This is a genomic window from Kitasatospora sp. NPDC059327 (assembly GCF_042752535.1).
Lineage (GTDB): Bacteria > Actinomycetota > Actinomycetes > Streptomycetales > Streptomycetaceae > Kitasatospora.
This window is the reverse complement of sequence record NZ_JBHYYB010000003.1, coordinates 167,860-222,233: the sequence shown is the minus strand read 5'-3', so window position 1 is coordinate 222,233 and position 54,374 is coordinate 167,860. Positions and strand designations below refer to the sequence as shown.

General features: G+C 71.9%; 52 protein-coding genes and 1 pseudogene (1 of these 53 running past the window's edge). 18 read left to right on the top strand and 35 right to left on the bottom strand.

The genetic code is table 11. The annotated features are described in order from the left end of the window. Positions 1-84: 84 nt before the first annotated feature. Both mqnP and ACFXHB_RS03465 read right to left on the bottom strand, forming a co-directional pair. Positions 85-990, bottom strand: a pseudogene (gene mqnP / locus ACFXHB_RS03470) (menaquinone biosynthesis prenyltransferase MqnP); the annotation flags it as partial. Beyond that, positions 987-2,438: a menaquinone biosynthesis decarboxylase gene (locus ACFXHB_RS03465; protein WP_380571684.1), complete on the bottom strand. Its 1,452-nt coding sequence runs from the start codon at positions 2,436-2,438 to the stop codon at positions 987-989. The gene ACFXHB_RS03465 and the pseudogene mqnP, both read right to left, overlap by 4 nt. Positions 2,439-2,550: 112 nt before the next feature. On the opposite strand from ACFXHB_RS03465, the gene ACFXHB_RS03460 reads away from it, so the two are divergent. The 4 genes from ACFXHB_RS03460 (at position 2,551) to ACFXHB_RS03445 (ending at position 6,130) form a co-directional block, all read left to right on the top strand. Further along, positions 2,551-2,955 carry a PLD nuclease N-terminal domain-containing protein gene (locus ACFXHB_RS03460; RefSeq protein ID WP_380571681.1) on the top strand — a complete coding sequence of 135 codons (405 nt, stop codon included), beginning with the start codon at positions 2,551-2,553 and terminating at the stop codon, positions 2,953-2,955. 441 nt (positions 2,956-3,396) lie between these two features. Further along, positions 3,397-4,998 (top strand): acyl-CoA carboxylase subunit beta, encoded by a 1,602-nt coding sequence (locus ACFXHB_RS03455; protein WP_380571679.1) that lies wholly within the window; start codon positions 3,397-3,399, stop codon positions 4,996-4,998. 60 nt (positions 4,999-5,058) lie between these two features. Then, positions 5,059-5,271, top strand: coding sequence for an acyl-CoA carboxylase epsilon subunit (locus tag ACFXHB_RS03450; RefSeq protein WP_380571677.1), 213 nt, complete (start codon positions 5,059-5,061; stop codon positions 5,269-5,271). Positions 5,272-5,506: 235 nt separating this feature from the next. Beyond that, entirely contained in the window at positions 5,507-6,130 is a 624-nt protein-coding gene (locus tag ACFXHB_RS03445) for a ScbR family autoregulator-binding transcription factor (RefSeq protein ID WP_380571675.1), read from the top strand. A gap of 47 nt (positions 6,131-6,177) precedes the next feature. On the opposite strand, the gene ACFXHB_RS03440 is transcribed toward ACFXHB_RS03445, so the two are convergent. Continuing rightward, on the bottom strand, positions 6,178-6,783 hold the full coding sequence (locus tag ACFXHB_RS03440; protein ID WP_380571672.1) for a ScbR family autoregulator-binding transcription factor: 606 nt from the start codon (positions 6,781-6,783) through the stop codon (positions 6,178-6,180). Positions 6,784-7,133: 350 nt separating this feature from the next. Between ACFXHB_RS03440 and ACFXHB_RS03435 the strand changes: the two genes are divergently transcribed. Beyond that, positions 7,134-8,186 (top strand): ScbA/BarX family gamma-butyrolactone biosynthesis protein, encoded by a 1,053-nt coding sequence (locus ACFXHB_RS03435; protein WP_380571669.1) that lies wholly within the window; start codon positions 7,134-7,136, stop codon positions 8,184-8,186. 56 nt (positions 8,187-8,242) lie between these two features. On the opposite strand, the gene ACFXHB_RS03430 is transcribed toward ACFXHB_RS03435, so the two are convergent. From ACFXHB_RS03430 to hemL, 7 genes are all read right to left on the bottom strand, one after another. Continuing rightward, the gene (locus tag ACFXHB_RS03430) at positions 8,243-8,647 is read right to left on the bottom strand and encodes a hypothetical protein (RefSeq protein ID WP_380571667.1); all 405 of its coding nucleotides are present in this window, start codon (positions 8,645-8,647) and stop codon (positions 8,243-8,245) included. Between the two features lie 124 nt (positions 8,648-8,771). After that, the gene (gene ccsB / locus ACFXHB_RS03425) at positions 8,772-9,902 is read right to left on the bottom strand and encodes a c-type cytochrome biogenesis protein CcsB (RefSeq protein WP_380571665.1); all 1,131 of its coding nucleotides are present in this window, start codon (positions 9,900-9,902) and stop codon (positions 8,772-8,774) included. A 3-nt stretch (positions 9,903-9,905) separates the two neighbouring features. Next, complete coding sequence (locus tag ACFXHB_RS03420; RefSeq protein ID WP_380571662.1) at positions 9,906-11,777, bottom strand: cytochrome c biogenesis protein ResB; 1,872 nt, start codon at positions 11,775-11,777, stop codon at positions 9,906-9,908. Between the two features lie 2 nt (positions 11,778-11,779). Further along, complete coding sequence (locus ACFXHB_RS03415) at positions 11,780-12,553, bottom strand: cytochrome c biogenesis CcdA family protein (RefSeq protein WP_380571660.1); 774 nt, start codon at positions 12,551-12,553, stop codon at positions 11,780-11,782. Continuing rightward, entirely contained in the window at positions 12,550-13,155 is a 606-nt protein-coding gene (locus ACFXHB_RS03410; RefSeq protein ID WP_380571657.1) for a TlpA family protein disulfide reductase, read from the bottom strand. Before ACFXHB_RS03410 ends, ACFXHB_RS03415 begins: the two co-directional genes overlap by 4 nt. Positions 13,156-13,265: 110 nt before the next feature. Further along, a complete protein-coding gene (locus ACFXHB_RS03405) occupies positions 13,266-13,913 on the bottom strand; it encodes a histidine phosphatase family protein (protein WP_380571743.1) in 648 nt (215 codons plus the stop codon). A 62-nt stretch (positions 13,914-13,975) separates the two neighbouring features. Beyond that, entirely contained in the window at positions 13,976-15,307 is a 1,332-nt protein-coding gene (gene hemL / locus ACFXHB_RS03400) for a glutamate-1-semialdehyde 2,1-aminomutase (RefSeq protein ID WP_380571655.1), read from the bottom strand. 432 nt (positions 15,308-15,739) lie between these two features. Between hemL and ACFXHB_RS03395 the strand changes: the two genes are divergently transcribed. After that, positions 15,740-16,228: a hypothetical protein gene (locus ACFXHB_RS03395; protein ID WP_218198242.1), complete on the top strand. Its 489-nt coding sequence runs from the start codon at positions 15,740-15,742 to the stop codon at positions 16,226-16,228. A gap of 66 nt (positions 16,229-16,294) precedes the next feature. On the opposite strand, the gene ACFXHB_RS03390 is transcribed toward ACFXHB_RS03395, so the two are convergent. The 6 genes from ACFXHB_RS03390 to ACFXHB_RS03365 all read right to left on the bottom strand — a co-directional run bounded on the left by ACFXHB_RS03390 (position 16,295) and on the right by ACFXHB_RS03365 (position 23,003). Further along, positions 16,295-16,675 (bottom strand): tyrosine-type recombinase/integrase, encoded by a 381-nt coding sequence (locus tag ACFXHB_RS03390; RefSeq protein ID WP_380571653.1) that lies wholly within the window; start codon positions 16,673-16,675, stop codon positions 16,295-16,297. Positions 16,676-17,183: 508 nt separating this feature from the next. Next, a complete protein-coding gene (locus tag ACFXHB_RS03385; RefSeq protein WP_380571651.1) occupies positions 17,184-18,218 on the bottom strand; it encodes a UDP-N-acetylmuramate dehydrogenase in 1,035 nt (344 codons plus the stop codon). Between the two features lie 11 nt (positions 18,219-18,229). Then, positions 18,230-19,273 carry a serine hydrolase domain-containing protein gene (locus ACFXHB_RS03380; protein ID WP_380571648.1) on the bottom strand — a complete coding sequence of 348 codons (1,044 nt, stop codon included), beginning with the start codon at positions 19,271-19,273 and terminating at the stop codon, positions 18,230-18,232. A gap of 2 nt (positions 19,274-19,275) precedes the next feature. Continuing rightward, positions 19,276-20,580 carry a UDP-N-acetylglucosamine 1-carboxyvinyltransferase gene (locus ACFXHB_RS03375; protein ID WP_380571645.1) on the bottom strand — a complete coding sequence of 435 codons (1,305 nt, stop codon included), beginning with the start codon at positions 20,578-20,580 and terminating at the stop codon, positions 19,276-19,278. Between the two features lie 2 nt (positions 20,581-20,582). Continuing rightward, positions 20,583-21,323, bottom strand: a complete 741-nt coding sequence (locus tag ACFXHB_RS03370; RefSeq protein WP_380571643.1) for a hypothetical protein — start codon at positions 21,321-21,323, stop codon at positions 20,583-20,585. Positions 21,324-21,686: 363 nt separating this feature from the next. Then, positions 21,687-23,003, bottom strand: a complete 1,317-nt coding sequence (locus ACFXHB_RS03365; protein ID WP_380571641.1) for a helix-turn-helix domain-containing protein — start codon at positions 23,001-23,003, stop codon at positions 21,687-21,689. Positions 23,004-23,527: 524 nt separating this feature from the next. On the opposite strand from ACFXHB_RS03365, the gene ACFXHB_RS03360 reads away from it, so the two are divergent. Together ACFXHB_RS03360 and ACFXHB_RS03355 are read left to right on the top strand one after the other, a co-directional pair. Continuing rightward, positions 23,528-24,136, top strand: a complete 609-nt coding sequence (locus ACFXHB_RS03360) for a hypothetical protein (protein ID WP_380571639.1) — start codon at positions 23,528-23,530, stop codon at positions 24,134-24,136. Further along, complete coding sequence (locus tag ACFXHB_RS03355) at positions 24,133-25,557, top strand: hypothetical protein (RefSeq protein ID WP_380571637.1); 1,425 nt, start codon at positions 24,133-24,135, stop codon at positions 25,555-25,557. The genes ACFXHB_RS03360 and ACFXHB_RS03355 overlap by 4 nt, the downstream gene beginning before the upstream one ends. A gap of 515 nt (positions 25,558-26,072) precedes the next feature. Here the strand turns inward: ACFXHB_RS03355 and ACFXHB_RS03350 are convergent. The 9 genes from ACFXHB_RS03350 to ACFXHB_RS03310 all read right to left on the bottom strand — a co-directional run bounded on the left by ACFXHB_RS03350 (position 26,073) and on the right by ACFXHB_RS03310 (position 36,647). Beyond that, positions 26,073-26,999 carry a DMT family transporter gene (locus tag ACFXHB_RS03350; protein WP_380571635.1) on the bottom strand — a complete coding sequence of 309 codons (927 nt, stop codon included), beginning with the start codon at positions 26,997-26,999 and terminating at the stop codon, positions 26,073-26,075. A 182-nt stretch (positions 27,000-27,181) separates the two neighbouring features. After that, positions 27,182-28,402 carry an acetyl-CoA carboxylase biotin carboxylase subunit family protein gene (locus ACFXHB_RS03345; protein ID WP_380571632.1) on the bottom strand — a complete coding sequence of 407 codons (1,221 nt, stop codon included), beginning with the start codon at positions 28,400-28,402 and terminating at the stop codon, positions 27,182-27,184. 66 nt (positions 28,403-28,468) lie between these two features. Continuing rightward, the gene (locus ACFXHB_RS03340; protein ID WP_380571630.1) at positions 28,469-29,809 is read right to left on the bottom strand and encodes a hypothetical protein; all 1,341 of its coding nucleotides are present in this window, start codon (positions 29,807-29,809) and stop codon (positions 28,469-28,471) included. A 143-nt stretch (positions 29,810-29,952) separates the two neighbouring features. Further along, complete coding sequence (locus ACFXHB_RS03335) at positions 29,953-30,693, bottom strand: GNAT family N-acetyltransferase (RefSeq protein ID WP_380571627.1); 741 nt, start codon at positions 30,691-30,693, stop codon at positions 29,953-29,955. Beyond that, positions 30,690-31,931 (bottom strand): acetyl-CoA carboxylase biotin carboxylase subunit family protein, encoded by a 1,242-nt coding sequence (locus ACFXHB_RS03330; protein WP_380571625.1) that lies wholly within the window; start codon positions 31,929-31,931, stop codon positions 30,690-30,692. Before ACFXHB_RS03330 ends, ACFXHB_RS03335 begins: the two co-directional genes overlap by 4 nt. Continuing rightward, positions 31,924-33,180 (bottom strand): ATP-grasp domain-containing protein, encoded by a 1,257-nt coding sequence (locus tag ACFXHB_RS03325; protein ID WP_380571623.1) that lies wholly within the window; start codon positions 33,178-33,180, stop codon positions 31,924-31,926. Before ACFXHB_RS03325 ends, ACFXHB_RS03330 begins: the two co-directional genes overlap by 8 nt. 89 nt (positions 33,181-33,269) lie before the next feature. Further along, positions 33,270-33,971 (bottom strand): hypothetical protein, encoded by a 702-nt coding sequence (locus ACFXHB_RS03320; RefSeq protein ID WP_380571620.1) that lies wholly within the window; start codon positions 33,969-33,971, stop codon positions 33,270-33,272. A gap of 358 nt (positions 33,972-34,329) precedes the next feature. Next, positions 34,330-35,616 (bottom strand): MFS transporter, encoded by a 1,287-nt coding sequence (locus tag ACFXHB_RS03315; RefSeq protein ID WP_380571619.1) that lies wholly within the window; start codon positions 35,614-35,616, stop codon positions 34,330-34,332. 53 nt (positions 35,617-35,669) lie between these two features. After that, the gene (locus tag ACFXHB_RS03310) at positions 35,670-36,647 is read right to left on the bottom strand and encodes a DUF5937 family protein (protein ID WP_380571618.1); all 978 of its coding nucleotides are present in this window, start codon (positions 36,645-36,647) and stop codon (positions 35,670-35,672) included. Positions 36,648-36,733: 86 nt separating this feature from the next. Between ACFXHB_RS03310 and ACFXHB_RS03305 the strand changes: the two genes are divergently transcribed. After that, complete coding sequence (locus tag ACFXHB_RS03305) at positions 36,734-38,011, top strand: MFS transporter (RefSeq protein ID WP_380571617.1); 1,278 nt, start codon at positions 36,734-36,736, stop codon at positions 38,009-38,011. A gap of 17 nt (positions 38,012-38,028) precedes the next feature. Here the strand turns inward: ACFXHB_RS03305 and ACFXHB_RS03300 are convergent, their stop codons facing one another. The 4 genes from ACFXHB_RS03300 to ACFXHB_RS03285 form a co-directional block, all read right to left on the bottom strand. Next, entirely contained in the window at positions 38,029-39,465 is a 1,437-nt protein-coding gene (locus ACFXHB_RS03300; RefSeq protein ID WP_380571616.1) for a PLP-dependent aminotransferase family protein, read from the bottom strand. Further along, positions 39,462-39,782 carry a hypothetical protein gene (locus ACFXHB_RS03295; protein ID WP_380571615.1) on the bottom strand — a complete coding sequence of 107 codons (321 nt, stop codon included), beginning with the start codon at positions 39,780-39,782 and terminating at the stop codon, positions 39,462-39,464. The genes ACFXHB_RS03300 and ACFXHB_RS03295 overlap by 4 nt, the downstream gene beginning before the upstream one ends. A 61-nt stretch (positions 39,783-39,843) precedes the next feature. Further along, on the bottom strand, positions 39,844-40,839 hold the full coding sequence (locus tag ACFXHB_RS03290) for an NAD(P)/FAD-dependent oxidoreductase (RefSeq protein WP_380571614.1): 996 nt from the start codon (positions 40,837-40,839) through the stop codon (positions 39,844-39,846). Between the two features lie 210 nt (positions 40,840-41,049). After that, positions 41,050-42,036, bottom strand: coding sequence for a ParB/RepB/Spo0J family partition protein (locus tag ACFXHB_RS03285; RefSeq protein WP_380571613.1), 987 nt, complete (start codon positions 42,034-42,036; stop codon positions 41,050-41,052). A gap of 186 nt (positions 42,037-42,222) precedes the next feature. On the opposite strand from ACFXHB_RS03285, the gene ACFXHB_RS03280 reads away from it, so the two are divergent. Continuing rightward, positions 42,223-42,396 carry a hypothetical protein gene (locus ACFXHB_RS03280; protein ID WP_380571612.1) on the top strand — a complete coding sequence of 58 codons (174 nt, stop codon included), beginning with the start codon at positions 42,223-42,225 and terminating at the stop codon, positions 42,394-42,396. 112 nt (positions 42,397-42,508) lie between these two features. Next, positions 42,509-43,753 carry a helix-turn-helix domain-containing protein gene (locus tag ACFXHB_RS03275; RefSeq protein WP_380571611.1) on the top strand — a complete coding sequence of 415 codons (1,245 nt, stop codon included), beginning with the start codon at positions 42,509-42,511 and terminating at the stop codon, positions 43,751-43,753. A 601-nt stretch (positions 43,754-44,354) separates the two neighbouring features. On the opposite strand, the gene ACFXHB_RS03270 is transcribed toward ACFXHB_RS03275, so the two are convergent. From ACFXHB_RS03270 to ACFXHB_RS03250, 5 genes are all read right to left on the bottom strand, one after another. Continuing rightward, positions 44,355-45,881, bottom strand: a complete 1,527-nt coding sequence (locus tag ACFXHB_RS03270) for a DHA2 family efflux MFS transporter permease subunit (protein ID WP_380571610.1) — start codon at positions 45,879-45,881, stop codon at positions 44,355-44,357. Positions 45,882-45,974: 93 nt separating this feature from the next. Beyond that, positions 45,975-46,463: a MarR family winged helix-turn-helix transcriptional regulator gene (locus tag ACFXHB_RS03265; RefSeq protein ID WP_380571609.1), complete on the bottom strand. Its 489-nt coding sequence runs from the start codon at positions 46,461-46,463 to the stop codon at positions 45,975-45,977. 102 nt (positions 46,464-46,565) lie between these two features. Continuing rightward, positions 46,566-47,837: a hypothetical protein gene (locus tag ACFXHB_RS03260; RefSeq protein ID WP_380571607.1), complete on the bottom strand. Its 1,272-nt coding sequence runs from the start codon at positions 47,835-47,837 to the stop codon at positions 46,566-46,568. A gap of 210 nt (positions 47,838-48,047) precedes the next feature. After that, complete coding sequence (locus tag ACFXHB_RS03255; protein ID WP_380571606.1) at positions 48,048-49,754, bottom strand: RICIN domain-containing protein; 1,707 nt, start codon at positions 49,752-49,754, stop codon at positions 48,048-48,050. Between the two features lie 231 nt (positions 49,755-49,985). Then, positions 49,986-50,225, bottom strand: coding sequence for a chaplin (locus tag ACFXHB_RS03250; protein ID WP_380571604.1), 240 nt, complete (start codon positions 50,223-50,225; stop codon positions 49,986-49,988). Positions 50,226-50,455: 230 nt separating this feature from the next. Here ACFXHB_RS03250 and ACFXHB_RS03245 point away from each other — a divergent pair, with 230 nt between their 5' ends. The 4 genes from ACFXHB_RS03245 (at position 50,456) to ACFXHB_RS03230 (ending at position 52,166) form a co-directional block, all read left to right on the top strand. After that, on the top strand, positions 50,456-50,707 hold the full coding sequence (locus ACFXHB_RS03245; protein WP_380571602.1) for a chaplin: 252 nt from the start codon (positions 50,456-50,458) through the stop codon (positions 50,705-50,707). 310 nt (positions 50,708-51,017) lie between these two features. After that, positions 51,018-51,260: a chaplin gene (locus ACFXHB_RS03240; RefSeq protein ID WP_329488293.1), complete on the top strand. Its 243-nt coding sequence runs from the start codon at positions 51,018-51,020 to the stop codon at positions 51,258-51,260. 110 nt (positions 51,261-51,370) lie between these two features. Continuing rightward, a complete protein-coding gene (locus tag ACFXHB_RS03235; protein ID WP_380571600.1) occupies positions 51,371-51,643 on the top strand; it encodes a chaplin in 273 nt (90 codons plus the stop codon). Positions 51,644-51,761: 118 nt separating this feature from the next. After that, positions 51,762-52,166, top strand: a complete 405-nt coding sequence (locus ACFXHB_RS03230) for a hypothetical protein (RefSeq protein ID WP_380571598.1) — start codon at positions 51,762-51,764, stop codon at positions 52,164-52,166. A 107-nt stretch (positions 52,167-52,273) separates the two neighbouring features. Here the strand turns inward: ACFXHB_RS03230 and ACFXHB_RS03225 are convergent, their stop codons facing one another. Beyond that, positions 52,274-52,930, bottom strand: a complete 657-nt coding sequence (locus ACFXHB_RS03225; protein WP_380571596.1) for a hypothetical protein — start codon at positions 52,928-52,930, stop codon at positions 52,274-52,276. Between the two features lie 299 nt (positions 52,931-53,229). Here ACFXHB_RS03225 and ACFXHB_RS03220 point away from each other — a divergent pair, with 299 nt between their 5' ends. The 3 genes from ACFXHB_RS03220 to ACFXHB_RS03210 all read left to right on the top strand — a co-directional run. Continuing rightward, on the top strand, positions 53,230-53,574 hold the full coding sequence (locus ACFXHB_RS03220; RefSeq protein WP_313764319.1) for a rodlet layer protein: 345 nt from the start codon (positions 53,230-53,232) through the stop codon (positions 53,572-53,574). A 75-nt stretch (positions 53,575-53,649) separates the two neighbouring features. After that, the gene (locus ACFXHB_RS03215) at positions 53,650-53,994 is read left to right on the top strand and encodes a rodlet layer protein (RefSeq protein ID WP_380571595.1); all 345 of its coding nucleotides are present in this window, start codon (positions 53,650-53,652) and stop codon (positions 53,992-53,994) included. Positions 53,995-54,214: 220 nt separating this feature from the next. Continuing rightward, positions 54,215-54,374: the 5' portion of a hypothetical protein gene (locus tag ACFXHB_RS03210; protein ID WP_380571594.1), read on the top strand. The gene runs 98 nt beyond the window's last position; 160 of the gene's 258 nt are visible here — the first part of the coding sequence; it begins with the start codon at positions 54,215-54,217; its stop codon lies beyond the right edge, outside the window.

Here is a 54,374-nt window from a genome sequence, read left to right as displayed (position 1 = left end):
GTCGGTGACCGGCACCCGCATCCGCCTTGTACAACATCCCCATCGCCGGTCTCGCCCGTGTTTCGCGTGGTGCTCGGCCTTTCCCACCCCCGGCCCGCCCACGACCAGGTCCACCAGGGCGAAGAAGAACAGCGAGATGCCGACGAAGCCGTTGGTCTGGAAGAAGGCCCGGTTCAGCCTCGACAGGTCGCCCGGCTTCACGATGGTGTGCTCGTAGACGAACGCCCCCGCGACCACCAGCAGCCCGACCCAGAACGCCGGACCGGCGTCGGTCAGCACGGCGTACCAGCCGAGCAGCAGCGTGGTCAGCAGGTGGCAGACCCGGGCGCCCCGGATCGCCGCCGGCACCCCGAACCGCGCCGGCACCGAACGGACGTTCCCCGCCCGGTCGGAGGCGACGTCCTGGCAGGCGTAGATCAGGTCGAAGCCGCCGATCCAGATGCCCACCGCCGCGCCGAGCACGACGGCGTCCCAGGACCACGTGCCGGTGACGGCGAGCCAGGCGCCGATCGGGCCCATCGCCTGGGCCAGGCCGAGGATCGCCTGCGGGAAGTCGGTGAACCGCTTCCCGTACGGGTAGACCACCATCGGCACCACGGCGACCGGCGCCAGCGCCAGGCAGAGCGGGTTCAACAGCGCGGCGGCGCCGAGGAACACCACCAGCGCGACCGCCGAGCCGATGTACGCCGTCCTCACCGACACCGCGCCGGTGACCAGTTCGCGCCCGGCGGTACGCGGGTTCCGGGCGTCGATCTCCCGGTCGATGATCCGGTTGGCGGCCATCGCGAAGGTCCGCAGGCCGACCATGCAGACCGTGACGATGAACAACTCGCCCCAGTGCACCCGCTCGTCGGCGAGGAACATGGCCGTCAGCGCGGCGATGTAGGCGAAGGGCAGGGCGAAGACCGAGTGCTCGATCATCACCAGCCGCAGGAACGCCCTGACCTTGCCGGGCGGGACCTCGGGGAGCGCGGCAGCCGTACTCATCACAGCCCGTACTCCTTCCAGCGCCGGTCCACCAGCGCGGCCACGGCCGGGTCGGAGGACACCATCTCCGGCCAGCCGCCGTCCCGGGTGTACCCCTCCTCGGGCAGCTTGCGGGTCGCGTCGATGCCCGCCTTGCCACCCCAGAACTGCTGGTAGGAGGCGTGGTCGAGGTGGTCGACCGGCCCCTCGACGACGGTGAGGTCCCGGCTGTAGTCGACGTTGCCGAAGGCCCGCCAGGCGACTTCCTGGTAGTCGTGCACATCGCAGTCGGAGTCCACCACGATGATCAGCTTGGTCAGCGACATCATGTGGGCGCCCCAGATGGCGTGCATCGTCTTCTGGGCGTGCTTGGGGTACTTCTTGTCGATCGAGACGATCACGCAGTTGTGGAAGCCGCCGGCCTCGGGCAGGTCGTAGTCGACGATGTCCGGGATGATGATCTTCAACAGCGGCAGGAAGAACCGCTCGGTGAACTTGCCCAGCGGGCCGTCCTCCGTCGGCGGACGGCCGACCACGATGGACTGCAGGATCGGCCGCCGGCGCATCGTCACGCAGTCGATCGTCAGGGCCGGGAACGGCTCCTGCGGCGTGTAGAAGCCGGTGTGGTCGCCGAACGGGCCCTCGGGCAGCATCTCCCCGGGCTCCAGCCAGCCCTCCAGCACCACCTCGGCGTCGGCCGGGACCTGCAGCGGGACGGTCTTGCAGTCGACCATCCGCACCCGCTCCCCCGCCACGAAGCCGGCGAACAGGTACTCGTCGATGTCACCGGGCAGCGGCGCGGTGGCGGCGTAGGTGACGGCCGGCGGGCAGCCGAAGGCGATCGCGACCGGCAGCCGCTCACCGCGCTTCGCGGCCACCGCGTAGTGGTTGCGGCTGTCCTTGTGGATCTGCCAGTGCATGCCGATGGTCCGCCGGTCGTGCCGCTGCAGCCGGTAGAGGCCCAGGTTGCGGACGCCGCTGTCCGGGTCCTTGGTGTGGGTCAGGCCCAGGTTGAAGAAGGAGCCGCCGTCCAGCGGCCAGGTGAAGAGGGCGGGCAGCTCGTCCAGGTTGACGTCGTCGCCGGTGAGCACGACCTCCTGGACCGGGGCGTCCTTGACGTTCCTCGGGGGCACGTGGGCCATCGAGGCGAGCTTGCCGAAGGCGTCCCGGAACCCGGTGAAGCCGTGCGGCAGCTCCGGCCTGAGCAGTCCGGCGATCTTCTCGGCGATGTCCTCGGGCCCCTTGAGGCCCAGCGACTTGGCCAGCCGGCGCTCGGTGCCGAAGACGTTCATCGCCAGCGGCATCGACGAGCCCTTGACGTTCTCGAACAGCAGGGCCGGGCCCTTGGCCTTCTGGACCCGGTCGACGATCTCGCCGATCTCCAGATGGGGGTCCACCTCGGCCTTGATGCGCTTGAGATCGCCCTCGCGGTCGAGGGCCCGCAGAAACGAGCGGAGATCGTCGTATGCCATGCCAGCCAGTATCCGCCACCCGATAGCCTGGCTCGGTCAAGGGCCCCCGCGAAGCCGTCCGCCGCTTCGGGGCGGCCCGCCGCAACCGCCGTCGCCGGGGGAGATCGCCGCCGTGCTGAGGATCCTGACCTTCGTACTCCCGCTCGCCCTCTGGGTGTGGGCGTTCATCGACTGCCTGACCACGCCCGAGGACGAGGTGAAGCACCTGCCCAAGGTGGTCTGGGTGATCATCGTGCTGCTCTTCCCGCTGGTCGGCTCGATCGCCTGGCTGGTGGCCGGCAAGCGGCGCGGCGCCCCGCAGGCCCGCCCGGCGGGCGGCCCCGCAGGCTTCCCGGAGTACGAGCGCCCGCGCGGCGGCCGGCCGCTCGCGCCGGACGACGACCCGGAGTTCCTGGCCTCGTTGAAGAAGGACAACAAGCAGCACGAGGACATGCTCAAGCAGTGGGAGGCCGATCTGCGCCGCCGCGAGGAGGAGCTGCGCGGCAAGGACGAGCCGGAGGACGGCCGCAAGGGCTGAGCCGACTACCCCGGACAGCCCACCCGGAGGCCTTCGGGGTGGGCTGTGGCGTTTTTGGCGCATCCCTACGAGCGGCTGACCACCGAACACGCTGCACCACCCCGGCCCCGACCGGTCGGCAGCCCTCGGCCGGGAGCCTCGGAGCACCCCGCCCGGCACCGTCGCGGGCGCCCCTGACCTGCGCGTTCCCTCATGTTCAGATCATTTGCCCGAAGCCGTGGCGACAGCTTCGGGTAATCGAACGGACACCTATCGTGCGTAGCCCCACCGGCCGGTTTCTGTGCAGCCCTGACATCTAAACGGACGCGACCTTGTACAGAATCGACGCCGAAACCAGCGTGCGGCCCCTCGTACAGTCATAAGTGAAGAAAGTGATTCGCAGCCGGGGGCACAGCAGACGTTGGCTGTCGGACAGTTCCCTCACCCTTGGAGTGGTTCGAGATGACGGTTGTGCATGAGGCGCCGGTCGGCGACGAGGTCCCCGAGATCCCGGCCGACACCCACGGGCGCGTCGCCGAGCTGCACGAACTGCGCGACCAGGTCCGCCGCGGCCCGAGCGAGAAGGCCACCGAGGCCCAGCACGCCAAGGGCAAGCTGACCGCCCGCGAGCGCATCGAGCTGCTGCTCGACGAGGGCTCGTTCCACGAGGTCGAGCAGCTGCGCCGGCACCGCGCCACGGGCTTCGGCCTGGAGGCCAAGAAGCCGCACACCGACGGCGTGATCGTCGGCTGGGGCACCGTGCACGGCCGGACCGTCTTCACCTACGCCCACGACTTCCGGATCTTCGGCGGCGCCCTGGGCGAGGCCCACGCGCAGAAGATCCACAAGATCATGGACATGGCCATCGCGGCCGGTGCCCCGCTGGTCTCGCTGAACGACGGCGCGGGCGCCCGGATCCAGGAGGGCGTCACCGCCCTGGCCGGCTACGGCGGCATCTTCCAGCGCAACACCCGGGCCTCCGGCGTCATCCCGCAGATCTCGGTGATGCTCGGCCCGTGCGCCGGCGGCGCCGCGTACTCCCCGGCCCTGACCGACTTCATCTTCATGGTCCGCGAGACCTCGCAGATGTTCATCACCGGCCCGGACGTGGTCCAGGCCGTCACCGGCGAGAAGATCAGCCAGAACGGCCTCGGCGGCGCCGACGTCCACTCCGGGGTCTCCGGCGTCTCGCACTTCGCGTACGACGACGAGCAGTCCTGCATCGAGGAGGTCCGCTACCTCCTCTCGCTGCTGCCGCAGAACAACCGCGAGATGCCGCCGCCGGTCGTCAACGACGACCCGGTGGAGCGCCGCAACGACGTGCTGCTCGACCTGGTGCCGGCGGACGGCAACCGCCCGTACGACATGCGCAAGGTGATCGAGGAGATCGTCGACCACGGCGAGTACCTGGAGGTCCACGAGCGCTGGGCCACCAACGTGCTGTGCGTGCTGGCCCGGATCGACGGCCACGTCACCGGCATCATCGCCAACCAGCCCCAGTCGCTGGCCGGCGTCCTGGACATCAACGCGAGTGAGAAGGCCGCGCGCTTCGTCCAGATGTGCGACGCCTTCAACATCCCGCTGGTCACCATGCTCGACGTGCCCGGCTTCCTGCCCGGCGTCGACCAGGAGCACGACGGCATCATCCGGCACGGCGCCAAGCTGCTCTACGCCTACTGCAACGCCACCGTGCCGCGCATCCAGCTGATCCTGCGCAAGGCCTACGGCGGCGCGTACATCGTGATGGACTCCCGCTCGATCGGCGCGGACCTCTCGTTCGCCTGGCCGACCAACGAGATCGCCGTCATGGGCGCCGAGGGCGCCGCCAACGTGATCTTCCGCCGGGACATCAACGGCGCCGAGGACCCCGAGGCGATGCGGGCGCAGAAGATCAAGGAGTACAAGAGCGAACTGATGCACCCGTACTACGCGGCCGAGCGCGGCCTCGTGGACGACGTCATCGACCCGGCCGAGACCCGTCAGGTCCTGGCCTCCTCGCTGGCCATGCTGCGGACGAAGCACGCGGACCTGCCGAGCCGCAAGCACGGCAACCCGCCGATGTAGCACCGCGGTACCGCGCCACCGACCACACACCACACACGCGCCGGGGGAGAAACCGAAATCATGACCGCTTCCGCCGAACCTCTCGTCCGTATCGTCCGCGGCTCGCTCGACGCCGAGGAGCTCGCCGCCCTGACCGCCGTGCTGCTGGCCCGTGCCGCGGCCGCCCAGCAGGCCGCGGCGGCCGCCGCGCCGATCGAGCCGATCGCCAACTGGCAGCGCCTGGAGCGCCGCCCGGCCTACTACTCGCCGGTCAGCTGGCAGCAGGCCGCCTGACGGCCCAGCACGCCCGGTCCGACGGCCGGCCACCCTCCCGGGTGGCCGGCCGTCGGCGTTGCGGGGTGCGCGGCGCCCCGCGGCTCCCGCTCACGGCCCGCCCACGGCCGGCCGTCGCCCCGGTCCGGCCGGGGGCGGCTCGGTAGAATACCTACTGGACGGTATGCGCTCTTCGCGCCGTCGGCGCCCTAGGATCAGCCGCTGCCGAGCACCAGAACTATCCAGGGAGGCCGCGATGGCCAGGCAGGCCCGGGCACTGGCGACCCGCCAGGCAGTACTCCTCGCCGCGGCCGAGGTCTTCGACGAGCGCGGGTACGCGGCGGCCACCATGGCGGAGATCCTGGAACGGGCCGGCGTCACCAAAGGGGCGCTGTACTTCCACTTCCACTCCAAGGAGGAGCTGGCGCTGGCCGTGATCGAGGGTCAGGCCGCCTGGCTCGCCACCTGGCAGCCGACCTCCGAGAGCCCGGTGCAGACCCTGATCGACCTGGGCTACGCCTTCGCCCACGCCCTGCTGGACGACCCGCTGGTCCGCGGCAGCATCCGGCTGACCATCGAGCACGGCAGCTTCACCCAACCGCAGATCGAGGCCTACCAGGGCTGGTCGGACGCGGCGCACGAGCTGCTGGAGCGGGCCCGGGAGGCGGGCGAGCTGCACCCGGGACTGGACGTCGCGGCGGCGGCCGGGGTGATCACCGGAGCGGTGACCGGGATCCAGCTGAGCTCCCAGGTGCTGGCCGGCCGCCAGGACCTGCCGCGACGGATGACCGACCTCTGGACGCTGCTGCTGCCGGGCCTGGTCCAGCCGCACGCGCTCGCCCGGCTCAGCGTGGCCGATCGGGCCCCGGGCGGGGCCTGAGCGACGCCTGCGGCGGGTCCGGCGGCGTCCCGGGGCGGGACGCGACGCTACGGCGCGCAGGTGCGGTAGGCGCCGCAGCGGTCCCCCGGCACCAGCGCGGGCAGCGCGGCGGCCCACAGGCCCCGCACCGACTCCGGGCGCAGCCGGCCGGCGTCCTCGGGGGCGAGCAGCACCAGTCCGGCCGCCAGGGTGGTGAGCAGTTCGGCGCCGCGCCGGAGGTCCAGCCCCGGGCGCAGTTCACCGGCGGCCGCGGCGCGTTCCAGCAGCCGGCGGACCACGGCGGTCAGGCTGCGCCAGGCGTCCGCGCCACCCCGGGCGCCCTGGCCGAGCAGGACGCCGGCCCGGACCACGACGTCCTCGCGGAGCAGCCGGGCCAGTTCGTGCGAGAAGTCGATCAGGCCCTGGAGGGCCGGTCCGCCGCCGCGCAGGGCGCGCAGCGCGGCCGAGCCGATCTCGCGGCCGGCCGCGGCGCGGACGCCGTCGGCGAGCGCCTGCTTGGAGACGAAGTGGAAGTAGAGCGCGCCCTTGCTGACGCCCGCCCGGCGGCTGATGTCGATCAGGCTGGCGGATTCGAACCCCGCGTCCGCGAAGGTGTCCGCCGCCGCGAGCAGGACGGCCTGCCTGGTCCGACCAGCGCGTTCCTGCTTGACCACTCGGCCCCTCCGGCCTCGGCCTCGGCGAGATCGCGGCTCGCCCGGCTGCTGTCAGGGCGTCGTCGTCGGTGGTGCGACGCCTCACCTGCGGGACGGGCCATCCCAAACCGCATGGTTGGTATCTAATCTAGCCCCTCGCTCGGCGACGCCGTCCAGGGGGGAGCGACCCCCGTCCGGGGCCCGGACTTCTGCCCTCGGGACGTTCCCGCGGCCCCTCACCCGGGTACCGTGATCACGCGGAGTGCTCGGCAACCGGGACCCCGCCAGTGGAACGCAAACCGGGTGGTCTGTATGTTTTACCGAGGCCGTCTGCGCGGCCGGTCGGCCGAGACCCGGGAGTGGGGCCAGTCATGCCATCGATCGTAGATCCGGACGCCGACTACCCCTACCCCCACCCCGGTCCCGGCTACGACTTCCACGAGCGGACCGTCTCCCGGCACCTGGTGCACCGCTCCGCCGTGTCCGACGTGCTCATCACGGGCTGGCAGGCCACCGGCCCGTTCGACTTCCTGCTCGGCGCGCAATGGCCCCGGCTGCACGGCTTCTACCGGCTCGCCGACGACCGGCACCACGACCCGGTGCTGATGGCCGAGACCGTCCGCCAGGCCGCCCTGCTGATCGGCCACGTCGGCTTCGGCGTGCCGCTCGGAGACCACTTCGCGATCGACGAACTCTGCTACTCGCTCGGCCCGGCCGGCCTGGAGGGCCTCGCCGTGACCACCGGGCCCGCCTCGCTGATGCTCAAGGTCGGCTGCCAGGACGTCCGGATGCGGCACGGCCGGCCGGCCTCCCTGCGGGTCCACGTCGAGATCGAACGGGACGGACGTCCGGTCGGCCACGGCTCCGGAGAGCTACGAGTGCTCTCCCCCGTCGCGTACACCCGGCTGCGCGGACCGGGCCCGCGGCCGGCCGGCCCCCGGCTGCCCGGCGCCCCGACCGGGATGACCCTGGCGCACCCCGTGCCCACCGCGCCCGAGCTGGTCGGCCGCGAGCGTGCCGCCGATGTGGTGCTCGGCTCGGCCCTGGGGCCGGACAGCTGGCTGCTGCGGGTCGATCCCGGCCATCCGGTGCTGTTCGACCCGGCGGCGGACCACGTCCCCGGGATGCTGGTGCTGGAGGCGGCCCGGCAGGCCGCCCAGCGGCTGCGGTACCCCGACCCGGTGGTCCCGGTCGAGCTGCAGTGCTCCTTCGACCGCTTCATCGAGCTGGACCGGCCCTGCCTGGTGCGGGCCGTGCGCGAGAGCTGCTCGGCCGGCCGGCGGGTGCCGGTCCGGGTCCAGCTGATCCAGGACGGCCGCACGGCGGCCGAGTGCCGGCTGCTGACCGAGCCGGCCCGGCAGGAGGCGCTCGACGGCTGCCCCGCCGGCTCCGGACGCGAGCGGGGCCTGCCGCTCGCCAGCTGACCCCGGACCGGTGGGTCCGGGACCGACGGGCGGCCGGCAGGCCCCGGGCGGGCCCGTCAGGCGGCGACCAGCGCGGCCGGGCGCCCGGCGTGCATCACGCTGAGGTTGGCGGCCAGCCGGAGCGGGTCCTGCGCCAGCCAGAGCCGCAGCGCGGCGCCCAGCATGGCGCTGGCCGAGCCGATCCGCACCTCGGTCACCTGCGCGATCCGGGCCGCGCCCGGCACCAGCAGGTCGGCCAGCGGGGTCGGCAGCCAGACCGTCAGGGCGCAGGGCGCGGGCGCCGTGAGGGCTCCCAGCAGCCGGTAGGCGTCGGCCCGCGAGCTGAGCGTGGGGATGATGTCCAGCAGGCCGTCGGCGACGACCTCGGACACGTCGCTGCGGTGCCCCTGGGCGAGTCTGCGGAGCAGCGTGCGCTCGGCAGCGGTGATTCGGACGGTCAGCATGACCTCGTCGCACTCCATCGCGCGATTTCCTCCTCGTTCCTCCCCGTACCGGCTCGGGTTGGCCGGCACGAACTACCCCTGTCACACCTCGGCCCGGCTTCCTCCCTGTGCGGAGCGCCGGGCCGTGGGTGGCTTCCTCCGGTCAGATCCCCGCGTAGGAGTGCTTTCCGGTGACGAAGATGTTGACGCCGTAGTAGTTGAACAACCAGCAGGCGAACGCCGCCAGGGCCAGATAGGCGGCCTTGCGGCCCTTCCAGCCGGCGGTGGCGCGGGCGTGCAGGTAGCAGGCGTAGGCGACCCAGGTGATGAACGACCAGGTCTCCTTCGGGTCCCACTCCCAGTACTTGCCCCAGGCGGCCTCGGCCCAGATCGCGCCCGCGATGATGGTGAAGGTCCACAGCGGGAAGACCAGCGCGTTGATCCGGTAGGACAGCTTGTCGAGCGTGGACGCGGCGGGCAGGCGCTGCCAGACGGACGCCGAGGTGCCGAGCGGGCCGGTGGTCAGGCCGGCCGCCGTCCGCTTGTCGAAGGAGTCCTTGCCCAGGTACAGCAGGGTCGCGATGAAGGCCGCGTAGAAGGCGCCGCCGCAGACGATCGCGGTGGAGACGTGGATCGCCAGCCAGTACGAGTGCAGCGCCGGGACGAGCTGCTCGGACTCGGTGTACAGCACCTGGGTGGCGATGCCGAGGGTGAGCACGACGGCCAGGGTGACCGGCAGACCGAGCCAGCGGACGGGCTTCTTCGAGGCCAGCAGACCGAGGTAGGCGACCGTCATGGCCAGCGCGAAGGCGCAGGAGAACTCGTACATGTTGCCCCACGGCCAGCGGGACACCGAGAGGCCGCGGGTGATCACGCCACCCACGTGCAGCAGTGCGCCGAGGACGGTGAGCGAGACCGCGATCCGGCCGGCCAGGTCGGCCCTCTCGCTGGTGCCGGCGGCGCCGGGGCCGTCCTCCTCGTCCTGGCCGCGACCGCTGGTGACCACGGTGGCCCCCTCGCCCGCCAGGGCGGTGCGGGTGAGCGTGGTGGTCCCGCCGCCGGCCGAGGCGACCGTGACGGTGACCTTCTTGCCGCCCTTCGCCTCGGCGGCGGCGACCGTCTCGGCCAGGCTGCCCGCCTGCGCGGACGAGCGGACGGCGACGGCGCCCTTGCTGCCGAAGGTCCACTCGAACATGTGGGCGAGCATGGCGATCGTATAGACGGCCATCGCCGAATAGATCAGCTTGTTGGAGAGGTCGGCCAGTTGGGGGTCGACCGCCGAGGCGAGATGCACCGTCTACTCCTTGGAGTTCTGGTCGGCAGGGACTGCGGGGTCTGCGGGCGCCGAGGCCTCGTCGGCCGGGTCGGCCCCGTCGGTCTCGTCGTGGGGGCGGCCGGCGGGCGCACCCGGCCCGGGTACCGACTCGGGGGCGGACTCGGCGTCGGAATCGGCGTCGGAATCGGCGTCGGAATCGGGCTCGGGCCCGGGCCCGGACTCCCGCCCGGACTCGGGCCCGGACTCCGGCTCGTCGGTCGCCGGAGCGTCGTCCTGGAGGTCCACCGCCAGCTCGGCCAGCTCCTCGGCGATCTTCGCCGACTCACTGCGGCCCAGCCCGGCCAGCTCGACCAGGGTGCCGCCGTCGGGCAGTGCCACCGCCCGCACCCAGATCCGGCGCCGCTGCACGAAGAGCGAGCCGATCAGGCCGAGGATCGCCAGCACGCCGCCGGCCAGGGCGATCGCGTTGCCCGGACGGTGCGAGATGTTGAAGCTCGCCCACTGCTTGTAGCCCTCGAAGGTGACGCTGCCGTAGCCGTCCGGCAGCGCCCACGCCTGGCCCGGCTTCAGCCGGACCTTGGCGATCTTGCCGTCCTGCTGCAGCTGGGTCAGGTTCTTGGTGTTGAGCTGGTAGACGTTCTGCGGCAGGCCGGAGTCGGTGCCGAGGTCGCCCGCGAAGGCGTTCAGCACCAGCGCCGGGTCCGCGTCGCCGGGGAACAGCGAGCGCGGGCCGGTGTTCGCGTCGAAGGCCACCGGAGCGGTCGGCAGGAAGAAGCCGGAGAAGCCCATCTGGGTCTTCTTGCCGTCCTTGTCGCCGTAGTCGGAGACCTTGATGACGCCGGTGGAGGTCAGGTTGGGGTCCTGCGGCAGGAAGGGCGTCGCACCGGTGTAGACGACGGTCCCGGCGGCGTTGCGCACGGTGATCACCGGGGCGTAGCCGTGGCCGATCAGGTAGACCTTGCTGCCGCCGATCTCCAGCGGGTGGTTGACCTCGATCTCGCCCCGCTTGAGCTTCGACGCGTCGCTGCCCGCGTAGTACTGGACGTTCGCGGTGAACTGCCGGGCGGCGCCGATCTGGTCGCCGTTGGTCTGGAAGCGGGAGGTGAAGTCGTCGAGCTTCAGGTAGAACGGGTCGAGGTCCTGGGAGCCGTAGAACCGCGAGCCGGTGAAGTCGTCGAGCTGGGTGATCGTGTTGGAGTAGCCCTCGCCGGCCACCATCAGCTTGCCGCCGGTGCCGCTGGCCAGGCTCGCCCAGGCGAAGCCGCCGAGCAGCGCGAACAGCGACAGGTGGAAGACCAGGTTGCCGACCTCGCGCAGGTAGCCCTTCTCGGCGGCCACCGAACCGCCGGCGAGGTCCGCCCGGAACCGGCGGCGGCGCAGCAGCCGGTGCGCGGCGGCGTTCACCGCGGCGGCGTCCGCCTCGGTGCGCCAGGCCGCGTAGACCGGCATCCGGGTCAGGTTGCGCGGCGCGGCCGGCGGCTGGGCACGCAGCACGCCGACGAACTGCCAGGTGCGCGGGACGATGCAGCCGGCCAGCGAGACGAACAGCAGGATGTAGATCGCCGAGAACCAGACCGAGCTGTAGACGTCGAACAGCTGGAGCTTCTGGTAGATCGGCGCGACCGTGGTGTGCTGCGCCTTCCAGGTCTCGACCTTGAAGGCGTTCTGGCCGTTCTGCGGGATCAGCGAGCCCGGGATGGCGGCCAGCGAGAGCAGGAAGAGCAGGATCAGCGCGACCCGCATCGAGGTCAGCTGGCGCCACATCCAGCGCAACCAGCCGAACGCCCCTATGCCGCCGGGGCCGTCCGACTCGACCGGGGCGGTGGTCAGCCGTTCGGCCGCCTCCTCGACCGCCTGCGGCGGCGGCTCGGTCTCGGTCGTGGTCTTGCTCACGGTCAGATTCCGATCTGGAAGTCGGCGGTCCAGGACTGCATGTCGTTCACCATCGAGTCCCAGACCCCGGTGACGAGCAGCAGACCGACCGCGACGAGCATGCCGCCGCCGATCCGCATGACGAGCGGGTAGTGCCGCTTGACCCAGCCGAAGGCGCCCAGCGCCCGGCGGAAGGCCACCGCGGCCACGACGAACGGTACGCCGAGGCCCAGGCAGTAGGCCGTCATCAGCAGCGCGGCGCGACCGGCGTCGGCCTCGTTGAGCGCCAGGTTCTGGACGGCGGACAGGGTCGGGCCGAGGCAGGGGGTCCAGCCGACGCCGAAGACCACGCCCAGCATCGGCGCGCCGAGCAGGCCGACCGCCGGGCGGCGGTGCGAGCGCAGCTCACGCATGCTCAGCCCCGGCACCAGCCCCATGAAGGCCAGGCCCATGACGATGGTCAGCGCGCCGAGCACGATCGAGATGACCCGCTTGTGCTCCTGCAGGGTCGAGCCGAAGTAGCCGAACAGCGCGCCGCCGGAGACGAAGACGGCGGTGAAGCCGAGGATGAACAGCAGCGCCCCGGCCAGCATCCGGCCGCGCCGGGCCCCGCGCGCGTCCGCGAGGTCGGCGGCCGAGAAGCCGGTGACGTACGACAGGTAGCCGGGCACCAGCGGCAGCACGCACGGCGAGAAGAACGAGGCCAGGCCGGCCACCAGCGCGATCGGCGCGGCCACCAGCAGCGCCCCGCTCTGGATGGTCCCGGTGGTGTCGGCGAGCTGGACGACCGCGCTCACGGCTGCTCCGCGAGCACCGGCTGGATGATCGACTCCAGGGCGTCGTCGAGCTGGCCGCCGATCGCCCGGGCGGCGAGCTTGCCCTCGCGGTCGACCACGATGGTGGTCGGCACGGACTGCGGGTTGAGGCTGCCCTTGGGGAACTTCAGCAGCTGGGCGCCGGCCGGGTCGTACAGGCTCGGGTAGGTGACGCCCCGCTCCTGCTCGAAGCGGACGGCGTTGGTGATCTCCGGGTCCCGGGTGTTGATGCCGAGGAACTGGACACCCTGGTCCTTGTACTTGTCCCAGACCCGCTGGAGGTCGTCCGCCTCGGCCCGGCACGGCCCGCACCAGGAGCCCCAGACGTTGAGGACGACGACCTTGCCGCGGTAGTCGGCGAGCTTGACCGGGGTGCCCTCCAGGGTGCTGCCGGAGAGGTCCGGCGCGTCCTGGCGGTGCCCCACCGCGGCCTTGGAGATGTTGCTGCCCTTGGCCGAGACGAAGCCGATCTGGCCGTCACCGCCGGCCGACGAACCGGAGGAGGAGCAGCCGCTGAGGACGATCGCGGCAGCGGCGGCGGTGGCGGCGGCCGCTGCGGCGCGACGGGGACGGGGGCGCGTCATGCCAGACATGTGAAAAGTTTCGCATGGAGTTCCGGGCAGGTTCGGGGGGGTCCGACATTCCGTGTCGAACCCCCTCTGACCTGCGGTCGGACCGGACCCCTCGAAGCCGGTCAGGCGCCGAAGCTCTTACCCACCGGCTTGCTCCGGCCGCCCTTGCCGACCAGGTGCGCGGGCAGCAGGTCGCGGGCCGGCTCGCGGTAGCCGACCGAGACGATCCGGTCGCCCTCGTAGGTGAAGCTGGTCAGCGAGGCCAGCGAGCACTGCCGGTTGCGCGGGTCGTGCCAGAGCCGGCGGCGCTCCACGAAGGAGCGCACGATCCAGATCGGCAGCTGGTGGCTGACGCAGACCGCCTCGTGGCCGCGGGCGGCGTCCCGGGCCGCGGCCAGCGCGCCCATCATCCGCACCGCCTGCTCCAGGTAGGGCTCGCCCCAGGACGGCTTGAACGGGTTGGTCAGGTACTTCCAGTAGCCCGGGTTCTTCAGCGAACCGTCGCCGACCCCGAAGGTCTTGCCCTGGAAGACGTTGTCGGCCTCGATCAGCCGCTCGTCGACCGCGAGGTCCAGGCCGTGCGACTTCGCGATCGGCTCGGCGGTCTCCTGCGCCCGCTCCAGCGGGGACGCCACCACATGGGTGATGTCCCGGCCGGCCAGGTCCTCGGCGACCCGGTCTGCCATCCGCCGGCCCAGCTCGGACAGCCGGTAGCCGGGCAGGCGGCCGTACAGGACGCCCTCCGGGTTGTGCACCTCACCGTGGCGCATCAGGTGCACGACGGTGGTCTCGTTGGCGCTCACTTCTCAGTACTCCTGGGGTTCGGCCGCGACTACGCGGGCTGGGCCTCGGCGGCCGCGCGGGCGGCGGCCGGCAGTGCGGCGGCGATCCGCCCGATCGCCCGCTCGTCGTGGGACGCCGAGACGAACCAGGACTCGAAGGCGGACGGCGGGAGGTAGACGCCCTCGGCGAGCATCGCGTGGAAGAAGGCGTTGAAGCGGAACGCCTCCTGGGTCCTCGCCTCGTCGTAGTTGGTCACGGCGGCCTCGGTGAAGAACACCGAGAACATGTTCCCGGCGGTCTGCAGCCGGTGCGCCACGCCCTCCTTGGTCAGAGCGTCGGAGACCATCGTCGACACCTCGGCGGCCACCCGGTCCACCGTCGCGTACACCTCGTCTGTGCAGCCGCGCAGCTGGGCCAGGCCGGCCGCGGTGGCGATCGGGTTCCCGGAGAGGGTGCCGGCCTGGTAGACCGGGCCGGCCGGCGCCAGGTGGCCCATCACGTCGGCGCGGCCGCCGAAGGCCGCCGCCGGGAAGCCGCCGCCCATCACCTTGCCGAAGGTGAGCAGGTCCGGCGCCCAGCCCTCGTTCGCCGCCTCCAGGCCGTACCAGCCCGCCTTGGAGACGCGGAAGCCGGTCATCACCTCGTCCGAGATGAACAGCGCGCCGTTCTCCCGGCAGAGCCGGGCCAGGCCGCCGTTGAAACCGGGCAGCGGCGGGACGACGCCCATGTTGCCGGGCGAGGCCTCGGTGATCACGCAGGCGATCTCGCCCGGGTGCGCCCGGAAGGCCTGCTCGACCGCGGCCAGGTCGTTGTACGGCAGCACGATGGTGTCGCCGGCCTGGGCGCCGGTGACGCCCGGGGTGTCCGGCAGGCCGAAGGTCGCGACGCCGGAGCCGGCGGCGGCCAGCAGCGCGTCCACGTGCCCGTGGTAGCAGCCGGCGAACTTCACGATCTTGGCCCGGCCGGTGAAGCCGCGGGCCAGCCGGATCGCCGACATGGTCGCCTCGGTGCCCGAGGAGACCAGGCGGACCTGCTCGACCGGGGCGACCCGGGCGACGATCTCCTCCGCCAGCTCGACCTCGCCCTGGCCGGGCGTGCCGAAGGAGGTGCCGTTGCCGACGGCCCGCTGCACGGCGTCGATCACCGCGGGGTGCGCGTGGCCGAGGATCATCGGGCCCCACGAGCACACCAGGTCGACGTACTCGCGGCCGTCGGCGTCGGTGAGGTAGGGGCCGGTGCCGGACACCATGAAGCGCGGCGTGCCGCCGACCGCGCGGAAGGCGCGCACCGGGGAGTTCACGCCGCCGGGCGTGACGACCGAGGCGCGGTCGAAGAGCGACTGGGACTGGGGGGCTTCGTAGGGGTAGCTCACGGGAGACATGGTCTCAAATCGTGTCCTTCACCTCTGCATGTCGGACCTCATCATCTGGAACGATGATCCGGGCGACGAATTCTGTACGGTTATCCGTACAACGGGGCCCCTGGCGACTCCGGCCGCACGGACCAGTCAGACTGTGTACTCCGGGTGTGCGCGGGCTCCGGGTGTTTCAGGGGTGTGAAGAGGACTGCCGCGTGCCGTGACTGGGTACGGCGGCGCATGACGGGTAAGGAGCACGGCCGGTGGGACGCCGGACGTGCGGGGGTCTGTCGATTCCGGCGAATTCCGGTGAGGATGGTCCGAGTGTCCGAGGCGCAGGACGGCTACGACGAGGCCGCGGGTGGCTCCCGCCGGCCCGCCGAGGCCGCACGCGGGGGTACGGGAGCGGGTACGGGTCGTGGCGGTCGCGGCGGTGAGAGGCGGGGCGAGGGACGCATGGGGGTGACGTACAAGTACTTCGGCGCACCCGACCGCGCCACCGCCGCCAGAGTTCCCACCGCGCTCGGCCCCGGCGGGCTCGGCCTGGACGCGGGCGAGCTCGGCTCGCTGGGGCGGCTCGGCGACCTGATGGAGACGAGCGGCTCGCCCAACGGCCACCTCTCCACCAAGATCAAGCCGGAGACCATGAGCGCCATGGTCCTCACCGGCATCCAGGGCGTGCCGCTGCACCAGGTCCCGCCGCTGGAGCTGGTCGTGCTGCACCCCGACTACGCCGTGGTGCAGCTCCCGCAGAACGTCGTCGAACCGCTGCGCAAGGCCGACGAGACCGAACTCGGCGCCGCCGCGTTCATCTGGTCCACCGTGCCCGACCGCCGCGGCCCCCGGGACGCCTTCGTGATCTACAGCATGCTGCACGAGTGGCAGGACTTCGCCAACCGCCTGCACGACGCCGGGCACCAGCTGTACTGCCTGGTCTGGCCCTGACCTGCGGGTCCGCCCACTTCTGAGCGCTCGTCAACGGGCTACGGAGCGGGCGCCCGAAAGGTGCCGTCAGGCCGCCAGGGCACATCCAGGGCACACGGGCCCGGAAGTGCCCCGGCGGCGCTCCTGCTCAGCCGCGCCGAGCAGGAAGTCGTCGGTGGCCGAGCGGGCGCGGCCCTCGCTGCTCGGCATGAGGTGGGTGTAGGTCCGAAGCGTGAAGCCGGGGTCCGAGTGGCCGAGGTAGACCGCGAGGGCCTTGATGCTGGTGCCGCCTTCGAGCTGGGCCGAGGCGTACGTGTGGCGGAGGGCGTGCATGCCGTCGTCGGGTGCCGCCTCGAAATACTGCGAGCCGCTCGTGCGGGGCGGGATGACACCGGCGTGCACCAGGGCGCGCTTCCAGAGGCCCTGGTTGAAGACGCTCCGGTTGTGGGGCTTCCCCTTGGCGTCCACGAAGAGCAGCTTGAGGGTCTTCGCCCTTGCCGTCGGGCTTGTGCCACGGCAACGTCGCGGGTGTCGGCCTGAACGCCGCGAGGTGGGCCCGAAGAGCTCGGCCAGGCCGAAGCCGAAGACCTCGCGCCCCTCGTCGCGCAGTGGCTGGACCGCGGTAGCACCCCCGCCGACCTCGCCCAGGCCCTGCTGCCAGGCCCGCCCGCCCCGGCGCTCGGCCGTGGCGGTGCTCCGCTACCGCCTGGAGCGCAAGATGCCGCCCGTCCAGCCCGTCGTGCGGCCCGCAGCGGCCCGGTACGCCGAGCGCGCCAACTGCCACGCCCAGTGCCCAAGCCGGGCATCTGCCGGGCGTGCGCGGGCCTCGATGCGCGAACGGTCAAAGTCGGCGGGGGCGTGGCGGCGACCCGCAGTGGAGCGGCGCGTGCCAGGCAGGCCCTTCGTTCGGCCCGGCCGCCCGGGTCGAGCCTCGGCGGTCTGGCCCCTACCGGGTGAGCGAACCACCGTCCCCTACCTACGGCCAGGTGCCAACCAGCGCCAGCTCGGGTTGGAGCACGATACCGGTCGCGATCTCGACCTGGGCCGAGAGCTCGGTGAGGGCCTGGGTAAAGCCCATTGCGGTGGCCCCGTCGTGGGCGGTGAGGGTGAGGGTGCGGCGGTCCGAGCAGCGAATACCGGCGGCGATCTTGTGGCCGGGGCGGTAGCCGATGTGCTCCAGGAACCAGCCGGCGCTCGCCCGCAGTTGTCCGTCACTGTCGGTGTGGACCGGGCAGCCCGCGGCCGACCAGCAGGCGGCCCGGGCTGCGGTGACGAGCGGGTTGAGGAAGACCGATCCGGCCTGGCGGGCGTCGGGGGCGTGGGGGTCGAGGAGGAGCCCTCGGCGGGAGCGGTTGGCGAGGACGGCGGCGGTCACCTCGGCGACGGGCGGGCGGACGCCCAGGTGGAGGCCGAGTTCGTCGGCGAGGGGCCGGTAGGTGATCGGGGCTGCCGGTGAGCGGGTGAGGTGGAACGTCGCGGTAAGGATGGTCCAGCGGCCGGGGTGGTTCTTGAAGCGGCTGTGGCGGTGGTGCAGGTGGCAGGCCTGGCCGGGAAGGGTCCGCAGCCGGCCCATGTCCCAGTCCCAGACGGTGAGGTGGTCGAGGCTGTCGGAGACCTGCTGGCCGTAGGCACCGGCGTTCTGGACGGGGGCAGCGCCGACAGTGCCGGGTATGCCCGCCAGGCACTCGATCCCGGCGAGGTGTTCGGCTGCGGCCCACTGGACGAGGTCGGCGAGCGGGTGGCCGGCCTGGACGGTCGCGGCCACCGTGTCGTCGTCCACCCGCTTCACGGTGATGCCTCGGGTGTTCATCACGGCGACGGTGCCCTCGTGGCCCGTGTCGGAGGCGATGACGTTACTGCCGTGGCCGAGGGTGAGGGGTGCGTCCTCTTGCCGGTCGCCGATCGTACGGACCAGTTCGAACCAGTCGTCGGGGGAGGCGACCTGCAGGACGTTGTTGGCCGGGCCACCGAGCCGCAGGGTGGTGAGGGACGCGAGCGTGATGCGGGGCACGGGTGGCCCTCCTAGGGTTCGTCGGTGATCGCCTTGAGGGCGAGGGTCCGCAGCGGGGCGAGGCGGGTGCGATTGTCCTGGTGGTGGTAGACGGCGTTGGTGCAGATGGCCAGGTAGCGGCCGGTGGCCGGGGCGAGGTAGAGGCTGGTTCCGGTGAAGCCGTGGTGGTAGGCGATCCGCCCCTCGTCGGCGAGGATCCAGGCCAGGCCACGGTCGAGGCCGGGCTCGATCTCGGCCTGCGGCTGCATGCTGTGGGCGAGCCAGCGGCCCAGGGGCCCATCGGTGGCGTGCGAGGTCAGCAAGTGGGTGGCGAAGGTGGCGAGGTCGGCCGGGGTGGTGAACACCCCGGCGTGGCCGGCGACTCCGCCGAGCAGGGCGGCGTTGTCGTCGTGCGGCATCCCCCACAGCCGGGGCCCGCCGGTCAACCGCTGCTCGGTCGGAGCGACCTGAGCGGAGCGGGGCACCGGTCCGTAGGTCGTGCTTGTCATGCCGAGGTGCTGCCAGAGCTCGGCCGTCAGCTCGTCCAGGCGCTGGCAGCGGTAGTGGGCCAGGGCCAGGCCGAGGAGGATGAAGCCGCGGTTGATGTAGCGGTGACCGGCTCCGGGCTCTGCGATCAGGTCCTCGCCGCAGATCAGTTCGGCCAGTGGCTCGGCGCGGTTGCGGTACTGGTCGAGGCGGGTGTCGGCCCGCAGACCGGAGGTGTGGGCCAGGACCTGGCGAACCGTCACCCGGCTGCCGGGCGCTTCGGTCGGCATGCCGGTCAGCAGTTCGCGGATCGGGGTGTCCAGGGTGAAGCCGTCCATGAGGGAGTTACCGACCAGCGGCCAGGTGGCCAGAACCTTGGTCAGCGAGGCCACGTCGTACACCGTGTCCGGCCCCGGCCGGGCGTCGCCGCACTCGGGGGCGACGACGCCGGAGGCCAGGTAGCCGGGCTCGGTGTCGAAGGTGCCGTGGGCGATGACCCCGCCGGGCACGGTGCCGTCTGCGGTCATCAGGTCCAGGCACTCGCGCAGGTCGGCGAGCGCGTTCGGCTTCCACGGCACGGTGTTGGTCACGGCTACTCCTGGTTGATCGTCAGGCGGGCACCGAGCGCGGCCAACTTCGGTAGCAGGCTGCCGTATCCGCGCCGCAGGTGATACATCCCTCGGATCGTAGAGGTGCCCTCGGCGGCCAGGGCGGCGATCACGAGAGCGGTCACCGCCCGGATGTCCTCCCCGGCCACGCCGGCGCCGGTGAGAGCGGACCGGCCCCGGACGGTGATCACCGAGCCGGTCGCGTTGACGGCCGCGCCGAACGCGGCCAAGGCGGGCAGGTGGGTGTCGCGCTGGGTGTAGATCCGCTCGTCGATGCGGGAAGTGCCCTCGGCCTGGGTGAGGAAGGCGGTCAGCTGCGGCTGCACGTCGGTCGGGAACCCCGGGTGCGGGCCGGTGGCCATCTGCACCGGCCGAGGCCCGGCCGGGGTGCTGACGGCCGTGCCGCCGTCCAGCGGGTCGAGCTGGATTCCGGCGTCGGCGAACACCGACACCAGCCCGTCCGGGAACGCGGCCGGCGGGAAGCCGTCCAGGTGGACGGTGCCGCCGGTGATGGCGGCGGCCAGCGCGAGGGTGGCGGCCTCCAGCCGGTCCGGCGGCACGGTGAACACCCCGCCCCGGATGCGGTCGGTGCCGGTGACGTTCAGGGCCTTCCTGCCGCGCCACTCGATGCCGACGCCGGCCTGCGAGAGCAGGGCGGCGGTGTGGGTGACCTCGGGCTCCACACTGGGGTTGAGGATCGCGGAGGTGCCCGGGGTACGGGCGGCCAGCAGCATCGCGGTGACCGTCGCACCCAGGCTCGGTCCCCACGAGCGGGTCTCGGCGTCGGTGATGAACGGCAGCCGCTTGCCGGTGAAGCGGGCCCGCACTCGGCCCCGGTTCACCTCGACCTCGGCCCCGGCGGCTTCCATCGCGGCCAGGTGCCGGTCGATGTAGCGGGCGCAGAAGGCGTCCCCGCCGGGGGTGGGGAAGGTGACCTTGCCGGCGCGGGCCAGCAGGGCACCGCCCATCACAGCGGTGGTGCGGATGCGCCGCCCGAGGTCGTCCGGAATGACGGGGAAGTAGGAGTCGGCCGGTCGGGTGGCGAACTCGTCTCCGGTCACGGTGGCGCGGGTGCCGGTGCGGTGGAGGATGTCGGCGACGACCAGGGTGTCCAGGATCTCGGGCGCACCGGCCAGGGTGAGCGGGGCGTCGGCGAGGATCGCGGCGGCGTACAGGTGCAGGGCGATGTTCTTGCTGCCCTGGACGGTGGTGGTGCCGGCCAGCCGACGGCCTCCGGTGATCCGTACGGCCCGCTGGTCGGTCGTCGTAGTGGTGTCGGTGGTGGGCATGGTCACCTTCCCTGGCTTCCGGCCGGGAAGAAGCCCCCGACCTGGGTCTTCGGGTAGAGCAAGGTGTGCGCGCCGATCAGGGTGGCGGGCTGGAGCACGGTGCCGGCAGGAACGATCACGCCGTCGCCGATCACCGCGCCGAACTTCGTCTGGCCGGTGGCGATTCTCCGGCCGTCGAGGTGGGCGCAGACCTCTTCGGTGGCCGGTTCGGTAACCGGCCCGGAGGTGACCCGCAGGCCGGTGGTGGACACGAACGCGCCGATGTTGACGCCGAGGCCGAGCACGGAGTCCCCGACGAAACTGGTGTGCTTCATGAAGACGCCACCGGTCAGCAAGGAGCGGGTGACCTCGGCGCCGAAGCCGATGCGGCAGCCGGGGCCGATGACGGTGTTGTCGCGGACCCGGGCGCCGGCCTCGATCACCGCGCCAGGGCATACCAGCACCGGACCGGTGACGTACGCGCCCTCGGCGATGACGGCCCCGGCCGCCGCGATCACCAGGCCGCGGACGGTGGCTCCGGGCTCGATGACGCCAGCGGGCTCGGGCAGTGTGATGTCCAAGTGGCCGGCCAGCAGGTCGGCGACGGCCTTCTTGATCCCGAACACGGTCGGACAGCGGCTCAGCAGACCCAGCACCACGGGGTCTATGACGTGCTCGGTGTCGATGTAGTACTCAGGAGTGGTCCGGCGGTCGATGCGTTCCAACTCGGCGTCGACCGTGGGCGCTCCGGGGAATCGGCGCATGGCGGGTTCTCCTCTCGTGGGAGCGAGCGGAAGAAGGGGGAGGGTCGTCATGACCTACGAGACGGGCAGATCCGGCGAGGTCGCCGGAGCCTGAGGACGCGCTTCGACCTGGCGGTGGAAGGAGAAGCCGAGAAGAGCGAGCACCGGCAGGTGCAGAGCGGCCCAGGAGGCGGTCAGGAAGGCACCGGCCCGATCCCGGTTTCGGACGGCGGCATGCCGGGGATCGGCGGCAGGGGGCAGGGAGGTGCTGAACGTTGGCTTGGGAGGCCTTCGGCAGCGAGGAAGGGGATTGACGTTCCCAGTGAACCGTCGGGGCGAAGGCTGGATCCGTAGCCGGGTTACGAGCCGTAGTCCGGCTACGGGTCAGACGATCCGGACGCCTGCTCGGGCAGCGAAGTCCCGGACGCCGGGCAACTTTCGGTCGTACCGCAGCAGGCTGCCAGCCAGGCCGCGGACAGCGCCGCGGTGGATCTCCTGCGGGGCGGCCCCCTCGGCCGCCAGCAGAGCCTTGAAGCACCGTTCGGGCTTTCCCCACTGGTCGAACGCACGGGCCACGTCGATGAAGAAGCGGGCCTGACGCTCGGCGGTCGGCAACGTGCCGGCATCGATCGTGCGGGCAAGCTCGATCGCCCGCCCGGCGTCGCCGAGCTCGTAGTGCACCGAGAGCTCGTGGAGGGTGACACCCTGGACGCCGTCCGCCAGACCGGTGGCCCGGCTGGCGGCGGCGGCGCTCTCGGCAGCCTCCCGGATCAGGGAGTGGGCGTACGAGCGGTCACCGGTCTTCGCCGCGGTGTAGGCCGCGGTGGCGTAGAGATCACCGCGGACGGCCAGGCGGGCAGCCTCGGACACGGAGGTGTCGGCGAGAAGGTCCTCAGCCGCGACCACCACGATGTCGGTCGCCCTGGCAAGACTTCCCTGGCGTCGCCAGGAGCTGGACACCATCCGTTGGGCTTCGGCGACCACCAGGGAGTCCCCGCCCAGGCGGGCGGCGGTCAGCGCGCGGTCGGCCGTGACCGCCACGAGGTTGTTGTCGCCGACCTTGATGCACAGCCGGACGGCGATGTTGTAGAGCTGGGCGACATTGCGGGCGCGTTCCTCGGCTGTACCGACCGACTGGGCAGCCGCGATACGGCCAGGCAAGGCACTGGCGAGGGCGTCGTACCTGGCCGCCTTGAACTCCAAGCGCGATCTCACTAGCGAGGTGGAAACGGATTCCTGGGTCGGTTCACGTCGAGGCGCCGGAACCCGGTCCGTACCGTAGAGCAGGAGGTCTTCCAAAGCGGCCAACGGCACGGCCGACTCGGCGTGTGCGGCCTGTTGACCGGCGACCGGGGTGAAGAGGGCGGCAGCCGCCAGGGCCACGAACGGGCGGCGTCGCACATCGTCCTCCTCGTCAGCGGAAGTGCTCGCCAGCGTAGCCGAGGCGAACTTCCGCGGGCGTGACCTCACCCGTTTGGAGGCCGGTTGGGGCAAGGCGATCAACTCGGCGAGGTCGACGCCCAACACCTCGGCGATGCGCTGGAGAAGGGTCAGGTCCTTGACCTGCTGCAGGTCCCGCTCGACCAGGGACATCCAGTCCTCACTGCGACCGACCTCGGTGGCCAGTCGTAGCTGCGTCCACCCCAATGTCGACCGCCGGAGCGAGACGAACACTCCGAACGACTTGCTGTTGCCCCCCACCGCAGACCCCCGCGGATCGTACCCAATCAGCTACAAGCAGCTACCGTACCGGCAATTGGGGACTGCAAAGTAGCGCTTTCGGTTCGCAGTCTGGGTCTGCGGGCCGTTGAGCTCGTCACTTCAGTCCCAGGTGCGGTGGGTCGTCCACGTTCCCGCTCGCACTGCTTCGAGGCGGTCTTACCTCCCGGCGCAGCTCATGCCATGCGCGCACGACTTCGGTCACCTTTTCCAGGAGCACTCGCACCCTCCCGAGTAGGACGCCCGCAAGCGAGACGCCCCAGATCAGGATGGCGCTCCACTCGGCGAAAGCTCCAACCACGACAGACCTCGGAGGGCGGTGGGACGATCCCCCTGAAACCATCCTCCGAGCGGACACTGAGGAAGTCTGTACCCCCAAACGGCCATTTCGGTCGAAGCTGTGTGCGATGACATGCTGTGTTGCCGCCGTTTCCAAGCATCGCCTGCAAGCACACGAGGGCCCTGTCGGTGGTAGGAGCCCGCTGGAGTCCTCTACCCTGATCAACGTGGCAGTGGGGGAAGACGCCCACCTCAAAGGATTCTCAGGCGCCCGCCGGGCAAAGATGTGGCTTGAGGGCACGATGAGAATCTCGGGCGCGTATGCGAACACCGACTCGCCGTCGTGCGCCCGACGGCTGACTCTGGCATGGCCTCATGGCGGGCAAACGTTCTCCTTCGACCTGGGAGGCGCCATGCGGGGCGCCCCTTACCACGGGGACATGTTCTGTGCCGAGGTGAAGAACTATCAGCAGCCCAGTGACCAGGGAACTCAGTTCGACGAGTTCGTAGCGAAGTGTTACGTCGCGTGCCAGAACGGCCACCTCCTGAGTGATCACCTCATGTGGATCACCTGGGCTCCCTTCCGCGCCAACAGCTGGTCGCAGTTGGACTCGCCGAAGCATGTCGAGACGGCAGTTCTACTCCACCACGAACGCGTATTCGGAACAGCTGACCGGGCTGCCGCTGAGGCAGTGATCGACCCCGAGATCGTTGCGATGGTCGCATCGCGGCTGTGGCTGATCGTGCTGTCAGAGAAGCAGGAGACGCTGGTCCCCCTCAAGGACTGGGAAGCCATCGTGGCTGCCGAACTGATCCGTAAGGGAGAGCAGTGGTGAATCAGGCATCGCAGGCGATCATGGCCGCGCTCGACGACACGGACCCGAGGCAGCCCTTCGGCCGGGTCAAAGAGATCATCGGGCACCAACTGCGTCGGATGGACCCCCGAGCCGAGGTCATCGCGACAGGCTTCTTCAACCACACCTTTGCCCCGGACATGGTGATCCGCTGGCCTCAGGCGACCCGCACCCCCGACCGGCACGTCTACCTCCGTACAACGGCCAACCCGGCGGAGCTCCAGGACGACATCGCCCGGCTGCAGACCAAGGACCGACCGATGATCGTGTCCCTGGGGCAACTCGAAGCATCCCGTGCGGCGGCAGACCTCCAGCCGTCAGCCACCGAGCACCAAACTCTGCTCCTCGACACTCCGGCCTTCGGCGAGTTGGTTCCCACCCAGGACACCCCCAGCGTCCCTCGGCTCATCTCCAGCTCGGTGATCGAAGGCGGGCATGGCGCCCTGGACGGCCCCGCGATCACCCGGTTCAGGAGCGCTGTCGTCACCGGCGTGGAAGCTGCCCGTGAAGGAGATGTCGCACCGACGCGTGTGGCAGTGGAAGCGGTATCCGCCCGGATGGTGCCCCTGGTCGCGGACCGGATGACGGCTTTCATGGCTGCCCTCTGGCAGGGCGGAGGCTCCACCCTGGCCAGTTTCCCGGGCACGCTGCGACGCTCCGGCCGCCTGGACGAATCCACCCTCGCCTACCTTCTCGGTGCTGAGGAGATTCCTGACAGCGGCTTCTGGGGTCGCCTGCTTCCCTTGATCAGCCTGCCGCTCCTGCTGCGCACGCCGGTCCGCGACCCGGAGAACCTTCAGCACCTCATGCGGCCGGCGGCTCAGCAGTGGCAGAGTCACGTTTGCGCGCTTGCTCCGGGGACCACGTCCAACGCACCGATCGGCCCCTGGCGCTGGGCAGTGGATCAAGGCAACCTCGTTCTGCAAATGTCGCGCTTTCGGGCGTACGTCGCCCAGACGCAGAAGGATCTCGACACGACCGAAAGGCATGACGAGCCCACTCTGGACGAGGTACGCGCTCGGGCCGACCGGTTCTCCATCCCACTTACGTCGATCCGAATGCTCGTCACCGATCGACGCATCGGCTACGACAGCCCCGGAGACAACGTCGTCCACGACTCCCAGCTCGCCGGTATCAGCGAGGCGCTGGGCCAGGCTGAGGCGGTCATCGAGGCGGATGCGCCAACACCCTCCGGTGCGGTCCTGCACTGCAGCTTCACCTACCGCTTGGCCAGTGCACGAGGTGCCCGCAGCCACGTTCCCCTCGATGAACTCATTGGTACAACGGCGCGCCTGCTCTCCGACCTCACCGAACACGAAGCTGACCAGCTTGCACGCCTGCTCGGCCCTCAGGGGCAACCCATAGCCGCGCCCTGGAACCAGCCGCCCCTGTTCGAGTCGTGATGGCGAGTCGTACACGCGCTCCAGGAGACCGTGTGCAGCGGCCTCGGCAAGGACACCGGCGTCGAGACGTGAACCCTCGCCCCGCGAGCGCACCGCCGCCGTCATCAAGCGCCCGACCCGCCGACGACGGGGTCGGCAGGCCACTACTGCAGCAGCCCTACGTCGTCCTCGACGACCGCAGCGGTGGCCTGCCCGCCGCTGGCTGACCTGCCGATCAGCAGGCCCGGCCTCCCCGCAAGGCGCTGAGAACCGGTGGAAACGAGGGCACATCCAGGGCACATGGGGGTGAGAAACGCCGCTGACCAGCGTCAACTACTGAAGGTAGTTTTCGCTGGTCAGCGGCGTTTTGGCGACAAACCCCAGGTCGCTGGCCTGTGGGGGCCAGTAGCTGCACGAGTGGCAGGACTTCGCCAACCGCCTGCACGACGCCGGGCACCAGCTGTACTGCCTGGTCTGGCCGTGACCACGACCGCGCGCGTCCGCCCGAGGGCGGACGCGCGCGGTCGGTGGACGGGTCAGCCGGCGGCGGCCTTCTCCGGCGCGGGGACGGCCGCGGGCTCCTCCGGTGCGCGCTCGCCGCGGCGGACGGCGCCCAGGCTCGCCGCGACCACGCAGACCACGCCCGCGAGTTGGAGCAGGCCCATGCTCTGGTGCAGCAGGACGAAGCCGATCAGCGTGGCGAAGCCCGGTTCGAAGCTCAGCAGCGTCCCGAACGCGGCCGTGGTGAGCTTGCGCAGCGCGAGCATCTCCAGGACGTACGGCAGGACCGGCAGCAGCACCGCCGCCCCGGCCGCGCCGAGCAGGATGCCCGGGGTGAGCACCGGCACGGCGTGCACCAGCCCGAACGGCGCGGCGACCAGGGCCGCCACCGACAGCGAGATCGCCACCCCGTCGACGCCGGAGAACCGGTCGCCGACCCGCTGGGTGAAGACCACGTAGCCGCCGAGCGCCGCGCCGGAGGCGGCGCCGAAGGCCAGTCCGACGAGGTCGACCGAGCCGTTCCACGGCTGGGTGAGCGCGAGCACGCCGCAGACCGCGAGCAGCGGCCAGATCACGTCGATCCGGCGGCGCAGGCCGGCGACCGCGACGGCGAGCGGCCCGAGGAACTCCAGCGCGCTGGAGACCCCGAGCGGGATCCGGTCGATCGCCTCGAAGTAGCAGATCGTCATCACCGCGCTGACCGTGCCGAGCGCGGCCGCGTACAGCAGGTCCTGCCGGCTGCGGCCGCGCAGCCGCGGCCGGGCCCAGACCAGCATGATCGCGGCCGCGAAGGCCAGCCGCAGCGAGGCGGTGCCGAGCGGCCCCGCCGTCGGGAACATCCAGGTGGACACCGCGGCGCCGGACTGGACGCAGATCATCGCGGCGACGGCGAGGGCGGCGGCGCCGTACGTCCCCGGAAGTGCCTTGCGAGCACGGCCCGTCGTGGTGGTCGCTGGGGGCATGAGGTGATGGTCCTTCCGCGGTGCTCGGGCACGGGTCTCGGGTCTCGGATCCGGCCGTGGGGGGTGGCCCACGGCCGTCCGCCACGGTCACGGTACGCAGGTCGAGGCCCTCCTGGCAGGAAGTCTCGACATGTGCGTGCCACGGCAGTTGAACAGCCGGACACCGAGCTCCCGAGCCACCGTCACACCGCAGCGGCTTCCACGGTCTCCGCCGTGACGGTGTAGCCCTTGAAGGTCTCGGTGATCGACTCCAGGACCTCCTCGGCGGTGGCGCCGCGGAACCGGAAGCGCCCGCCGACGTGCTCGTAGCCGTGCGCGACCGGCAGGACGTCGCCCACCTTGGCCAGCGACTCGGCGTACGGGCCCGGGGTGCGGCCGACCATCGAGGTGATCCGGGTGAAGCGGCACGGCCGGGGCGCGGGCGCCGGGACCACCAGGAAGCCGGCGACGTCCTGGACGGCCCAGTCGACGCCCTCCTGGAGCGGCACCCCGAGCTGGAGGTGGAAGGCCGCCTTCATCAGGTCGTACCCGTGCACCTCGCGCCAGAGGAACGGCGTCTCCGCGCCGCCGACCCGGGCACCGGTCTCCAGGAAGGAGCAGGTGGCACCGGACTCGGTCTCCTCCAGGAACAGCTCCAGGTGGAACGGGGTCGCCCGGTCGGTCAGCGCGCGCATGTACCGCTCGGTGGCCTCGCCGATGATCCGGTGCAGCTCCGGGTCGGCCTCCTCGATGGAGCCGTAGAAGGTGCCGTGCGCGAAGTCGAGGCAGGTGTTGACGTAGCGCGAGCCGCGCCAGACCAGCAGCCGCTCGCCGTCGAAGATGCCGTCGACGTGGCAGATCAGGTGCGGGTTGCGCACCTGGGCCATCAGCTTCCAGCGGCCGAACTCGATGCGCGCCAGGTCCTCCGGGCCGGAGATCACCACGACACCGGCGCTGCCGCTGCCGTCGCGCGGCTTCACCACGAGGTCCCAGCCGTGCTCGGCCGCGAAGGCGGTGATGTCCTCGGCCGCGGAGACCGCGGTGAAGGCCGGGATCGGCAGGCCGGCGGCGGCGATCCGCTCACCCATGACCACCTTGTCGCGGAACGCCAGGACCTCCTCCAGCCGCATGCCGGGCAGGCCCAGTTCGGCCCGCACGACGGCGGCGTTCTCCAGGTCCTCCTCCTTCAGCGTGATGAGGCGGTCCGGCGTGCCGTGGCGCTCGGCGAGGCCCTGGACGGCGGCGCGCAGCTGCGCGAGGTCCTGGATGTCGTCCAGGGTGACGATCTCGGCCGCGCCCTCGGGGACGGCTCCGCGCCCGAGCGGGCTGGTGATGTACGTGACGGCACATCGGGCGTGGTCGATGTAGGCCGCGTAGTCGGCGTAGGTGTCCTTCCAACGGTTCATCACGATGACGTGTGACATTCCGTGGTCTTCCGACGTTCTCACTTCACCCATCCTGATTGTGTACGGCGGTTCGGCGCGGACGGCTCAGTACGTCAGCACCGCACCGGTGTGGACCTGGTCGATGGAGCGGTGCCCGATGACCTCGGTGGAACCGGCCGGGACGACCCGGGCCTGGGCTCCGGCGTAGCCGTCCGGCTGGTAGAAGACGCCCCACAGGGTCTGCCAGGGCCGCTCCTCGCCGGTCGCCGGGTCGACCATGTACTCGGTGCGCGGGACGACCCGCTCCTGCACCACGCAGCCCGCGGCCGCGCCCTCGGTGAGGGCGGTGCGCCAGGCGTCGTCGGCGGTCTCCCAGCCGGCGACCACACCATGGCCGCCGAACAGGTTGTTGGGCTTGAGGATCAGGGTGTCGCGGCGCGCCATCAGGTCGTCCAGCCGGCCGGGGACCAGCAGGTCCTCCGCGCGCTGCAGCGAGCGGGTCCACGGCAGCGCCCGGTCGATGACCTGCCGCTCCTCGGCCGTGAAACCGATCGCGTAGTGCGGGTCGGAGAGCAGCGCCATGCAGCCCTTCTCGCCGAACAGGTTGCTCTGCAGGGTGTGCCAGAGCAGCACCTTGCCGGCCTCGTGGGCCCGGAAGACCGGCTCGGCCAGCTCGACGAACGCCGGGTCCTCCAGCAGCTGGTCGGTGTCGAAGGCGCGCCACACCACGTCGATGACGCGGCCGTCCAGCACCAGCCGGCCGTCCTTGACCTCCAGGTCGTCCAGCTCGCCGAGGTGGAGGTCCAGACCGAGGCCGCGCAGCACGCGGTGCACGTTGTACCAGGTGGCCGCCCCGAAGGTGTCGAGGCCGCCCGGGCCCTCGATGATCGCGACGACCGGCTCGCGGTCGCCCGCGATCACCTTGGCGGCCTCCTTGACGGTGCGCACCGTCTCGCGGCCGGTGTGCACGTAGCCCAGGCCGTGCTCCGCGGCGAACGTGGCGAAGGCGTCGATCTCCAGCAGGCCGCGCGGCACCTCGCCGGCCCAGTCCCAGCCGCCGAGGTCGCTGCCGATGCCGAACTCCAGCAGCTTGAAGGCGTCGCCGTCGTGGTAGACGTCGGCACGGCCGAAGACCACCGGGGTCTGGTGCGCGTGGCGGCGCATCAGCTCGGCGCGGGCGCCGTGGACGCCGACGGCGTCGAGGAAGCGGTCCAGGTCGCCGTCGAAGAGCCGGTCGGGCAGCGTGGTGAGCATCCCCAGCAGGGCCGTCAGGTCGTCGGCGAACGCGCGGATCTCGCGCTCCTCGACGAAGTTGGGGCGCGGCGGGTAGGGGCGCTTCCAGGTCGGGATCGCCGGGTCGGCCGCCAGCGTCCGCATGACGTCGACCAGGCCGTTGCCCGGGATCTTGCAGGCGGCGTTGTACGCCTCGGTCACACGGTTGGTCATCGTCGGTTCTCCGTCATCACGTTCTCCGTACTCGGTTCCGTACTCGCGTCCCGCACGGCCGCCCCGGGCGCCGGCACCTCCCGGTACCGGCGCCCGTCCCGGCGGCCACCCCCGTACCGGCCCCCGTGCCGGTCACGGTCCGCTCAGAGGTCCAGCACCAGGTCGGTGACCGGCCGGGTGATGCAGAGCAGCACCTCGTCGTCCTCGGGGTCGACGCCCGGATCGGTGTTGTAGCTGACGGTGCCGCGCTTGATCCGGACCGCGCAGGTGCCGCAGACCCCGGCCCAGCAGAGCGACTCGGGCTTCAGCCCGCCGCGCTGCGCGAACATCAGCAGCGCGGTGGAGGACGGCTCCCAGCGCAGCGTCCTGCCGGAGCGCTGGAACTCGATCTGGAGATCGGCGATCCGGCCCAGGGTCTCCAGCGCGTCGTAGCCGCCGGCGGTGTCCCGGCCCAGGACGGTCGGCGACAGCTCGGTGAAGCCGAGGGCGGTGAACCACTCCCGGGCCTCGCCCGGCTCCACCCGGACCCGCGTCACCGGCTCGCCGCTGAGCATCAGCAGCACGGCGGCCACCAGCAGCCGGCCGAGGCCGATGCCCCGCTTGTCCGGTGCCACCGCCAGGTCGTACAGCTCGGCTCCGTCGTCGGTGCGGTGGACGCCGACGCAGGCGATCACCGTGCCGAGCTCCTCGATCAGGCAGAACTCCTCGATCCGCTCTGCGTGGAACGACTCCGGCCGGTCCGGCAGGGCGGGGCCCGCCGTCCGGGCCAGCGCGCGGACCGCCGCCTCGTGGCCGGCGCCGGCCCGGCGGATCTTCACCTCGTCGATGTCCGGCCCGCCCCGGGCGATCAGGATCCCGACCGGGCTGGTGAGAGCAGAGGTCATCGGGCAACCGGCCCCTCGTGCTCGACCACCAGCCGGTAGCGGTCCATCACCGCGAGCGCCGCGCGCCGCACGGCGGCGTGGTCGGTGCCGCGCAGCCGGAACCGACCGCCGATGTGCTCGTACCCGCCGGTGCCGTCGAAGACGGTGCCGACCTCGGGGACGACCTCCGCGTACACCTCGTCGACGCTGTCCAGCAGCGAGCTGCGGGACACCACCGTGCTGGGGTACGGCCGCGGTTCGGGGATGCTGACCCAGCCGCCGGCGACCCCGCCGGGCAGCGCCTCGGCCGGCACCGCCGGCGGCAGGCCGATGGTCGCCCGGAACGCCTCGGCGAACAGGTCGATGCCGAACAGGTCGCGGTGCACGAAGGGCACCTCCGCGCCGCCGGGGCGCAGGCCGACCTCCAGGAAGACCAGCTCCCCGTCGGCCGTGTCGAACAGCTCCAGGTGGAAGGGCCCGTCGACGAGGTCCAGGGCGTCCAGGCAGCCGCCGGTGAACTCGGCGACCCGGTCCAGCCGGGGGCCGGGGTCGAGCAGGACCGACCCGAGCGGGGTGCCGGTCAGGAAGTCCAGGCAGGTGTTGATGTACTCCGACGCGCTGACGAAGTGGAACTTGCCGCCCCGGCGGATGCCGTCCACGTGCAGGATCGCGCCCTCGACGTACTCCTCGCACTCGTAGCCGTCGAGCTCGGCGCCCTGTTCGACCAGCAGCGCGGCCAGCTCGGCCTCGTCGCGGACGAGCACCACACCGCGCGCCGACCAGCCGGCCCGCGGCTTGAGGATCAGCGGCAGCCCGACCTCGGCCGCGATCCCGGCGGCGGTGCTGGCCGCGTCCAGCCGGCAGAACCGCGGCACCCGCAGCCCGGCACCGCCGACGAGGTCCTTCATCCGGGCCTTGTCACGGAAGGCGGTCACGAACTCCGGCCGCCAGCCGGGGATTCCGAGCTCCACCCGCAGCTGCGCGGTGGAGAGCACGTCGTACTCCGAGGGGCCCACGACGGCGTCGAAGCCGCCGTGCAGCTCGGCGAGCCGCCGGGCGATCGGGAGCAGGGTCCCGATCTCCAGGTCGTCGACCACCACGAGGTCGAGGGCGTTCTCCTCGTCCAGGATCGGCAGGCCGCAGGGCAGCGTGATGTACGCGAGCCGGCAGCTGCCCGGCTCGACGAACCGGTGGTACTCGCCGAACTCGTCGTCGAACCGGTTGATGACCAGGTACTGCGGGATCTCTCGACTAGACAAAGCGCACCTCGTCCCGGACGGCGTGCCAGCGCGTCGCGGCGTCCTCGTACGACTCGGCCTTGTAGACCACATGGCCGAGGAAGCAGCGGAAGTCCTCGGCCGGCGGGATCGGCTCCCCCGGCCCGACGTAGAGCCGCACCTCCAGGGTGTCCGGGTGGGCGCGCAGCTCGTCCAGACCCTCGATGGCGCGGTACCGCGACAGCCCGTAGGCGGTGAAGCAGGCGATGCCCACGTACTTGGCGGTCGGCGCCGAGGCGGCACCCACCTCCTGGGCGCTCAGGCCGGTGTAGCCGGCGAGCATGATCCGCACCTGGGAGAGCCCGGTGACGGCCTCCACCAGCTTCGGGATGCGGTGGCCGGCCAGCCGGGCACCGAGCTCGATCAGGACCGGCTCCCCCGCCGGCAGCCGCAGCTCGCAGTGGAACGGCCCGCGGGTGACGCCGAGCGCCTCGCAGACGCCGGCGACGTAGGCGTCGATGGCCGCCTTGGCCTCCGGGGCCGCCGGGTGCGGCATGATCTGGCCGAGCTCCACGAAGTAGGGCTCCGGGCCGAGCATCTTGGTGGTGACCGCCAGGACGACGGCGCGGCCGTTCTCGACGTAGCCCTCGACGCTGACCTCGGGACCGTCCAGGTACTCCTCCAGCAGCACCGGTCCGTCGAGGAGCCGGCCGAGGTCGGAGCGGTGGTCGGCCCGCAGGCTGCGGAAGGCGGCGAGCAGTTGTTCCGGCGAGTCGACGCGGCTGACGTGGATGCTGCCGGCGGACTCGGTGGGCTTGAGGACCGCCGGGAAGCCGACGTGGTCGGCGGCGGCGAGCAGCTCCCGCTCGTCCGCGGCCTCGGCGTGCCGCGGGACCCGCAGCCCCGCCGCCTCGACGAGCCGGCGCATGGTGGCCTTGTTGCGCAGCCCGCGCGCGGTGTCGGCGCGCAGACCGGGCAGGCCCAGCGCCGGGGCGATCCGCGCCACGGTGTCCACGTAGAACTCGAACCCCGGCACGATGCCGGCCAGCGGGCGCTCGGCGTGGAGTGCGGCGGCGACCTCGGCCAGCGCCTGCTCGTCGTTGGTGTCCACCACGACCAGCCGGTCGACGTGGTCGCGGGCCGCGTCCGGGAGGCGACGGTCGTCGACGTCCGCCGACGCCACGACGGTCTCGAAACCGAGCGCGTGCGCCTCCGCGAGCAGGGCGACCCCTGACGAGCTCGGCTCGACGATCAGGACGCGCCCGCGCGGGGCGGGCAGTTGTTCAGACATCAGTGTTCAACCCTCACGGACGGGTGCGCGACATGATCACGGGCGGCCGGCACGGGCGCGGCGCGAGGCCGCGCCCGTGCCGTTCTCACTCAGACCCCGGCGGGCTGCTTGCTGCCCACGGTCAGCTCGTAGAGCTCGGCGAAGTAGTCGCCGATGAGCTCCACGAAGGTCGTGAGGTCCTGGTACGCCTGCTTCGGGGTGCCGAACACCTCGACCGCGCGGGCGACCGTACGGAACATCAGCTCGTCGTGGTCGTGCGACTCGTCGAACTCGATGTGGGTCGCGGTGCCCGCGACGAACTCGCGGCCGAAGTCCTCGGCGGCCTTGTTCGTGATGGTGGGGTTGTAGCGGTCGGAGTACCACTCGACCAGCCAGTCCCAGACCGTCGTGGGCGCCGGGCCGCGCGAGTCGGCCTCAAGGCGCAGGTAGCCCATCAGCTTCTTCGTCGACGGGAAGACATCGGTGGCGTCGATGTCCTCCTGGGTCAGGCCGAACTTGAAGAGGTCACGGGTGAACATGCTCTCGTGGCCGAACTCCTCCGCCAGGTACTTGGCGAGGTGGGCGGCGAGGGTGTCGTCCTTCGAACCGACCTTGAAGAGGGCGTAGGTGTCGACCTCGTTGTTCAGACGGATGCGAAGCACGGTCTCGGTGATGTGACGGATGTAGAAGTCCCGGTCCGTCCACTCGCCGGCGTGCAGCTCGCGCATCTTGGGAACGCGCTGGAACTGCTTCTCGATCAGCTCGGCCGCGAGGTTTTCCAGCTTCTCGCGGTCCAGGGTTTCCGCTGCCACTTGTTTCCTCCTAGTACCAATGCGCTGCCATGCCGGGGAGGCGCCACATACTGCTCCGAATGTGCGGCTCAATGGCGCATTCCCCGTCGATAAGGACGCTAGCAACCGGCACCCTGCTCGGACAGTGCCAATTCGCCATGCTTGGCACCATGGCCCCGGCCGGCCCGGCCGCGAAAAGGCCCGTGGCCGGCCCGGTCGAGCGGGCCGGGCACGGGCCGGGGGAATTACCGAGGTATCGGGGAAACAGCCTGCGGGAGAAATCGGGCGGCGCCGCCGGAGAAACGGTCCGTGAAATAGCGCGGGCGCCCGCGCGGGTACCGGAGATCATCCGGCGGGGTGGGCCGGGAGAACGCCGAGGTCACACGGTGGCGGGGGCCGCCACCGGCTCGTCCTCCGGCGCCGTCGGGAGCTCCCGCATGGCGCGCAGCGGAGAGAGCACCACCGGCAGGACGGCGAAGAGCTCGCCGACCACGCCCACCCACATCGCCGCCCGGACGCCGTACTTCTCGGCCAGCACCCCGGCCAGCAGGGCGCCGACGGGCACCACGCCCCAGACCATGAAGCGGATCGTGGCGTTCATCCGGGCCATCAGGTGCTTGGGGGTCACCCGCTGCCGGAAGCTGACCTGGGTGACGTTGTAGATGATGAACGGGATCCAGCCCAGGCCGTGCAGCACGATGCCGAGGGCGAGCCGCCAGTCCGCCTGGTAGAGCGGGAGCGCGAGGAACCAGCAGGCGGTGCTGGCGACCATGCAGATCCAGATCGCCGGACCCTGGCCCAGCCGGGCGACGACCCGCTCCGCCAGCACCGCGCCGGCGATGCCGCCCAGCGCCGCGGCGCTGAAGACCAGGCCGACCAGCAGGGCCGACAGGTGCAGGGTGTCCGCCAGCAGGACCACCAGCAGCGAGATGCCGATGGTGCCCCACAGGTTGGAGATCGTCGCGGTGGCGGCGATCGGCCGCAGGATCGGGTGGCCGAGCACGAAGCGCAGGCCCTCGCCCATCTCCTTGCGCAGGTTGCTGTCCGGACGGGGTTCCGGCCGCCGCTCGGGCCGCCGGATGCGGGTCAGGAAGAACGCGGAGCCCAGGAAACCGACCGAGTTGACCGCGATGGCCAGCGGTGCGCTGAGGACGTTGATGATCGCGCCGGCCAGACCGGGGCCCCCGACCTCGGCCACCTTGCGGGTCGCCTCCAGTTTGGCGTTCCCCTCGACGAGCTGGTCGTCGGCCACCAGCGAGGGCAGCACGCTCTGATAGGCCACGTCGAAGAACAGGGTGAGCACCGAGCCGCCGAAGGTGACGGCGTAGAGCTGGGTCAGGGTGAGCGCGTCGAAGGCGTAGGCGACCGGAATGGAGCCGAGCAGAATCGCCCGGCCCACATCGCCCACGATCATCACCCGGCGGTGCCGCATTCGGTCGACCCAGGCGCCGGCCGGCAGGCCGAGCAGCAGGAATGCGAGGTACTGGAACATCGTGAGCAGCGTGACCTGGAAAGGCGTGGCGTCCAGCTCTTTGATCGCCAGATACGGCAGGGCGAGCAGTGTCACCGCCGAGCCGACCTGGCTGATGGACTGACCGGCCCAGAGTTGCCGGAAATCGTGATGGGAAATCAGGCTCTTTTTGGGCGCCGGGCTCGATTGGGACACCAGAGGAGCATGCTGGGCGGCCGGTCGGTCTGTCAACGCGATAGCGCCCGGAACTACGCCTGCTGCAACAGGGCCGTCCCCAGGTCACTGACCGTGTAATTCACCTCGCGCCGGTACCGGTGGCTGGTGACCAGTCCGGCGTCGCGCAGCACCGCGAGGTGCTGGGACACCGCGCCCAGGCTGAGCCCGGTGCGGGCGGCCAGCTGGGTGGTGGTGGTCGGCGAGCTGGTGCAGGCCAGCAACTGGGCCCGGCTGCGGCCGAGCAGCCGGGCCAGGCCGTCCCCCGCGCTCTCCCGGCGCTCCCAGAGCACCCCGAGCGCCCGGGACGGGTAGACCGCGCCGGGCGGGGTCGACCGACGGGCGGTCAGCAGGTGGCACCGCCCGGCGAAGGCGCTGGGGGTGAGGGTGATGCCGGTGCCCCCCAGGTCGAGCCCGGCCGCCGGGAGGTCCGGCGAGACCAGCCGGTCCCCGGCCCACCGCAGGCTCGGGTGGAGGCCGCCCAGCACCTGCTGGATGCCGTCCTCGGCGAGCCGGCGGGTGCGGTGGGCGATGTCCGCCTCCAGCACCGCGCGGATCCGCGGCCAGTGCGGCCTGACCGCCGCCAGCCACCAGGCGTGCACGGCGTCGGCCAGCTCGGGCAGGGCCCGCTCCGGATCCTCGGCGAGCCGGCGCCCGAACGGTGAGCGGGGCCGCGTGGGACAGCCGGCGCCCAGACCGGCCCGGACCTCGTCGGCCGGGGTGGCCAGCAGGATCGCGAGCTCCTCCTCGATCTCGGCGAGCGGGCAGCGCGGTGACGGCGTGAGAAAGGCCGGCCCGTCGTCGCGCAGCGGCAGCAGGGCCGCGAGCGCCGCCGTCCGGGTCACCAGCGCGCGATCTTCCCGCAGCGCCAACGCCCTTCTGATCCAGGGGAGATGGACGACGTACCGGCCCGGGTCGGCGACCACCCGGAGGCTGGCGACGGTCTCCCAGAGCGGGGAGATCGCGAACCTGATGTTGACGATGTCGTGTACGCCGAACCGCAGTTCACCCATGGCCTCGTCCTCCGACCGCCCCGCGAGGTTTTCGCCCAGACTAAAACAATGGCCGTTCCGGCTCCAGGGTGGTGGTGTTGGCCGCCATGACAGCGCCTCGCACCAGTCTCTTCCGCCATACCGACTTCCGTCGGTTCTGGGCGGCCGACTCGGTGAGCCAGGCGGGAACGGCGGTGACCCTCATCGCCCTCCCGCTGGTCGCGATCGGCACGCTCAAGGCCACGCCCTTCCAGGCGGGCCTCCTGGTGACCTTCGAGTACCTGGCGTTCCTGCTCATCGGCCTGCCGGCCGGTGCCTGGGTGGACCGGGTGCGCCGGCGTCGGGTGATGGTCCTGGGCGACCTGGGCCGGGCCGCGCTGCTCGCCTCCGTCCCGATCGCCGCCTGGCTGGACGGCCTGACGCTCCTCCAGCTGTACGGGGTCGCCTTCGGGATGTCCGTCTGCACCGCGTTCTTCGACGCGGCGCACGGCAGCTACCTGCCCCACCTGGTCGAGGACGCGCAGTTGGTGGAGGCCAACGTCAAGATCGAGGCCAGCCGCAGCACCATCCAGGTCGGCGGGCCGGGCGCGGGCGGGGTGCTGGTCGGGGCGCTGACCGCGCCGGTGGCCCTCGTGGTCGACGCGGTGAGCTTCGTCCTGTCGGCGCTCTTCGTGACCCGGATCAAGCGGCCCGAGGAGCGGCCCGAGATCCGTCCGGACGCGAGTCTGCGGGCCGAGATCGGCGAGGGGCTGCGGTTCGTCTTCGGCGACCGGCTGCTGCGCTCGATCACCCTCACCGCGGCGATCTCCAACATGTGCGGCACGATCGGCGCCTCGATGCTGCTGGTGCTGCTCGCCGGCGAGCTCGGTCTGTCGCCGTTCCTGTGCGGGCTGGTGTTCACCGCGGAGGCGGTCGGCGGCCTGATCGGGAGCCTGGTCACGGTGCGGATCGTGACCAGGTTCGGCCAGGGGCCGGCGATGTGCGCGGCGATGATCACCAGCGCCGCGCTCTGGCTGCTGGCGCTGCCGATGTACCAGGCGGACTGGCGGTTCGCGGTCGCGCTGCTGCTCCAGGCGCTGGGCTGGGTGGTCTTCATGACCTTCAAGATCACCGGGGTGGCGTTCCGCCAGCAGCTCTGCCCGAAGCCGCTGCTGGGCCGGATGACGGCGACGGTGCGCTTCCTGGTCTGGGGCGCGATGCCGCTGGGCGCGCTGATCGGCGGCGTGCTGGGGCAGACCCTCGGTGTCCGGCAGGCGATGTGGGTGGGCGTCGTGGGTGAGCTCTTCGCCGTCCTGCCGGTCCTGCTGTCGCCGCTGCGGCGGATGCGCGAACTGCCGGGCGCGCCCGCGTCGCCGGGCGGGGCGCCGCTGGCGCTGGCGCCGTGACGACGGCCCGCCCGGCATCAGGCGGCCGCCTGGGTCCGCCGGCTCCCCCGACCGGTGAGCCGGACCTCCCGCCAGGCCTCCGCGAGGCGCTCGCAGCCCGCGACCAGGGTCGGCTCGTCGGCGACGAACGGGATCCGGATATGGCTCTCCAGCGTGCCGTCCACGCCGAAGCGACCCCCGGAGAGGATCTCCACCCCGCGCCGGCCGGCCGCCTGCGCCAGCGGCGAGCCGAGCCGGGCCCCGAGGTCCACCCAGAGCGAGAGACCGCCCCGCGGCAGGGCGAACCGCCACTCGGGGAAGTCCCGTTCCAGCAGCTGCGCCAGGACCCGGCGGCGCTCCAGCAGCAGCTCCCGCCGCTCCCGCAGCAGACTGTCCCCGGACTCCAGCACGCGCAGCCCGATGAGCTGGGTGAGCAGCGAGTTGCCGGTGTCGACCAGGTTGCGCAGCCCGATCAGCCGGGCGATCACCGGCTTGGACGCCCGGATCCAGCCCACCCGCAGGCCGGCCCAGCAGGTCTTGCTCATGGTGCCGATGGTGATGACGTGGTCGGGCGTCGAGTAGGAGGCCATCGGCGGGGGCGGCTCCCCGCCGTCCAGCGCGAGCTCGCGCAGCGCCTCGTCGACCACCAGGTAGGTGCCCGAAGCGCGCGAGGCGTCGACGATCGCGGACCGCGCGGAGTCCGGCATGACCAGGCCGGTCGGGTTGTGGAAGTCCGGCATCAGATAGGCGAGCCTGGGCGCCTCCTGGCGCAGCGCGGACGTCCAGACGTCGGTGTGCCAGCCGTCGGCGCCCAGGCCCACGGTGAGCAGCCGGCGGCCCAGCGCCCTGGTCAGGTCGATCACGTTGGGGTACGTCGGACTGTCGGTGATCACCGCCTCGCCCGGCCGGGACAGCAGCCGGATGATCAGGCCGAGCGCGTGGTCGGCCCCGGCGGTCACCAGGATCTGGCCGGGACCGGTCGGAGCGCCCCGCCGGGTGAAGTCCTCGGCGATCTCCCGGCGGAGCTCGGCCACCCCGGCCACGTCGTAGCCGTGCAGGTGCGAGTACCGGGCGAGGTCCCCGGCGGCCAGCCTGGTCGCGGTGCCGAGGACCGCCTCGGGGGCGGGCAGCGAGGCCACCGCCAGGTCGATCGACCCGGCGCCGCGGGCCGCCAGGGAGTACGGGGCCCGGGTCCGTCGTCCGGGCTCCGGCAGCCGGACGAACGAGCCCGCCCCGCGGTCGCTGGCCAGGAACCCCCGCTCGCGCAGGATCCGGTAGGCCGCGGTGACGGTGTTGCGGCTGAGTCCGCACTGGGCGGCGAAGGTCCGCTCGGCCGGGAGCCGGGCCCCGGCCGGCAGCCGGCCGTCGGCGATCAGCACCTGGAACGCCTCCGCCAGGTCCGCGTAGGCCGGCCCGGCCGCCCGCCAGTCGCCGAGCATGCGGACGACCTGGGAGGCCGTCAGCGCGTAGCTCAACGCGCCGACGGACCGGCGGAGGCGAGATCCGCTTCGGTCCCGGTGAAAGGGGAGTTCAGCCGGACGCCCACCGAGCAGGGCACCGGCCCGGTTCGCGCGGTGGTGGCGTCGGTCAGCATCGCGCCCAGCTGCTGGGCGTTCTCCTCGGTGAGGATGAACTCGATGCGGTCGCACCGCTCGGAGTTCCGGCCGTGCCGGCCGACCAGGACGTGGAGGGAGACGTTGCCCTCCGCGTCGAGCGTGGCGGTGACCGTCCCGTCGACCACGCCGGGGATCACCTCGCTGAACTGGCCCGACTCAATCTGAGGTGTCGTCATCATTGGCTTCCTCTCATCGGTGTGGCGGCACGCGCCGGAGCGCGTCGGGGCGGTCGTCGGCTCAGGCCGGACCGGACTGCGGAAAGTCGGAGGAGTGCTCCGGGGCCAGCTGGGCCCCCGGGCGCAGCGCCACGGCCGCGTGGTTCACGGCGGTGGCGGCCTCGCCGAAGCCGACCGAGATCAGCGGGACCCGGCCCTGGTAGGTGCAGCCGTCCCCGACCGCGTAGACCTGCGGCAGGCTGGTCCGCATGGCGGCGTCGACCAGGATCTGGCGGTGCTCCAGGGTCAGGCCCCAGTCGGCGATCGGTCCCAGCTGGGAGGAGAAGCCGAGTGCGGCGACCAGCGCCTGCGCGGGCAGCTCCAGTTCGCCCTCGGGACTGCGGACGGTCACTCCCGCCAGGGCGTCGGTGCCGTGGCAGGCGGTCACCTGGGCGTCGGTGACGACTCGGACGGGGGCCGCGTACAGCTGCTTCACGCTGTGCTCGTGGGCCCGGAAGGTGCCGCGCCGGTGGACGACGGTGACCGATCGGGCGATCGGGGCCAGCGCCAGCGCCCAGTCCACCGCACTGTCGCCGCCGCCGACGATCACCACGTCGCGGTCGCGGTGCTCCTCCAGCCGGGGCACGTGGTAGGCGACGCCCCGGCCCTCGTAGGGCAGCGAGCACGGCAGGGTGCGGGGCACCACGCGGCCGATGCCGGCCGAGATCACCACCGCGCCGGCGAGGACCCGGCTTCCCGTGTCGGTGGTGATCTCCCACCCGCTGCCGTGCGGCGCGAGGGTCGTCGCGGTCTGGCCCAGCAGGTAGCGCGGCTCGAAGGGCGCGGCCTGCTCCAGCAGGTTGTCGATCAACTCCCGCCCCTTGACCGCGACATGGCCGGCCACGTCGTACAGCCGCTTCTCCGGGTAGAGCGCGGCCACCTGGCCGCCCGGCTGCTCCAGCGCGTCGATCACCGCGCTGGTCAGGCCGCGGAACCCGGCGTAGTACGCGCCGTACAGGCCCGCGGGGCCGGCTCCGACGATGGCGATGTCGACAGTGGACTCGGTGGCTGGCGCCACGGCCGTCTCCTTTGGTGTTCGGAAGCAGGGATGGTCGCGGTCCGGCCGGCCCGGGCGCAGGCTCGGGATCCGAAGCCGGCGGTGTCGGCGCGCTGCGGGCGCCGAGCACGGGAAGAGGCGGGACGGACGCGCGGGGAGCCACCGTGCCGGTGGCTCTCGTCGCACTCACGGCAGCAGCGCGTCGATCCTCGCAACGCTCGTGATCGAGCGTCAAGAAGCCTTGGGGCGGCCACCGTCCGGGAGGTCGGCACGCTGGGCCAGCTCCTCGGCGAAGCGGCTCCACTCGCGCGCGAAGCTGCTCGCCAGGTCGGCCACGGCGGCGGCACAGTGCGGCGGCACGGCGGCGATCAGCTCCTGGCCGGTCCGCGCGTCGAAGTCATGGGTGCCCAACCAACGCAGCAGCAGCCGCCCGGATTCGGTGAAGCGCAGCGACGGGTCCTTCGCGAGCCGCTCCAGGATGCCCGACCGGTCGGGCTCCGGGGTCCGCGACCGCGCGGCCTGGCCGGACCTGGCCGGGAGGGCACGGCGGTCCTGCCGCGGGACGCGCCCGGCCAGCCGCAGCGGGTCCTCGCCCTGCCGCAGCAGCCGGCGCACCTCGTGCGCGGTACTGGACGAGATGCCGACGGCCTGCGAGATCTCGCGCAGGGTCGCCTCGGGCCGCTCGGTCAGCAGCGCGACCGCGGCCCGGCGCCCCTCGACGGGATCCACCGGGCGGATCCGCCCGTCCTGGCCCACCCGGGCGCTCGACTGAGGATATTCCTCGCTCGAACGACGCCTGATCGCTCCCACGGTCTTCGGCGACAGCCCGGTCGTGCGGGCGATCGCCCGGTCCGACCAGCCCGGGTGGCTGTCGAGGATCCGGGTCGCAGCCGCCCGCCGGTCCCCCAGGGTCAGCGGCAGGCCGTGCGCCACGTTGGCCTCGACCGAGCGGATGAAGATCTCCTCCTCCGGCCCGTCCAGGTACCGCACCCTGATCTGGCGCTCACCGCGCAGCGCGGCGGCGCGCAACCGGTGCATGCCGTCGACCACCCGCCGGGTGGCCCGGTGCACCAGGATCGGGTCGAAGGCCGTCCCGCTCTGCGCCAGCGTCTCGACATGTCCGCTGTCCTCGCCCGCGAGCCGCGGCGAGTCGGCCGGCCTCAACTCCGCGATCGGCACACTGTTGACCTCGGACGTGACCGCCCCCGTCACCGCCACCACCCCTCCTCCGCTACAGCCCCATAAGACAGCACCCTTCGATCGCTTGCCAAGTTTGTCAATGTCTTTGGCAGATGCTTGTCAAAGAACCCGAGGTGAGCTACGTTGCCGCTGCGGAGTGATCGGGGGGAAGCCGGCCCGTACCGCCGCCAGGAATCACTGCTGAACAACCCTAGGGAATGCACGATGAACACACTCCGCCGCACGCTCGCGCTCACCGGACTGGCGGTGGTCCTCGCATTCGGCGCGGCACAGAACCTCCATGCCCTGTCGGCCCATACGGCCACCTCGACCACGGCCGGAAGCGGCATCACGATCGTCGTGCCCGACGGCAAGGAGGGCGACATCGAGTGGCCGTGAGCCGCTGCGACCAGCCCTGATCCACCGCGCGCCGGGCCCCGGATTGACAGAATTGCCGGGGTCCCGGTGCGGGCTTGACAAATGACGGTGGCGCTGTGGCAGTGTCGTCGCCATGCTCCAGACGTCCATCCCAACCCTGCCACAGCCCTACTTCGGCATCCGGCTACGGACGATCCGGCAGAACCGAGGCATCTCGCAGGCCCAGCTGACAGGGCCCGGCATGTCCGCCGCCTACCTCTCCCGTCTGGAGTCGGGCAGCCGCCCGCCGACCGACCGCGCGGTGGCCTACCTCTGCGAGAAGCTGGACCTGCCGCTCTCGTCGTTCCAGGCCGAACCGGCCGACCGTACCGCCGAAACGCTCGCCATGGTGGTCTCCGGGAGTGACACCGAGGACGCCACCCGGATGCTGCTGGACACCGTGCGGCAGGGCGCCCCGACCCACCCGGCGCTGCGCTGGCAGTCCCTCTGGATGCTGGCCGAGAACCAGCGCAAGAGCGGCGCCCGCCAGGACCAGCAGCGCACCCTGCAGGCGCTCACCGAGCTGAGCGACCAGATCGAGCACCCGCACCTGCAGGTCAGAGCCCGGGTCCAGTTGGCCCGATGTCAGAGGACCACCGGCGACGTCCCCGCCGCCCACCGGATGGCCACCGAGGCCTACGCCCTCGCGACCGAGCACCAGCTCTCCCGCAGCGACCTGACCCGCACCCTGCTCGTCCTGATCTCCGTCGAGGCCGAGACGGGCCGCCTCGTCGAGGCCGTGGACCACACCGACCAGGTGCTCCGGCTCGTCGACGAACTCCCGGTCGCCCTGCGCGCCGAGTCCTTCTGGACCGCCGGCAGCATCCGGATCCGCCAGGGCCGGCACGCCGACGCGGCCGCCCTGCTGGAACAGGCCATGGACCTGCTGGGCGCCGGCAACGAGGAACTGGTGCTCTGGATGCGGCTGAGACTCGCCGCCGCCTCGCTCTACCTGCGGATGGATCCGCGCCGCACCGACCAGGCCGAACGCCGGCTCCGCGAGGCCGCCCCGGCCGTCGAGCTGCTGAGCCTGCCGGTCCACCAGCAGGAGTTCCTCACCCTCCAGGCGCACCTGGCCTTCCACCAGGAGGACCACCCGGCCGCCCGGGAACTCTGCGAACGACTCGGCGACCACCCCGAGCACCTGTCCTTTCGCGACCGCGTCCGGCACCTCATGCTGCGCAACCAGCTGCGCATCCTGAACGGTGAGCGCGACGCCGCGATCCGAGAGCTGGAACAACTCGCCCAACAGGCCCAGGACGCGGCCAACATCGACCTCGCCTCCGAGGTCTGGCGCTCCCTCGCCGTCACGCTGGCCCAGGCCGAACGCTCCGGCTGAGCCCACCCGGTCCGCCCCCGGTCACCGTCGGTCCACGATCCCGACCCGCCGGCGCGGCGCGGACCCGCTCGAACGACGCGACGCGACGTGCCCGCCGCCGGAGAACCCGGCTCAGCACGCGCGGACCGCGCCCCACTTCGGTGGCAGCCGTGCCCACCCCGCCGGCCGCCGCCCGCGCACCGCGTGCGCACCACTGCCCCTCGCCGTCACCGCCGTCGGCCGCCTCCGCGTGCCCCGCTCCGCGCCGCGGCCGCTCCGCACGCCTCCGGACTCCTCCGCTCGCCTCCGGACGCCGACCCGCGCGCGGGAGAGCGGAGTCGGCCGCGGGGTGGTGCGGGCTCCGGTCGCCTTTTCCGTACGGCTGCGGATTCCGCCCCGAATTTGGCGATGATCACACCTAATGCCCATATCCGGAAGGTCTCCGGCCACTTCCCCCGGAAGCCGCAACCCCCTGAAGACCGGCATAGCCGACATGTTCCGGAGAGCGCGTGAGAATTGCCCCGGAATCCCTTCCCGATCCTTGACAACCCCACCCCGGGCACCCGTGAACAGCCCTGCGGGCCACCGGGATCGACCCGGTGGCCCGCACGAGGGGGAGTTCTCAGAGCACCGGCGCGACGGCCTGCCCGGCGGACCCGGCGACTCCGGTGGACCGCGTGGACCTCAGCACGACGGCGGTGACCAGCAGGGCCAGCGTCAGCAGCCCGGCGGCGACGGCGAACGCCAGCCGGAACCCGCCGGTGAGGGCCTCGGCGGCCGGGTGCCCGGCTCCGGCCAGCGTCCCGGTCCGGGTGGCGGCGAGGGTGGTGAGCACGGCGACCCCGAGCGCCGCGCCGACCTGCTGCGTGGTGTTGAAGAGGCCGGAGGCGGTACCCGCGTCGGCCGCCCCGGCGCCGGACATGCCCAGCCCGGTCAGGCCCGACAGCACCAGACCGCCGCCGCCGATCAGCAGCATGGTCGGCAGCAGGTGGACGACGTAGTCGGCGTCGACCGGCAGTCGGACCAGCAGCCCCAGGGCGAGGACCAGCAGGGCCAGCCCGGCCAGCAGCACGTTGCGCTCGCCGAAGCGGGCGTTCAGCCGGGCGGAGAGGAACAGCGACACGGCTCCGATGGCCACCGCCGCCGGGAGCATGGCGAGACCGGTCGCGGCCGCCCCGTAGCCGAGCACGTTCTGCAGGTAGAGCGCGAGCAGGATCTGGAAGCCGAACAGCCCGGACACCGCGAGGACCTGCACCAGGTTGGCGCCGGCGACGGTACGGGAGCGGAGCATCCGCAGCGGCAGCAGCGGGTGGGCGGCGCGCGCCTGGCGCAGCAGGAAGCCGGCCAGCAGCAGGACGGCGAGCGCGCCGAGGCCGAGGGTGCGGGCGGAGGTCCACCCGTGCTCGCCGGTACCGACGATGGTGTAGATGCCGAGCATCAGGGCGGCGGTGATCAGCACGGCGCCGAGGGCGTCGGCACCGGCCCGCAGCCCCGGGCCGCGGTCGGCGTCGAGCACCCGCACCGCGAGCAGGACGGCGGTGAGGCCGAGCGGCAGGTTGATCAGGAAGATCCAGTGCCAGTTGAGGGCCTGGGTGAGGACTCCCCCGAGGACCTGGCCGATCGAGGCGCCGGCCGCGCCGACGAAGCTGAAGGCGCCGATCGCCCGACCGCGCTCACCCGGCTCGGGGAAGAGCGTGACGATCATGCCGAGGCTGACCGCGGAGGCCATCGCACCGCCGACGCCCTGGAGGAAGCGGGCGGCGATCAGCATGCCCTGGCCGGTGGCGACCGCGCAGAGCACCGAGGCGGCGGTGAAGACGGCGAGTCCGGCGATGAAGACCCGCTTGCGACCGATCAGGTCACCGAGCCGGCCGGCCAGCAGGAGCAGGCCGCCGAAGGCGATCAGGTAGGCGTTGACCGTCCAGGTCAGGTCGGCGGACGAGAACCCCAGGTCGGCCTGGATGGCCGGCAGCGCCACGGTGACGATCGACCCGTCCAGGATGATCATCAGCATTCCCGCGCAGAGCACCGCCAGGGCGAGGGCGCGGGAGCGGGCCGATCCGGCCCGGGTAGGGGCGGACGCGCCCGGAGTGGGCGCGATCGGTGCGGGCGCGCTGGGCGCGGGTGCGTCGGTGGCATGCGTGGTCATCGTGGGTCTCCCGGTTCGTCGAGTACCGGGTATGACACTAACAGATAGTCTCGTTCAGGACTATCTTTCTCAGGAAGGTCCCTTTCGGGATGCTCAGCCGCGGGAGCGGCGGGCCCGCCGAACCGTCCGGTCGCTCTCCACCGGCTCCGCCAGATGCCCCTCCACCAGGTGCTTCAACGCCGAGACGAAGACCGCCCGCTCGGGCTCGGGCAGCGACTCCAGCACCTCGCGGTGCACCCGGTCGGCGATCGCGGTCCCCAGCTCGACGGCCCGCTCCCCCGCCTCGGTCACCCAGATGATCCGGGCCCGGCGGTCGGTGGCGGACGGGCGGCGCTCGGCCAGGCCCAGCTTCTCCAGCTCGTCCACGGTGACGACCATGGTGGTCTTGTCCAGGTCCGCGAGCTCGGCCAGCTGGATCTGGGTGCGCTCGGTCTCCAGCGCGTGGAACAGCACGCAGTAGGCGCGCGGGGTGATCCCCAGCTCGGTGAAGGCGGCCGACATCCGGGTCGCCAGTACATGGCTGGCGTGGTCCAGCAGGCCGGAGATGTCACGGATCTGGCGTACGGGAGGGCTCGTCGTCATGCGTCCGAGCGTAGCAAGGCCGTCTGCCGGCAGATGATCCCGTGGCCAACCAATCCCCGCGTGGCGGGCGTCCCACCGGCCCCACCGACCGCCCGTCGCGGTCTACGGAATGCCCAGCTCGAACAGCGCGTACCCCGCGTACCAGCCCGCCGCGAGCGTCGGCATCGCGAACAGCCCCACCAGCGTGGACACCCGCACCCGGCGCAGCGCGATGGCCAGGCCGATGAAGAGCGGGAAGGCGGGCAGCAGGTAGCGCGAGATGTTGCCGAAGATCTGGTTGCTGCTCAGCGCGGTGAAGACGGTCAGCAGCGTGTAGACCACCAGCACCAGCGGCGGCCGGGTGCGCAGCAGCAGCACCAGCAGCCCGGGCAGGGCGATCAGCAGGACCACCGCGATGAGGTCGGGCGCCGGGTTGGACTGCCAGAAGTCCCAGTGCCCGGTGATCACGTCCAGGAAGGTGCGCGCGGTGGAGGCGCCCCAGTCGAAGTAGCGGTTCCACGCGCCGCGCTGCAGCTTGAAGTACCCGCCCCAGTCGTCCATCCGGTAGCCGACCCAGCCGACGTACCAGAGCAGGCCCCAGGGGGTGATCAGCATCGCGGTCAGCGGCCGGGCCACGCCGTCCGTGCGCCGGACCAGGGCCACCAGCGCGGCGATCGAGACGGCCGCGATCAGGGCGGCGGCGGTGGGCCGGTTGAGGCCGGCCGCGAGCGCGAGCAGTCCGGCGGCGAGCCAGCGGTGCGTCATCACGCAGTAGCAGGCCCAGGCGGAGATCGCGACGAACAACGAGTCCGAGTAGACCGCCCACTCGGCCCCCGACCCCGGGAAGAGGCCCCAGACCACCGCGGCGATCACCCCGGCCCGGAAGCCGCCGAGCCGCTCGGCGACGGCGAAGATGCCGGCCGCCGCGACGAACGAGGCCAGCACCGAGACCGCGATGCCCGAACCGTACGGGCCGAGACCGGTGACGGCGCCGACCAGGCGCATCAGCCACGGGTAGAGCGGGAAGAAGGCGGCCGAGTTCTCGTAGTAGCTGGCGAGCGGGTAGCCGTGCAGCGGGATCAGCTGCGGGTCGTAGCCGTTCTCGGCGATCCGCTGGTACCAGACGCCGTCCCAGGTGCCGAGCACGTCCCAGGGCTGGGCGCCGCCGCCGCGGCCCGGGTCCTTGCGGAGGAAGTCGCCGGTGTGCGAGAGCAGCAGCAGGAAGACGGTCAGGCCGGTGGCCTTCACCACCGCGTACGCGCCGAGCGCGGGTGCGAAGCGGTCCACCGCGGCGGCGAAGCGGCCCTGCCGGCGGGCGTCGTCGGGGGCCGCCTCGGCACCGGACGGCTCCGCGCTCGCCGGTTCCGTGCTCGATGTACTCGATGCCGTGCTCATCGCTCTGGACTCCCCGCCCCCGCTCGTGATCGGCGCGGCCACGAACGCGCCGCCGAGCGAGCCTACGGCACTGGGGTTCGAGGACTCGCGGCAACCTTCCGTCCCGGGCCCGGAAGACCGGGAGCCCGCCCGGGGCGGCGAACCGGCACCGACCCGTACCGACCCGCGCGGCTCGGTACGGGTCGGTACGGGTCGGTACGGGTCGGTGCGTCAGCCGTGCAGGTAGACGATGCCGAGCTTGGTGAGCCGCCAGAGCTGGTTGGCCGCACCGGTGTCGTTCGCGAGCTCGACCAGGGTGTTGCCCTTGGCGTCGACGCCGCCACCGGCGGTGGCGACCTTGCTCCGGTCCTGGGAGTCGGCCAGCTTGTAGAGGCCGTCGCCGGCCGGCTCGAAGACCCAGTGCTGGTTGCCGTCGCCGTTGCAGCCCCACTGCTGGAGCCGGGTACCGGGGGCGGTGGAGCCGGCGTTGGCGTCCAGGCACATGTTCCGGTTGCCGCTGAAGTCCAGCTCGTAGCTCCCGCCCTGCTTGACCTCCAGGACGAAGGACTGGTTCAGCCCGCCGGTGGGGGTGTAGGTGATGGCGGCGCGACCGTTGGTGGAGTCGCCGTAGGTGCCGCCACCGGAGAGGTCGAGCACCTTGCCGCCGGCGGCGGAGGTGAGCTGGTACCAGGCGCCGTCCTCGGGCCCGTCACCGAACGGCTTCCCGGGGGTGAGCGGCTGGATGGACGTGGTGTTCTGCTGGTCGAGGGTGCAGTAGGCCTGCTGCTGGTCGGGCCGGGCGTAGAACTGACCGAGGCAGACGCCCTCCCCGCGGTAGCCGGCCACCCGCAGGTGGTACGACTGGCGGACCATGTTCATGCAGAGGCCGGGGATGCCGATCTGCTGGTCGCAGCCGTTGCGGACCCACTCGGCGAGGTTGATCACGTCCCCGTTGGTGTACTCGTACGGGGAGCTGGTCCACTCGGCGCAGACCTCGTGGCCGAAGGCGACCCGCCGCTGGTCCAGGTACCGGACGCCGGGCACCTGTTCGGCGGCGGCGCGCAGGGTGTCGCTGAGGAGCGGCACCACCCAGTTGTGGCCCCAGGCGAGGTCCTCGGGGAACGCCGGGCAGCCGTCGGCGACCTTGCCGAGGTAGTCGTTGCGGCGGATGTCCGGGGTGATCGGGTTGAAGTAGGACTGGTAGACCAGCTGGTAGGCGGAGTCGGCGTAGCCGGCGGCGCGCATCGTCCGGCGGATGTTCTGCAGCGCCGCGACCACCTTGGGCTTGACCCGCTCGGCGCGCTTGGCGATCTCCTCGCTGCCGAGGGTGTCGCGGCAGCCCTGGTCCTTGGGGATCGGGAAGTACTGCGCGAGGCAGTGCATCATGATCCCGCTGAAGTCGAAGTCGTCGTTGGCGCCGATCGTGACGACCACCATCTTGACGTCGTACGTGCCCGCCACCTCGGCGAGTCGGACGTCCTGCTTGCGCTCGCCGAAGTCCCCGCTGCCGGGGCCGGTGATCGCGGCCAGCTCGGGGTCGCTGACCAGGTCGCCGGTCTGGGCGCCGGAGCAGGCCAGGTCGATCGGGGTGACACCGGGGATGTCGGTGACGAAGATCTCCGACTTGGGGTGCCGGTGGCAGTAGTCGGTGGGCGAGTCGGTCTCGGGGAAGTAGCCGTCGCCGGTGTCGGTGCCGGCGCCCTCCCCGGAGATGGCGCTGTCGCCGAGGGCGACGATCGCGGCCGGACGGGTCGCCGGGGCGGCGGCCGCGCCGGTGTCGGCGAGGGCGGTGGGGGCGCCGGTGTCGGCGAGGGCGGTGGGGGCGCCGGCCAGGCCGAGGGTGGCGAGGAGGGCGCCCGTCGCGAGCAGGGCGCCGTACGGGGAACGGCGGGTCGTCGACCGGGATCTGCGCGCACCGGACAGTCGTGACCTGATCACACGTGACTCCTTGCGGGGTGGGGGACCGCCCGACCGGGGACGCCGGACGGTTTCGGAGCAAAGAAAGGTGAGCAGGTCTCACATTCTAGGTACTGACAAGTAACGCAACAAGGCTCCGGACAGCACCGGACCGGACTCCCCCGCCGGGCCCGGAAACGCGGAGAGCCGCCGCCCCGCGCCCCAGGAGGGAAGCGCGGAACGGCGGCTCGCGCCGGCCGAACCGGGCGCAGGTCAGCCCGCGTTGACGCAGTGGTTGCCGAACGCGGGGTTGAGCAGACCGATGATGTCGATCGTGTTGCCGCACAGGTTGACCGGGACGTGGACCGGCACCTGCAGCTGGTTGCCGGAGATGACGCCGGGGGAACCCGCGGCGACACCCTCGGCGCCGGAGCTGGCCATCGCGGTGCCGGCACCGGCCGCCACGATGCCTACCACGGCGGCACCGACGGCGGCCGTCTTCTTGATGCTCATAGGAGCCTCCTGACTGTTCGACAGAGATGCACGGGGAGTGCGACATCTAGAACGACACCCACCCGGCCCGGTTGCGACGCCACCCGCTTTGTCACCCGAGTGGCTCAACGGGGACCGGTCCCGGGCATTCGGGTGATCACCGGCCCCGACCGTTTCCCCCCGGGCGCTGCCTCGTTCTCCCTGACGGAACACGCTCCGCACAGGCTCACCAGACGAATCGAGTACCGCACATGCGCAAGCTCGCCCACGGCGTCATCGGCACGGCGGCCACCGCCGCCCTGCTGGCCGCCGGTGCCGGCGCCGCCACCGCCCACCACGCCCACGGCGCGTCCGCCGAGGGTGTCGCGGCGGGTTCACCCGGGGTGGCCTCCGGCAACCAGGTCGAGATCCCGGTGCACGTACCGCTGAACCTGTGCGGCAACTCGGTCGACGTGGCCGGCCTGCTCAACCCGGCGTTCGGCAACCACTGCGCGAACGCCTGAACCAGCGTGCGACCGCCGCCCGGTCCGCCGGGCGGCCCATCGACTCCGGGAGATCCGCCGCCGGTCCGAGCCCGTCCGGAATTACTCCTGGTCGCGCGTCTGCGCGAGTGTTCCCGGCCGTGCGGGAATTCCTTGCGACGCGCGGTGCAGCGGCGGCCACTCCATCGCCCAAGCCACGGGCGACACGCGCGACTTGGGCCGCCAGAGTGACAATCACGGCAATCCCAGAAACCAGCGGGCGATGATTTCCCTTCGCCCGGCTCCCGACTCATTCCCTTTACGGTCGGGCAGAAAACGGAGGAAGAACCACATGCGTAACCTCAAGAAGGCCGCCGCCCTGTCCCTCGCCGCCGCCGGACTGGTCGTCGGCGCGGCCGGCGGCGCGTTCGCCAGCTCCGGTGCCGAGGGCGTCGCCGCCGGCTCCCCCGGTGTGCTCTCCGGCAACCAGATCCAGATCCCGGTGCACATCCCGGTCAACGTCTGCGGCAACTCCATCGGGGTCATCAGCATCCTGAACCCGGCGTTCGGCAACAACTGCGCCAACATCGGCTGAACCGGCGGTCGCCGCACCGGCGACCGCCGCTCCACCGAGTCCGTGCCGCACCCCGCCCACGGCGGGGTGCGGCCCGCTCCACCCGTGTGTGATCGAGGAGATCAACCCCCATGCAGAACGTGAAGAAGGCCGCCGTCCTCTCCGCCGCCGCCGCCGGCCTGGTGATGGGCGCGGCGGGCTCCGCCGCCGCCGGCTCCGGTGCCGAGGGCGTCGCCGCCGGCTCGCCCGGCGTGGTGTCCGGCAACCAGCTCCAGGTCCCGGTGCACATCCCGGTGAACCTGTGCGGCAACTCCATCAACGTGGTCGGCCTGCTCAACCCGGCGTTCGGCAACAGCTGCGCCAACGTGGACGCGCACCCGCACCACGACGCGGACGACTGCTGATCCCCGATCCGCACGCGTTCCGGCCGAACTGCCTCCCGCCCAACCGGCCGGGGGGCAGTTCGGCATACCCGGGCGCGGTCCAGCCGCCCGGGGACCCGACCCCTGAAGGGTGATGCGCATGGTCGCGAAGAACACGGTCGCGAAGAACACGGTCGCGATGAGGAGCGGGGCCGGCCTGGCCGCCGCCCTGGGCGCCGCGATGCTGCTCGGCGGCGCCGGCGCCGGCACGGCGCACGCGGCGCCGGCCCAGGGCGGCGCCGGCCTGGCCAAGACCGACCTCGCCCAGGCCCTGGGCGGCACCACCACCGGTCTCGGCTACGGCATCGCGCCGGTCAAGGACCTGCGCCTGGACCCGTGGGCCAACTCCTCCGCCGATGTGCTGAACAACGGCGCGACCGTCCAGCCCGAGGACAGCGGCCTGGCTCCGGTCAGCACCACCACGCTGACCGGCCCGCTGAGCGCGGGCGGCGGCCCGCGCGATCTGCCGCTCGTCGGTCAGCTGCTCGGCACCCTGCCGGGCTGAGCCGCGCCGGCGCACGGGCGGAGCCCGGCACCCCGTCCGTACGGAGGGGGTGCCGGGCTCCCGTGCCCGGTCCGCGCGCCCGCGACGGGCCCGCGGACCGGACCGGCTCAGAGCTGGGCGAGTCCGGCCAGGCCGGTCTGGTCCACGACGCCGGTGGTGGTCGCGGTGGTGGTGGCGGCCAGGTTCCCCACCGAGTCGGTGACGGAGATCCGCTCGTCCTCGTTGCCGAGGGTGGCCTTGGCACCGGGGACGGCCTGCACCGCGCCGGTGATCAGCCGCGGGTCGACCTCGCCGACCCTGAGCGTGCCGTCGGCCAGCTGCCCGGTGCCGTCCTGGGCGAGGGCGAGCGGCTTGCCCAGCCCGATCCCGGGGGTGTCGGCGTGCAGCGGGGCGGCCGGCGCCTCCAGCAGCAGCTCACCGAGGTCGGCGCCCTGGTCCACCAGCGGCAGCGGCAGCTCGGCCTTGGCCGACGGCCCGACCTTGCCGGTGGCGACCCCGGGCACGATCTGCTCCGGGATCAGGTCGTTGCCGGTGGTGCGACCGGGCACGGCCGGCATCAGCAGCGAGGTCGGGATGCCGCCGGAGATCCGGCTGTCCAAGGGTGCGAGCGGCACGTCCACCGGGACCTGCTGGGTGGCCAGCCGGTCCTCCAGGGCTCCGACCTGGTCGGGGCCGACCGCGGCGGCGGAGGCCGCCCCCGGGGAGGCGAGCATGCCCGCACCGACCGCCAGCAGCATCGCGCCGGCCCGCTTGGAGAACTTCATGCTTTTCACCGTTCTGCCTGTCCGTACTGGGGATCTGGGGGTCGGCTGCGCAGGGCGCAGCCGAAAGCAATCTGTCTCAACGAGACACCCGGAGCCCGGATTGCGGCGGTTAACCGGTTCGGCCTAATAATCCGACCGGAAACCCCCGGACGCCGCGCCTCCCGGACTCTTTTCAAGAATCCCCGTAACCTTCCGTGCCGTCATTCTTTGATCTGAATGTCAGTGACCGCAGACCGGGCCTGAGCGTTCTACGCGTTGTACGCACGGAAACCAAAAGCATTCCAGAGAGGGATCTCCCCATGATCCAGAAGTCCTTCGCCGCCGCCGGCCTGGCCGTCGCCGCGCTGGCCGCCGCCGCGGCGCCGGCCTCGGCCATCGCGGACTCGGACGGCTCCGCCGCGTCCCTCCAGGGCAACGGCGGGACCAACTTCACCGGCACCGTCGGTGACAACAGCCCGAACTTCCACTTCCTGGACAACGCGAACGTCTGCCTCCCCGAGATCCACAACATCGCCGTCGGCGTGCTCGGTGTGGCCGTCCCGGTCGAGGTCCCGATCGCCAACAGCGGTGGCAAGCAGTACTGCACCCAGGGTCAGGGCACCCAGAGCAAGGGCGACTCCGGCGTCTCCCACCTCATCGGCTGACCTGTCCGCCCGTTCCACCCTCCTGTACCGCCCTTCGAATCGCTCCCCGATTCATCTCCCGAGAGGAAACCAGAAATGATCAAGAAGACCCTCGCCGCCGCCGGCCTGGCCGCCGCCGCCATCGCGATGTCCGCCGGTTCGGCCTCCGCCATCGCCGACTCGGACGGCTCGGCCGTCTCCGCCCAGGGCAACGGCGGCACCAACCAGACCGGCACCCACGGCAACAGCTCGCCGAACTTCCACACCCTGGACAACGCGAACATCTGCCTGCCCGAGGTGCACAACATCGCGGTCGCCGTCGTCGGCGTCGCGGTTCCGGTCGAGGTTCCGATCCTCAACAGCACCCCGAAGCAGATCTGCAACGTCGGCCAGAACACCCAGTCCTCGGGCGACGCGGGCGTCTCGCACCTGATCGGCTGATCACCGGCACAGGGCAGCGGCGGAGGGCCCGGGGACGTGTCCCCGGGCCCTCCGGGCTTCGGTGGATCGACGGCCCGGTCGGCCCGTGCTCCGGGTACGGGCCGACCGGGTGACAGGCCGTCGGGGCGGCGCGTGGGGCGCCGCGACCGTCGGCAGCGTGTGTTCACGTGTCAGTGGCAGGGCGCTCCGACCGAGCGTCCCGGAAGAGAGGGCAGATCCAATGAAGAGCAAGCTGGGCAAGGCCGCGCTGACCGCCTTCGGCGCGCTGGCGCTCGCGGGTGTCGCCACCCCGGCGTTCGCGCACGTCGGCCTGGCCGGTGGCGGCGAGTTCGTCGCCTCGGCCCACCCGGTGTTCGCCGCCGGTGAGTGGTGGGGCCTCG

What these genes read in the sequence shown, in the direction of transcription:
- ACFXHB_RS03465 (WP_380571684.1), bottom strand. Translation starts at nt 2,438, where the DNA reads ATGGCATACGACGATCTCCGCTCGTTTCTGCGGGCCCTCGACCGCGAG.
- ACFXHB_RS03455 (WP_380571679.1), top strand. Translation starts at nt 3,397, where the DNA reads ATGACGGTTGTGCATGAGGCGCCGGTCGGCGACGAGGTCCCCGAGATC.
- ACFXHB_RS03450 (WP_380571677.1), top strand. Translation starts at nt 5,059, where the DNA reads ATGACCGCTTCCGCCGAACCTCTCGTCCGTATCGTCCGCGGCTCGCTC.
- ACFXHB_RS03445 (WP_380571675.1), top strand. Translation starts at nt 5,507, where the DNA reads ATGGCCAGGCAGGCCCGGGCACTGGCGACCCGCCAGGCAGTACTCCTC.
- ACFXHB_RS03435 (WP_380571669.1), top strand. Translation starts at nt 7,134, where the DNA reads ATGCCATCGATCGTAGATCCGGACGCCGACTACCCCTACCCCCACCCC.
- ACFXHB_RS03430 (WP_380571667.1), bottom strand. Translation starts at nt 8,647, where the DNA reads ATGGAGTGCGACGAGGTCATGCTGACCGTCCGAATCACCGCTGCCGAG.
- ACFXHB_RS03410 (WP_380571657.1), bottom strand. Translation starts at nt 13,155, where the DNA reads ATGACGCGCCCCCGTCCCCGTCGCGCCGCAGCGGCCGCCGCCACCGCC.
- ACFXHB_RS03405 (WP_380571743.1), bottom strand. Translation starts at nt 13,913, where the DNA reads ATGCGCCACGGTGAGGTGCACAACCCGGAGGGCGTCCTGTACGGCCGC.
- hemL (WP_380571655.1), bottom strand. Translation starts at nt 15,307, where the DNA reads ATGTCTCCCGTGAGCTACCCCTACGAAGCCCCCCAGTCCCAGTCGCTC.
- ACFXHB_RS03395 (WP_218198242.1), top strand. Translation starts at nt 15,740, where the DNA reads ATGGGGGTGACGTACAAGTACTTCGGCGCACCCGACCGCGCCACCGCC.
- ACFXHB_RS03375 (WP_380571645.1), bottom strand. Translation starts at nt 20,580, where the DNA reads ATGCCCACCACCGACACCACTACGACGACCGACCAGCGGGCCGTACGG.
- ACFXHB_RS03370 (WP_380571643.1), bottom strand. Translation starts at nt 21,323, where the DNA reads ATGCGCCGATTCCCCGGAGCGCCCACGGTCGACGCCGAGTTGGAACGC.
- ACFXHB_RS03350 (WP_380571635.1), bottom strand. Translation starts at nt 26,999, where the DNA reads ATGCCCCCAGCGACCACCACGACGGGCCGTGCTCGCAAGGCACTTCCG.
- ACFXHB_RS03345 (WP_380571632.1), bottom strand. Translation starts at nt 28,402, where the DNA reads ATGTCACACGTCATCGTGATGAACCGTTGGAAGGACACCTACGCCGAC.
- ACFXHB_RS03340 (WP_380571630.1), bottom strand. Translation starts at nt 29,809, where the DNA reads ATGACCAACCGTGTGACCGAGGCGTACAACGCCGCCTGCAAGATCCCG.
- ACFXHB_RS03335 (WP_380571627.1), bottom strand. Translation starts at nt 30,693, where the DNA reads ATGACCTCTGCTCTCACCAGCCCGGTCGGGATCCTGATCGCCCGGGGC.
- ACFXHB_RS03325 (WP_380571623.1), bottom strand. Translation starts at nt 33,180, where the DNA reads ATGTCTGAACAACTGCCCGCCCCGCGCGGGCGCGTCCTGATCGTCGAG.
- ACFXHB_RS03310 (WP_380571618.1), bottom strand. Translation starts at nt 36,647, where the DNA reads ATGGGTGAACTGCGGTTCGGCGTACACGACATCGTCAACATCAGGTTC.
- ACFXHB_RS03305 (WP_380571617.1), top strand. Translation starts at nt 36,734, where the DNA reads ATGACAGCGCCTCGCACCAGTCTCTTCCGCCATACCGACTTCCGTCGG.
- ACFXHB_RS03295 (WP_380571615.1), bottom strand. Translation starts at nt 39,782, where the DNA reads ATGACGACACCTCAGATTGAGTCGGGCCAGTTCAGCGAGGTGATCCCC.
- ACFXHB_RS03280 (WP_380571612.1), top strand. Translation starts at nt 42,223, where the DNA reads ATGAACACACTCCGCCGCACGCTCGCGCTCACCGGACTGGCGGTGGTC.
- ACFXHB_RS03275 (WP_380571611.1), top strand. Translation starts at nt 42,509, where the DNA reads ATGCTCCAGACGTCCATCCCAACCCTGCCACAGCCCTACTTCGGCATC.
- ACFXHB_RS03270 (WP_380571610.1), bottom strand. Translation starts at nt 45,881, where the DNA reads ATGACCACGCATGCCACCGACGCACCCGCGCCCAGCGCGCCCGCACCG.
- ACFXHB_RS03265 (WP_380571609.1), bottom strand. Translation starts at nt 46,463, where the DNA reads ATGACGACGAGCCCTCCCGTACGCCAGATCCGTGACATCTCCGGCCTG.
- ACFXHB_RS03260 (WP_380571607.1), bottom strand. Translation starts at nt 47,837, where the DNA reads ATGAGCACGGCATCGAGTACATCGAGCACGGAACCGGCGAGCGCGGAG.
- ACFXHB_RS03250 (WP_380571604.1), bottom strand. Translation starts at nt 50,225, where the DNA reads ATGAGCATCAAGAAGACGGCCGCCGTCGGTGCCGCCGTGGTAGGCATC.
- ACFXHB_RS03245 (WP_380571602.1), top strand. Translation starts at nt 50,456, where the DNA reads ATGCGCAAGCTCGCCCACGGCGTCATCGGCACGGCGGCCACCGCCGCC.
- ACFXHB_RS03240 (WP_329488293.1), top strand. Translation starts at nt 51,018, where the DNA reads ATGCGTAACCTCAAGAAGGCCGCCGCCCTGTCCCTCGCCGCCGCCGGA.
- ACFXHB_RS03235 (WP_380571600.1), top strand. Translation starts at nt 51,371, where the DNA reads ATGCAGAACGTGAAGAAGGCCGCCGTCCTCTCCGCCGCCGCCGCCGGC.
- ACFXHB_RS03230 (WP_380571598.1), top strand. Translation starts at nt 51,762, where the DNA reads ATGGTCGCGAAGAACACGGTCGCGAAGAACACGGTCGCGATGAGGAGC.
- ACFXHB_RS03225 (WP_380571596.1), bottom strand. Translation starts at nt 52,930, where the DNA reads ATGAAGTTCTCCAAGCGGGCCGGCGCGATGCTGCTGGCGGTCGGTGCG.
- ACFXHB_RS03220 (WP_313764319.1), top strand. Translation starts at nt 53,230, where the DNA reads ATGATCCAGAAGTCCTTCGCCGCCGCCGGCCTGGCCGTCGCCGCGCTG.
- ACFXHB_RS03215 (WP_380571595.1), top strand. Translation starts at nt 53,650, where the DNA reads ATGATCAAGAAGACCCTCGCCGCCGCCGGCCTGGCCGCCGCCGCCATC.